Below are 41,594 nucleotides of genomic sequence, written 5' to 3'. Positions count from 1 at the left end.
CCGGGGGGGGCTGGCGGGGTTGACGAACGCGGTCAAGCACGCTTCCGGCGGGTCGGCGGCGGTGACGGTGGACTACGGCGTCGACCACCTCCGGGTGGAGGTGGTCGACACCGGCGGCGAGCCCGGTCCCGGCGCGGCCACGGGCAACGGGCACGGGCTGATCGGGCTGCGGGAGCGGCTGGCCGTCTACGGCGGCACGCTGGACGCCCGGCCACGGCCCGGCGGCGGCTACCACGTGACCGCGTCGATCCCGGTGGAGGCGCCGTGAGCGCCCCGCTGCGGGTGGTGGTCGCCGACGACCAGGTGTTGGTGCGCACCGGTTTCCGGATGATCCTCACCGCCGACGGCATCGACGTGGTCGGCGAGGCCACCAACGGCCTGGAGGCCGTGGAGGCGGTGCGGCGCACCGTGCCCGACGTGGTGCTGATGGACATCCGGATGCCGGAGCTGGACGGCCTGGAGGCCACCCGCCGCATCCTGACGGGCGCGGAGTCCGAGCCGCGGGTGATCATCCTGACCACGTTCGACCTCGACCACTACGTCTACGCCGCGTTGTCGGCCGGCGCGAGCGGGTTCCTGCTCAAGGACGTGACGCCGGAGCACCTGGTCGCCTCGGTGCGGATGGTGCGCTCCGGCGACGCGTTGCTGGCGCCCGCCATCACCCGACGCCTGGTGGAGCGGTTCGCGAACCGCGGCGCGGACACCGCGTCGTTGCACCGGGACCTGGCCGCGTTGACGCCGCGCGAGCTCGAGGTGCTGAGCCTGCTGGCGCGCGGGCTGAGCAACGCCGAGCTGGCCGGGAAGCTGCACCTGTCCGAGGCGACGGTGAAGACGCACGTGGCGCGCATCCTGGCGAAGCTGCGCCTGCGCGACCGCGTGCAGGCCGTCGTCGTGGCCTACGAGACCGGGCTGGTCACGCCCAGCGGCCAGGGCTGACGGCTCAGCCGAGGAACCGCACGTCGGGGTGCCGGTCGGACGGTCCGTCGAGCAGGCGCCGCGGCCGGTGGCGCAGGTGCTGGTCGAAGAACGCGGTCAGGTAGGCGCGCTGGGCGGCGGTGCTGCGGGCGGGGTCGACCGTGCCGACGACCGGCGCCGTCACCGCCGGGTCGAGGCCCAGGTGGGCGGCCAGTCGCGGCACCAGCGACTGGTGGTCGGTGAACGACGAGTGCTCGCCGTCCGGCAGGTGCAGCTGTCGCACCCAGGCGCGGTGGCGGGCCAGGAACCGCTGCCACGACAGGTCGGACGCCGCGCTGTGGTCGCCCGCGCTCATCAGCAGGAACGGCCGGTCCAGCCCTTCCTCGGCGACCCGGCCGAAGTCCCCGGCGGCCTGGTCGTAGGCCATGCTGCCGTCGAGGTTCGCGCCCGCGTCGATCCGGCGGTCGGACACCATGGCCTCGCCCGCGGTGAACCCGCCCGCCGAGTGGCCGACCACGCCGACCCGCGACAGGTCGAGCGACCGGCCCAGGCCCGGCGGCAGGCTGCGCCCGCCCGCGTCCGGGTTGCCACCGGCGGCGAGGACCGCCAGCTGGTCGAGCACGAAACCCGCGTCCCGCGTGCGGGTCGCCATCAGCTTCTTGTTGACCTCGGTCGTCAGCCGCGGCACGGCGCGCGGCGCGACCCGGCCGTCGGGGAACCGCACCGCGAGCGGCTCGTGGGTGTGGTCGATGGCGACGACCACGTATCCCTCGCTCGCCAGCTGTTCCGCGAGGCCGGTGCCCAGGGCGCGAGGGTTGCCGCGGCCCGGCGAGTACAGCACGACGGGCCGTCGACCGGGGACGGCGGGCACGTCGGGGACCGAGTGGGTGGCGAAGCCGTAGTCCAGTTCGGCCGGGTCGATGCGCAGGGCCCTGGCGTCGCTCGCGGCGATCGCTTCGGCGACGGCGGGCGGCATGAACGGCGCCGCGTCGTCCGCGCTCGGCGTGGCGGGGTACCGGACGGTGACCATCAGTTCCCGCGTGGTGTCCGGCAGCCACGGGTCCGGGCGGGCGTGGTCGACGAGGTGCAGTTCGGTGGTCCCGACCGCGTGGGGGCCGGTGGGGGCGGGGAGTTCGAACCGCACCGGCGAGGGGGAAGCCGCCGCGGGCACGGCCGCGGCCAGCGCCACGCCGGCGAGCAAGGTCGGTACGAGCACTCGTTTTCCAGTCACCAGGCGAACTTAGGGCGGCTCGACCGCGCGCCGGATCAGGATGATCACCCAGCGGCACCCTGAGAGGGCAACTAGGTGTGAGAGGTGTCGACCACCGCTTCCGTGACGCCTTCGAACGGTCTCCGACCTGCGGGCACAGGTCACGCCGGCAGCACCGGCCGAAGTGGGCGAGTTCGTCCGGCTGCTCCGGGAGTGCTATCAGGCCAACACCTGACGCAGCAGAACCCGGTCATCCGACAGATGCCGGTGTCGTTCACGTCGACCTACCGTGGGTCCTCCGAAGCCCGACACACCAGGGGGAATCGACATGACACGCAGGCCCGCCGCGCTCATCACGCCGCTCGCTGACGAGGACGTCGCCGCGCTGGCGGCACTCCTCGCCGATCTGGAGAACGGCTTCAACCAGAAGGTTGCGGCGGTGCTCGACCGGCCGTTCACCGCGGATGCCGTCGTCGTTGTTCCCGACGGCACGGTGATCCGCGGCTGGGACGACCTGTTCGCCTACCACACGGCCCGGCTCGCCACCGCCGTCGCGACTTGGACGACACGCGTGGTGATGCTGAGCGCCTCATCACCGGGCCCCGACACGGCCCTGGTGCACTTCCGCCAGGAGACCACCACGCCCAGCGGCGGCTTCGCCAACCACGGGACGGTGGTCGCAGTGCGCCGTGAGGGCTCCTGGTGGATCAGCGCGCTGCACAACACCAATGTGGACCAGGCCCGCGCGGGCACCACCGCTTCCACGACGCCTTCAAACGGTTCCTGACCTGCCGATATGAACGCCAAGTCGCCGGTACTGTCACTAAAGCGTGCGATCACCCGTCTCTGTCCGAAAACCGCCCCGGAATCGCCGCACATCGGCGACACTCGCGCGATGGGGCCGAAAACTCTGACCGCCACGGTCGTGTCGATGCTCATGGCGGCCGCGACGGTCACCTCGACATCGACGGCGGCCGCGCAACCCGCGTTCGTCCTGCACGACGGCGTCACGAAGCCGGTGTACTCCTACGAGAAGGCCATCCGCGAGACGGCCTGGGTGGAGACCGGCCAGGACCTGGACCGCGACGGCCTCACCGACCGGGTCACTGCCGACATCATCCGGCCGTCGGAACCGGCGGCGCGCGGGCAGCGCGTCCCGGTGATCATGGACGTCAGCCCGTACTTCGAGAAGATCGGGCGCGGCAACGAGCGCCAGCCGAAGACCTACCTCCCCGACGGCACGCCGTCGCAGTTCCCGCTGTTCTACGACAACTACTTCGTCCCGCGTGGGTACGCGGTGGTGTTGGTCGACGTCGGCGGGACCAACCGCTCTTCCGGCTGCTTCGACGACGTCGCGTCCGGCAACGGCGTCGTGAACTGGCTCAACGGGCGCGCGAAGGCGTTCCGGACGCCGTTCGGGCCGGAGCAGGTCCAGGCGGACTGGGCGAACGGGTCGGCCGGGGCGATCGGCAAGTCTCAGGACGGCGCGGCGGCGATCGGGATGGCGGCGTCCGGGATCGACGGGCTGAAGACCATCGTGCCGATCGCCGGGGTCAGCTCGTACTACGAGGTCCACAATTCCCACGGCGCGTACTTCGGCTGGGGCGGTAGCGGCCCGAGGCTGTACAACGAGCGCGCGGAGGAGCTGTGCCGCCCGTTCGAGGAGGACAACGCCCGGCGCGCGGGCACGGACGGGAACTTCAACGAGTTCTGGCGTGAACGCGACTACGCCGCCAAGACCGATCGGATGCGCGCAAGCGTTTTTGTGGCGCAAGGGTTCCACGACCTCAACGTCAATCCGATCCAGTTCGGCCCGTGGTGGGAGGCGCTGAACGCGCACCACGTGCCGCGCAAGGCCTGGCTGCACCAGGCGGCGCACGTCGACCCGTTCGACCTCGACCGCTCGCTGTTCGTCCGGACCCTGCACCGCTGGTTCGACCGGTGGCTGCTCGGTGTCCGCAACGGGATCGAGTTCGAACCGGCGATCCGCATCGAGCACAGCCCTGACCAGTGGGTCGACGAACGCCGCTGGCCACCGGCCGGAACGCGATCCCGGACGCTGTGGCCTGGAACCGCGGGCACGCTGGGACGGCGTCCGTCCGGCGGCTCGGCGTCCCTGACCGACGACCCGGCGCGTGGTGCGTCGCAGTGGGTGGCGAATCCGGCTCAGCCCAGCTCGGAGCGCCTCGTGTTCACCGGCGAACCGCTGCGCTCGGACACCCGGATCGCCGGAACCGCCACGGTGACGGTGACAGCGCGCTCGGACAAGCCGAGTGCGCGGCTCGGCGCGGTTCTGGTCGACTACGGTCCGGCGACCGTGCGGAACACGACGTTCCCGGCGATGGGCACCGAGGATCTGGCGACCCGGTCGTGCTGGGGCGCTGGAACCCCTGCCGACACGGGGTGCTTCCTCGATACGGTCGCCGACCTGACCACTGTGGACACCCGCGTGATGGCCACCGGCTGGGCGGATCTCGGTCATCACCGGTCCCTCTGGCGCGGCGAACCCCTCGAGCCGGGTAAGGCGTACACGATGACGTTCCGGCTGAGCAGCCTCGACCACGTCGTGCCCGCCGGGCACCGGCTGGCGCTCGTCCTCGGCGGCACCGACGGGGACATGTTCGATCCGGCCCTGCCGCAACCGAAATCGCGGATCACGGTCGAACTGGGCGGGACGTCGGTCGAAGTACCCATCGTGCGGTGACTCTTAGTACCAATCTGGACGCTTAGAGTTGCGGCAGTCGGGCGAGGATCTCGCGGATGCCGTCGAGCAGGGCCCTGGAGATCGCCGCCGCGGTGGGAACCCGCCACGGCTTCGACCACCGTGCCGCCCGATCCGATCGGACAGCCGGGCCTCCGTGTCGGGCTTGACCTGTCCAGGCCGTGGCATCCAGGCACCTCCTGGACGATCAGCCCACCGGACACCCTCAAGTCACTGGTATTGCAACTAGGTGCCACCCTCGGCGGTCCATTGTGGAGCGTCGAGTCCCCCCGCGATCTCCCGTGCCCGGCGGCGGTGTTCGGCGGCCCGCTCGTGCCGGCCGAGCGCGTCGGCGAGGGCGGCGAGGTAGTGGGCGGTCGGGCCGAACGAGACCAGGCCGCTGCCCGCGCCGGCGAGTTCACCGGCCGCCGGGAGGAGCCGGTCGTAGAGGCGCGCCATCATCGGCCGGTCCCCCGCTTCGACGGCGATCACGGCGTGCAGGCACGTCCGCGCCTCGAACAGCAGGTCGTGCGGCGAATCGGGGACGACGGCCGCGAGGGCTTCGGCCCGCTCGCCGCGCGCGAGCAGGACGACCGGGCGCGCCCACGGCTCGTACGGGCCCCAGTCGGCGTCCGGCACGTCGCCGAGGCTGAGCAGCGCCAGCGGCAGGAGGCCGTGCTCCAGGCCGGGCATCCCGGCGCCGGAGAGGCGGGACGCGGCGGCGCGGTAGGCGGCCCTGGCCTCGTCCCGCCGCCCGGTCACGGCCAGGCGCAGCGCGGCGTACCAGGTGGTGAAGACGCCGACCAGCGGCAGGTCGTGCCGTTCAGCGAGCGCGTCGGCCGCGGCGGCGTGGCGGTCGGCGGCGGCCAGGTCGGCGAGCGCGGCGTGGGACTGCACGAGGATCAGGTGGGCGAGCACCTCGAACGTCACCAGGCCGTGGCGGGCGGAGAGGTCGAGCAGCTCCGCGCCGATCCGGGCCCGGTCGGGTGCCAGGCCCGCCCGGTGGAACGTCTGCAGGAACCGGCCGTTGAGCGCCAGGGCCAGCAACGACGGGTCGGCCAGGTCGCGGGCGATGACCTCGGCTTCGCGTGCGGCTTCCCGGCCACGTCGTCCGGCGTCGGCGCGTCGTTCCACGGCGATGGTGACCAGGAGGCGGGCGCGTTCGGCCTCGTGGCCCGCGGGCAGGGCGTCCAGCGCGCGTTCGGCTGCCTCGGTGAGGCGGGCGGACAGGGCTTCGTCGTCGTTGGTGGTCCAGAGCGCGGGCACGTCGAACGAGCCGATCGTGCGGGCGGTCAGCACCGGGTCGCCGCCCACCTCGGCGACGGCGTCCGCCCGGCGCCGGCGGGCCTGTTCCAGGTCGCCGGTCACGGCCAGGGCCCGCACCAGGCCCATCACGGCTTCGAGGCGGTCCCGTCCGGCCAGCTCCACCGTCTCACGCCACCACGTGGCCGCTTGGTGCGGCGCGGACCGGCGTTCCGCGCGTTCGGCGGCGGCCCGGGTGTAGCGGGCGGTGCGTTCGGCGGCGGCCCGGTTGCCGGCGCGCAGGAGGTGGTGCGCGATGGCCTCGACGTCGTCGGGGTGCACCCGCTCGATCACGTCGGCGGCTGTGGCGTGCCACCGGGCCCGGCGGGCGTGCGCGATGTCGTCGTACAGCGTCTCCTGCACCAGCGCGTGCGCGAACCGCAGGCGGTCGGCGTCCGGCTCGACCAGGAAGCCCGCGAGCAGCGCCGACTCGACGGAGTCCAGCACCGCGTCCTCGTCGCCGGCGAGCGGGATCAGCACGTCCAGGTCGATCTCCCGACCGAGGACCGACGCCTGGCGCAGGTGGGTCCGCGCGGTCCCGGCGAGCTGGGCGAGGCGGTGGCGCAGGACGTCGCGGACGCCGGCGGGGACGGTGCGCAGGGCCGGGTCGGTCTCCCAGAGGCGGGTCAGCTCGCGGACGAAGAACGGGTTGCCGCCGCTGCGGGTGTGGATCGCGCGGACGTCGGCGTCGGTCGGCTCGCGGTCGGTGGTGGCCTCGACCAGTTCGCGGACCTCGGGTTCGGTCAGGCCGCCCAGGTAGACGCGGGTCGGCTCGGTGCGGGCGGCCCGGCCGAGGGCCTCGGTCAGGGCGGCGGAGATCTCGGTGGAGCGGTAGGTCCCGACGATCAGCACGCGTCCGGCGTCGGGGTCGGCGGCCAACGACGTCACGAGAGCGAGGGTGTCCTCGTCGGCCCAGTGCAGGTCGTCGAACACCAGCAGGACCGGTTGCCGGATCCCGGCCAGGGACTCGGCGATCGCGCGGTGGCGCTCGAACCGGCCGGCGGGCGGGTTCGCGTCCAGCGCAAGCGCTTCCGCCATCCGCGTCCACGGCCAGGCGGCGGGCGCGTCCTCGGTGGACGTGCCCCACGCGGTCGCCCAGCCGGCGGCGGCCAGCCGTGCGGTCAGCTCCTCGGCCAACGCCGTCTTGCCCGCTCCGGCCGTGCCCGAGAGCAACGCCAGCCGCCGGCCCGTGCGCGCGGCCCGTTCCAGCTCGGCGAGCTCGGCCGTGCGGCCGATGAACGGCCTGGACCGGGCGGGCGGCGGTTCGGGCGCGAGGGTGGGCGACTGGGTGAGGATGTCGGTTTCGAGCTGACGGAGGGCGTGCCCGGGGTCCACACCGAGTTCCGCGCGCAGCACGTCGCGGGACTGGCGGAGGGTGGCCAGCGCCTCGCCCTGGCGTCCGGTCCGGTAGAGCGCGAGGGCGAGCAGCCGGCGGCCGTCCTCGCGCAACGGGTGCGCGGCGACGTGTGCCCGCAGGTCCGGCACCGACTCCGCCGCCAGGCCCAGCGCCAGGGCCGCCTCGGCCCGCCGTTCGACGGCCAGCAGGCGCACCTCGTCCAGCCTCGCGGCCTCGCCGAGCGCCCAGGGCCGGTCGGCGAACTCGGCGTAGGCGGGGCCGCGCCAGAGTTCGAGCACGTCGTCGAGCAGCGCTTTCGCGTTCCCGGGCCGACCGTCGGCCAGCAGCCGGGCCGCCTCGCCGACCGCTTCCTCGAACCACCGGGCGTCGACGTCGTCCGCCCGCAGCGCGTACCCCGGCGGCACGGTCACCAGCAGCCGGGGCGGCGTCCGGGGTGGGCGGTCAGGTTCGAGGGCCTTGCGCAGCGCGCCGACGAACGTCTGCACGGCACCGAGCGCACCGTCCGGCGCGTCGTCGTCCCAGAGGTCGTCGATCAACCGCGTGACCGGCACCACCCGGCCCTTGGCGACGAGCAGGCGTGCCAGCACGGCGCGGTGCCGCGGCCCCTTGAGGTCGAGCGGCCCGCGTTCGCCCACGGCCTCCAGCGGGCCCAACACCCGGAAACGCACCATCGCGGGACAACGTATCCGACCTGGTCGGCGCGTGCCCCGGGGTGCTGATCGGTTGCTGATCGAGCGCTGATCGGGGCCGTCGAGAGTGGGTCGTGCAACCGCACCCAGGAGTAGGAGCCGTACATGATGTTCAACCAGCAGCGCGTCACCGTCGCCGAGGGCGTGGCGCTCAACGTCGCCGTGGGGGGCTCGGGCAGCCCCGTCGTGCTGCTGCACGGCTTCCCGCAGACCCACCTGATGTGGCGGCACGTCGCCGCCGACCTGGCCGCCGACCACACCGTCATCTGCCCCGACCTGCGCGGGTACGGCGACAGCGACAAGCCGGCCGACGACGGTCAGGCGTACTCGAAGCGCACGATGGCCGCCGACGTCGTCGCCCTGGCCCGCGAGCTCGGGCACGACCGGTTCGCGCTGGCCGGGCACGACCGGGGCGCGCTGGTCGCCATCCGGGCCGGGCTCGACCACCCCGACGCGGTCACGCACCTGGCTTCGCTGGACGTGCTGCCGACGCTCGACATGTGGGACGTCATGCACGGCGCTTCGGCGGCCATCGGGTTCCACCTGTACCTGATGGCCCAGCCGCCCGGCCTGCCCGAGGCCATGATCAGCGCGTCGGCGGACGCGTTCTTCGGCCACTTCCTGGACGTGTGGGCCAACGACCCGGCCGCGATCCCGGCCGACGTCCGCGCCGCGTACCTGAAGGCGTCCCGCGAGGCGGTCCCGTCGATCGTCGCCGACTACCGGGCCTCCGCCACCGTGGACGTCGAGCACGACCTGGCCGACCGGGAGGCCGGCAACCGGCTGCGCATGCCGGTGACCGTGCTGCAGCAGGACTGGGGCTCGGCCCTCGGCTTCGACGCCGCCGGCCGGTGGCGGGAGTGGGCGGCGGACCTGGAGCACCGCACCGTCACGTGCGGTCACTTCATGGCCGAAGAGGCACCCGGCGAGGTCGTCAAGGCCCTGCGCGCCCTTCTCGCCCGCTAACCCAACCCGCGTGTCGAACCTCCAGCGCCCGCGTGTCGAACCCTCGGGTCCCGCGTGTCCTACGTTCAGGTACCCCGAGTTCAACGCTCAGGACGGCGGGCCGCGTTCTGAGTGTCGAATTCGCGTGTCCTGAACGTTCGACACGGTGGTCCTGAAGGTTCGACACGGTGGTCCTGAACGTTCGACACGCGCGGTCTGAAGGTTCGACACGCGCGGAGGTGGGGGGTTAAGAGGGGGGTTCGGGGTCGGAGGGTTGGGGGCGGCGGGCGCGCAGTGAGCCGGGGCGCGCCTTGACCGAAGGGTCGCGACGCGTCTTGGCCAGGCTCGCGACGGTCACCACCGTCAGCACGACCACGATCACGCCGAGGCTGAGCAGCGTCGGCACCTCCGGCACGCGCGGGTCGAGGTCCTGGTGCGCCCAGTGCAGGATCAGCTTCACCCCGATGAACGCCAGGATCAGCGACAGACCGGTCGACAAGTACACCAGCCGGTCCAGCAAACCCTTGACCAGGAAGAACAACGCCCGCAGCCCGAGCAGCGCGAACGCGTTGGCGACGAACACGACGTACGGCTCGGACGTGATCCCGAAGACCGCCGGGATCGAGTCCAACGCGAACAGCACGTCGATGCTGCCGATCGCCAGCAGCACCACCAACAGCGGCGTGGCCATCCGGCGGCCACCGGCGCGGGTGAACAGCTTCCCGCCCTCGTAGTCGTCGGTGATCGGCAGCACCCGGCGCGCGGTCTTCACCACGACGTTGTCCTCGACGTCCGGGTCCTCGTCGCGGTGCCGGAACAGCTGCACGGCCGTGTAGAGCAGCAGCAAGCCGAACAGCAGGAACACGAACGAGAACAACGCCAGCAACGTCGCGCCGACCGCGATGAACACCGCCCGCAACGCCAGCGCCAGCACGATGCCGAACGTCAGCACCTTGTGCTGGTGCTCCTCCGGCACGGCGAACGTCGACATGATGATCACGAACACGAACAGGTTGTCGACCGACAGGCTCTTCTCCACCAGGTAGCCGACGAAGTACTCGGTGCCGGCCTGCCCCCCGTGCGCCAGCGTGAACCACACGCCGAACAGCAGGGCGAAGAGCACGTAGAACACCGACCAGGCCGTCGCCTCGCCGATCTTGACTCGGTGCGGGCGCACGACCGCCAGCACCAGGTCCACCGCGAGCAGCAGGAGGACGAGGCCGATGGTGAGCGCCCAGGTGAGCCCTCCGATGTCCGCCACGATCAGCGGTCGAGGCGGCGGTCGAGGTGGTCGGAGGTGGGTGGGATCGGCGGCGGGATCGGCTTCGGCGGCACCGGCTCGGGTCCGGACGGCTGCGGCCTGCGCGGGACGGGGTCCGGGGCCAACGGGTCGGGCGGGTCCGGTTCGTGATCACGGGACGGCGGGGCGGCTGCGGTGGTCGCGGTCGGCCGGTGGTCGCGGAGCGACAGTGCGGACCGGACGGTCAGGGCGGACACGTCGGGTCCGTGGTCGCGGAGTTGCGGGTTCACGCGTCCCCTCCTCGTGGAGTCGTTGTGTCGCGGTGGACGATCGCGACCGAGCACGGCGCGTGGTACAGCACGGCGTGGCTCACGGAGCCGAGCAGCGCACGGCGGACCGCACCACGGCCGTGACTGCCCACGACGAGCAGGTCGGCGTCACGGGCGTGCTCCAGCAACGCGTGCGCGGGACCGTCGAACGCCACCGCCCGGCCCACCCGCACCTCCGGGCGCGCCTCGCGGTGACCGGCCAGGGACCGGTCCACCAGCGCCTCCGCCTCGGCCCGCACCTGCGGCAGGTCGGACCGCGCCGCCCAGATCGGCGCCACGGCCTCCACCGGCAGGTCGGCCCACGCGTGCACGGCGAGCAGGTCGCGCCCGTGCCGCGCGGCGAAGTCGAACGCGAAGCCGAGGGCGCGCTCGCTCGTCGGCGACCCGTCGACCCCCACGACCACCCGCCCGTCACCGGCGCCGTCGCCGCGGGCCACGACGACCGGGCGCCGGTGGGCGTTCACCAGGTCCGCGGTGGTCGAGCCGAGCAGCGCCCGGGACAGCCCGGAACGCCCGGACGAGCCGACGACGAGCAGGTCGGCGTCACGGCCGACGGCGCTCAGGGCGTCGGCCGGGTGCCCCTGCTCCAGCCGGGTCCGCACTTCCAGGCCCGCGCACAGCGCTCGGCAGTCGACGGCCACGGAGGCCAGTTCCCGTTCGGCGTACCCGCGCACCGCCTCCTCGGTCATCGCCTCGGGCAGCGGCACGGTCATCGACGTCAACGCCAGGTCCGGCATCGGCACGCGGAGCACCTCCACGACGAGCAGCGCGCACCCGCGGCTCGCGGCCTCCCGGGCCGCCCAGAACGCCGCCAGGCGCGCCTGCTCCGAACCGTCGAACCCGACCACGACCGCGCCGCGACCGTCGCTGTTGCGCGGGTCGGCCATGCCACCACCTCCGCCGTCGCCGGAGACCGCAGGAGTACCCGGCGTGCGGATGGCGTAACCGATGCCCTGCCCACGCCGCGCGTAACGCCGGGCCGGACGGGGACGACGCCACGGTCACACGCGGGTCCAACGAGGGGGCGTCGTCCATGACCGACCGGCATTGGCAGGGTGCTGAGCTCGCCGTCGACACGACCGAGGTGCGCGGCCTCCCGGTCACCCGTGTCGCCGGCGAGATCGACCTGGCGGGTGTCGACCTGGTCCGCGCCGAGCTGGACGTGCAGCTGGAGCTGCGGCCACCGGTGCTGGCGGTGGACCTGACCGACGTGACCGTCCTGGGCTCGCTCGGCATCGCGGCCCTGCTCGACGCCCACGACCGCGCTGTCGCGGCCGGTGTCCGGTTCGCGATCGTGGCGAGCCACCGTTCGGTGGTCCGCCCCTTGCAGCTCACCGAGGTCGACCGGGTGCTGACCGTGGTGCCGACGCTCGACCAGGTGATGCCCGGCTGACACCGCCGGGTGTCGCCCGCCCGTGACACGGGTAGGCCCGACGTGTGGCGCCGTTGCCCATCGCCCGCGAGTTCACCGCGTTCGGCCTCTCGCACTGGGTCGTGCTCGGGCTGTTCGCGGTGGGTGCCGCGGCCGTGGTGGCGCTGGGCCGCACGTGCCCGTCACGCCGCTTCTCCCGCGTGTTCGCCGCGATCGTCCTGCTGCTCCAGGTCGGCATCCACGCGTACCTGATGCTGCCGCCCCGCTGGAACGTCCAGCACTCGCTGCCGTTGCAGCTGTCCGACCTGGCCGGGCCGGTCGCCGCGTACGCGTTGTGGTCGCAACGCCGGTGGGCGTTCGCGCTCACGTACTACTGGGGCCTGACGTTGAGCGTCCAAGCCCTGGTCACGCCCGTGCTGCGGGTCGACTTCCCGGACCTCGGCTTCCTGCTGTTCTGGGCCACGCACCTGTTCGTCGTCTGGGCCGCCATCTACCTGACGTGGGGATTGGGGCTGCGGCCGGACTGGCGCGGCTACCGGCTGGCGGTGCTGATCACGGTGGCGTGGGCGGCGGCGGTGTTCGCGCTCAACGCGGTGCTCGGCTCCAACTACGGCTACCTCAACCGCAAGCCGTCGACGGCGTCCGTGCTGGACCTGCTCGGCGACTGGCCGTGGTACCTGGTGCCGGAAAGCGCTTTCGTGCTCGCGGTGTGGGCGTTGATGACGTGGCCGTGGACCCGCCGGGGTGACCGGACGGCATGAGCGAGCGCGAGGACACCGCCCGACGCCTGCTGGACCGGGCCGGGCGGACGTACGCCGAGCAGGCGGGCATCCGGCAGGTCTGGCCGGAGCTGCGCCCGTTCCCGGACGACAAGGCGCCGGCGGGCGCCGGGCTCGTGGGCTGCCCGACGACCGCCGCGCGCCGGCCCGGCTCGTGCCCGCCGACGGTCGTGGTCAGGCGCGCACGCCCTCGCGCGAGTCGAGGGAACGGCGGGTGCGGGCGTGGTGCACCACGATGCTCACCGTCGCCGCGAGGAAGACGAGCTGCGTGAGCGTGCGCGGCAGCAGGGCGTCGCCGAACGAGGGTGAGAGGCCCTTCTCGGCGGCGTAGACGTTCGCCGGGAACATGCCCACCAGCATCGCGGTGAGCCCGGCCGCCGCCCACGGCGCGGTCCGGTGCCACAGCACGCCCACCGCGCCCGCGAGTTCCAGCACGCCGGTCACCGTGATCACGAGACCGGGCGCGGGGATGGCGGGCGGCACCATCGCGATCAGCTCTTCCCGCATGCCGATGAAGTGCGCGAGACCGGTCGCGACGAACATCGCCGCGACACCGCACCGCACGGCGAACGGCCAGGCCGGGACACGGGTGACGCCGACGGCCCGCAGGCCGACCAGGGCGAGGGTGACGACGACGAGGATGACGAGCGGTGCCACGGCACTCCTTCGAGAATGCGAACTTGACAGTGGCAAGATTGCCTACGACCAGGCAACTTGTCAATGACTAGATTGCGGGTAGGCTGCCGGGGTGACCACGGAGCGCCCGTACCACCACGGGGACCTGCGCCGCGCCGTCCTGGACGCGGCCGTCGAGGCGATCACCGAGCACGGCCCCGCCGGCGTCGGCCTGCGCGACCTGGCCCGGCGGGTCGGGGTTTCACACGCCGGGCCGGTGCACCACTTCAAGGACAAGGCGGGCCTGCTCACCGCGCTCGCCGCGGAGGGCTTCACGCTCCTGGCCGACGCGCTGGACGCGACGGTGGCGGCCGGCGGCGACATCGTCGACCAGGGCGCGGCCTACGTGCGCTTCGCGGTCGGGCACCGGGCGCACTTCGAGGTGATGTTCCGGCCCGACCTCTACCACGGCGACGACCCGGCGCTGACCGAGGCGCGCGACCGGGCGGGGGCGGCGCTGGCGGGCGGTGTCGCCGACCGGCCCGACCCGGAGCTGGCGTCGGTCGCGGCGTGGTCGCTCGTGCACGGCTTCGCGACGCTGTGGAACACCGGCGCGCTGTCGCGCACCGATCGCGACCCGGAGGCGATGGTGCGGGCCTTCGCGGGCTCGATGTTCCTGACCTAGCCGACTTCACCACGGGGGCACGTCGTCGACCGGGCCGTCAGCGGCCCTCCACCAGGTCGCCGAGGTCGCGCAGCGTCCCGGTGACGGCGCGCAGTTCGGCGAGGGGGAGGCGGGCGGCCAGGTCGTTCGCCCACTCCGCCTGGCGCAGCTTGACCTCGCGCAGGGCCGACCGGCCACGCGGGGTGAGCGCCAGCAGCCTGGCCCGGCGGTCGAGCACGTTGTCCCGGAACTCGGCCATGCCGTCGCGGACCAGGCCGGCCGCCGTCTGCCGGACGGCCTGCCTGGTCAGCCCCATCACCCGCGCCACCTCCGCGATCGTGCGCGGCCCGTGGTCCACCACGCCGAGCACCTGCCACCGGGCGCTGGTCAGGCCCGCGGGCTCGGCCAGCCCGTCACCGGCGGCGAGGAGCAGGCCGTTCACCCGGAACACCTCGACCAGCAGGCTCGAGAACTCCCGGCCCTGATCGGACAGCGCAGTCATACCGGGCAATCTGGCAGTTTGACAGGTACCTGTCAAAAAACACGGTGGACGGCGACACCGCAGGCGGACGAGCATGCGCGCCGTGACAGCGGACGACGTGCACTTCGTCGAGCTGGACGGCCGGGTCATGGCCGCCCTGCTCGACGGTGACCTGACCACGGCCGGGATCGACCTGACGGACTACTTCCTGACCGACCGCGCACGCTGGCTGTGGCGCTACCGGCTGGGCCAGATCGCCGCCGACCCCGGCCACGCCCGGTGGATGGCGCGGCTCGCCCTCGTCGACGGCGGCGCGGTCGTCGGGCACGCCGGGTTCCACGGCCCGCCGGACGAGGTGGGCATGGTCGAGATCGGCTACTCCGTCGACCCCGCGTTCCGCCGTCGCGGCTACGCCAGGGCCGCGCTGGTCGAACTGCTGCGCCGGGCCGCGGCCGAACCCGGTGTCCGGACCGTGCGCGCGACCATCGGCCCGGACAACGAGGCGTCCCTGGCCACCATCGCGGGCTTCGGGTTCGTCGAGGTCGGCGAGCAGTGGGACGAGGAGGACGGGCTGGAGCTGATCTTCGAACGCCCGGCGGCGTAGCGCCGGGCGTCACCGGTCGGCCAGGTTCCGGTTGGACAGGAACCGCAGGTACTCGTCGTGGTCGAGCGGGTTGCCGTCGGTCCTCGCCCTGGTCGGCGCCGGACCGCGGACCCGGCGGGCGGGCCCCGGCTCGTGCCAGATGCTCCCCTCGCCGCGGGTCAGGCCGGGCAGGGCGGCGGCGAGGTCGTGCAGCGACCGGGCCGGGATGTCGCCCGGCACGAGCCACGCCGGGCCGGACTCCACGGCCGGGCCGAGGTCCGCGCCCAGCGAGAGCAGGAGACCGGTCACGGCGCTGAGCGCGTCGTCCGGCACCTCGACCTCGACCGTGTAGCCGGGCTCGTGGACCGCGCTGCCGGCCTGCCGCAACGCCCGCAGCACCACCACCGGCGTCAGGTGGCGGAAGTCGGCGGCGACCGTGTTCGGCGCCTGGTACCCGACGTGCGTGATCGTCACCGCGCAGTCGGTCACCTCCCACCCGTGCAGGCCCTGCCGGAGCGTCGACGTCACCGCCTCCTCGATCGCCCGGTGGTACGCCTTCGGCAGCAGGCCGAGCTGGGCCTGCCTGGTGAAGGTGTTGCCGGTGCCCGGCGGCAACGGCTCGACGCGCACGCCCACCGTCTGCCAGAAGTCGTTCGGCCCGCGCGGGGTGAACTCGTGCACCGACTCGCCCCGGCCCACCGGCCGTTCGAAGTACACCGGCCGGGCCTGCTCGAACACCGCCTCGATGCCGAACTCGCGCGCCAGCCGTTCCGCGATCACCTCCCGCTGCACTGCCCCGTAGAGCAGCACGGACGTCGCGCCGCCACCGGCCGCCCGGGTCCGGATGAGCGGGTCCTCGTCGGCCAGCCTGGTGAGCGCGGCGTGCAGTTCGGCCGCCCGATCGGGCTGCTCGGGCCGGACGACCGACTCCAGGATCGGCGGCGAGAAGTGCGCCCTCGGGCCGTCGTCGTCCGCGCCCAACCGGTCGCCGACGCGCACCTGCGGCAGACCGCGCAGCTTGCCGATGTCGCCCGCGGTCAGCGGACCGGGACCACCGCCGACGACCTCCAGCCCGGCGACGCGCCCCCGGTGCTCCTCCACCGCGCCCGAGGCGTCCCGCCGCCGGAACGCCACCTGCTGCCGGCCGTGCACCGTGCCGGAGAACAGCCGCACGTAGGCGACCTTCTCGCCCTTGCCGGTGCGCTCGACGGCGAACACCGTGCCGCGCAGGTCGTCGGACGGCGCCGAGCGTGGCGCGAGGAACCGCCGCACCCCGTCGGCCAGTTCGGCCGTGCCCGCGCCGGACACCGCCGAGCCGAAGTACACCGGGTGCACCAGCCCTCGGCACGTCTGGTCCCGCAGCGGCCCGGACACGTCCTCGGGCACGTCGCCGTCGAGCACGCGGCCCAGCAGCTGGAGGTCGTGCTCGGCCAGGAGTTCGGCCGCCTCCGCCGGGAACGCGCCGTCCACGGACGAGCGGGCGACGACGCCCGCGTCACGCGTGCCGAGCCGGTCGACCCGCACCATCGGCACGACGGCGGGCGTGAGCCTGCGGCGGATCTCGGCGAGCAGGTCGTCGTGCCGCGCGCCCATCCGGTCGATCTTGTTCACGAAGAGCAGCGTCGGCAGGCGCAGCCGCCGCAGCGAGCGCATCAGCACCCTGGTCTGCGCCTGCACGCCCTCGACCGCCGAGAGCACCAGCACGGCGCCGTCGAGGACGGCCAGGGCGCGTTCCACCTCGGCGATGAAGTCCGGGTGCCCCGGCGTGTCCACCAGGTTCACCTGGAGGTCGCCCAGCACGGGATCGCGCAGCCTGAACCACGCGACGGCGGAGCGGATCGTGATGCCGCGGCGGCGTTCCAGCTCGCCGCTGTCGGTCTGCGTGTCACCGCCGTCGACGCTGCCGAGCCGCGGGATCGTCCCGTGGTCGAACAGCAGCCGCTCGGTGAGGCTGGTCTTACCGGCGTCGACGTGCGCGAGCACGCCCAGGTTGAGGGTTCGAGTGGGAATGACGGTCCTCGAGGGTGTGGGAAGGGGCACCGGGACGGAGCACACCGTCGAGTCGCCGCATCTCGTTCCTCCTCAAGGCTCGATCACCTGCCGCGGCACACCGTAGAGCGGACGCGCGGATCGCGCCGGCCGATTACCGCCGGGGTTCGACGCCGGAAAGCACACCGGAGCACGGGCGTGGTCTGCCCGTGCTCCGGTGTGCCGACCGGTTCCCACCCGTTCCCCAACAGGTGTGAACCGTTCCCCCGTTTCCCCCTGATCCCCTTGCCCCCCACGTCCCCCGACCTGCATCAATGGTGATCGACACCTCGTCCGGGAACAACGTCGCACCCAGGCCGCTCCGGGACCCGGTTGGTTGCCGGGTTCCGGCAACCAAGCCCCCGCGCACCGCCCGGCCGCCATACCACGGTTCTTCTAGTCAGAAAATCTCCCACTTGGCTGCTGTGCGGTAACTTGCCGGCACCTAAGCTGCTGTCCGACGACCCCTGCCGCAGCCCGCACACCGATCCCCGGTGATCCCGGGTCGGCGAGGGCTGCCCGTCGAAAGGACAGCCCCCATGCGTACCGGTCGCCTCCGCGCCGCCGTCGTGGCCGCCGCCACGGCACTGCTCGCCATCACCGGCGCGACCACGGCCTCGGCCCTGCCCGCCGAGGCCGTCCAGGACACCGTCTTCTCCCCCGCCGCCGACACCCCGGTCACCGCCCTGGTCACGAAGCTGTCCCATGCCGACGCCGCGGCCCGCTTCCGCGCGGCCGGCATCACGTGGTCCTCCAGCGGCGGGTGCAGTGACCGCAACAACCCGACCTGCACGTCGTTCTCGCAGATCAACCTGACGACGGTGCAGGGCGCGGAGACCCTCAAGCGGGCCACCGGCTGCGCGCTGAACATCACCGGCGGCACCGAGACCGGGCACGCGAGCGGCACCTACAGCCACTGGAACGGCTACAAGCTCGATTACAGCCTCTCCACGTGCCTGGGCAACTACATCCGCGGCACCTTCACCTACATCGGTGGCAACAAGTGGCGCTCGGGCTCCGGGAACGTCTACTTCCTGGAGAGCAACCACTGGGACGTCACGTACTACAACTGCGGCGGCTGCTGACACCGCCGCGTGGAAAGGGGGACCGGCGGCGCGACCGGTCCCCCTCTTCACACCCGTTCGGTCACCCGAAGGCCTTCACCTCCAGCAGCCCGACCGAGTCGGCCCCGCTCTGGAGCACGACCCGCAACCGCGTCGTGCTCACCGGCGTGAACGTCACCTCCTGGTAGGCGTCCACCGCCACCGGGTACCCGCTCGCACCGGCCACGTCGACGTAGGCCGACCCGTTCCAGTGCTGGAGCTTCCACGACGCCGGCACGCGCACTCCCCCGTTGTCGTCGAAGAAGTACACCCGCGCCGACCGGACCGACTGCGCCGCGGGCCACGTCAGCTCGGCCCACTGCTCGCCGGTGTTCGGCCAGGTGCCCCACCGCGGGTTCACCGTGTCGTTGGACGACGGCGGGTCGACGCCGTCGTTGATCGCGGCCACCGACTCCCACGGCGAGGTGTACGAGGCCGACGGCGTGGCGGACCCGGCCAGGTTCGGCGGCGGTTGCGGATCCGTGCCGCCGCCCCGGTTGTAGGCCTTCACCTCGGTCAACCCGGTCTTGAACCCGGACGCGTGCGTCACCTGGACCCGGATCCGCTGCGTGGACACCGGCGTGAACCGGACCCGGTTGTAGTTGGCCGTCGGGGTCGCCGGCGTCTTGCTCTGCGCCGCCGCGGCGACCCACGCCGAGCCGTTCCAGTACTGGATCGCGTACGACGACGGCGCGCGGTACCGGTTGCCGGCCCGGTCGTCGCGGAAGTGCAACCGCACCTCGTCGACCGTGCGCTGCTGCCGGAAGTCGATCTCGTAGAAGTCCGACGAGTTGGGCGAGCCCGACGTGCCCCAGAGCGGTTCGTTGATGGGGAACCCGTCGATCGCCGCGCCGGTGGACGTGCCGGACGCCGTGTACGACGCCGTGACGCCCGCGCCCTGCGCCAGGTTCGGCGTGGCGGAGGTCAGGTCCACGCCCGCCTTGGCGAACATGTCCACCATCCGCGCGCTGCCGTGCGCCACGTCCTGCGGCGCCTGCAACCCGGCGACCGGCACGCTGTGGTTCACCGTCCCCGCACCGGACGGGAACGTGACCTCGCCGTTCGCCGGGTTGTAGAGCACGCGGGTCAGCCGGTCGACGGTGAACGCGCGCGTGCCGTTGAGGTAGACCGAATAGCCCTGCGGCACGCCGTTGTAGCGGGTGACGCCGTCGGCCGGGTCGTCCCACACCACGCTCAGGTCCATGTTGCGGTAGCGCAGGTTGTTGACCGCGAAGTGCGACCAACCGATGTTGATCGGCGACAGCTCGACGCGGCTGTCCGTGCGCGGGCGCAGCCCGGCCACGTCCTCCACCACGGTCCAGTTGCTGCTGCCCAGGATGTTGTGGTGGATCCACGAGCGGTAGTCGATGGTCTTCGTGCCCGCGTTCCAGTTGGCCCAGAACTCGTTGGCATCGGGCCACTGCGTGTTGCCGCCGACGTACTGCGCCCAGGTGTTCCAGTAGAGCAGCTTCTTGTAGTCCTCGGCGCCCATCCACTGGTTCGGGTAGTTGCGCAGCACCGAGGAGTACAGCCGGAACTGGACGGTGGAGTTGATGGTGGAGAAGTTGTTGGAACCGGGGTGGCCCGCCTGCGCGGCCTCGGCCTTGTCGCGCTGGTTGGCCGTGTAGAACGGGAACACCGGGTACTCGGCCGGGTCCGCGAACAGCCGCAGCGCCTGCTTGTACTGGTCGGTGCTCGGCATCAGGCCGACCGAGAACGGGTAGTAGTTGTTGATCTCCTTCCACGGCACGTGCGCGTTCGTGGCCACGTGCTTGTGCTCCAGCAGCTGCCGCGACGGGTTCCACAGCGTGGTCACCACGCCGTTGCGGATCCGGTCGGCAAGCGTTTGCATCTCGCTCGCCTTCGCCGTGTTGCCGGTCAGCGCGTACGCCTGCTGCGCGGCCATCGCGCCGCTCCACACGTACGCGGTCTCGGCCCGGTCGAGGTTGCCCGCCCGCCAGTCGAACGACACCGCGTCGGCGTCGTTGCCGGTCATGGCGCCCCAGTCGTACTCGATGACGCCGTTGTTGTTGGTGTCGAAAGTGGACAGTTGCCCCTTCACGTCACCTTCGGCGTACTTGGCCAGGTTCCCCGCGACGGCCGGTTGACCGCCGTGGATCTGGTAGCTGCGCCACGCCGCCTCGGAGATGTACTGGGTGTAGGAGTTGGACCAGTTCTCCGGGTCGCCGGGGTTGTCCATGAACCGGCCGCCCTTGGACGATTGGCCGACCGACAGCCACGGGCCGTAGGAGTAGACCGGGTCGCGCAGGTACTTCAGGTCGTCGATGTGCATCGGCTGGGTCAGCGCGATCGCGTTGTTGTAGCCGGTGACGCCCTCGATCGAGACCGGGAACTGGAAGTCCTGGCCCGGGATGTCCACGTCGAGGTGGTTGAAGCGCATCAGCCACCAGCGGTAGTAGACGTTCTTCTTGATCGCCGGGTCGGGCACGTCGATGTAGGGGATGTGGTCGGCCCACCAGCGGTTGTAGTCGCGCACGTGGGTGGCGAAGGCGACCGACGGCGAGTGGCCGCGGTAGGCGTTGTACTCGGTCAGCGACTCGGGGATCTCGTCGGTGACGAAGCCCATCACGACCTTGGTGGTGGTCGACTGGCCGGCGCCCAGCGTGACCGACCTGGTCAGCGCCCCGCTCGCGGCGGTGAAGCCGTCGCCGGCCAACCGCGGCCGGATGGTGGTGAGGTTGTTCTTCACCTGCCGCGAGCCGGTCAGCTCGGCCCCGCTGACCGTGGTCGCGTACGGCGAGGTGACGCGCAGCGGCAGGGTGGCGGACGCCGAGCCGGTGTTCGTGACGGTCAGGTTGGTGACGGCGACGTTGTTGTGCGTGATGAACTTCGCCACCTCCACCCGAACGCCGGTGCCGGTGTAGACGCCCTTCCAGTGGCTCGGGGCCTGCCACCTGCTCGCCACCTGCTCGGTCAGGGTCCCGGAGCCCACGGTGACGGCGTAGGCGTTCTGGCTGCTGATGTTGTCCCAGTACGCGGCGTTGCCGCCGAAGCCGATCACGGCGGGGTTGTGGGTGTACATGAACGCGCCGCGACCGCGGGTCATCAGCCACGGGCCCGCCGGGTCGTTGCCCGGACGGGCGAGCAGGCGGTCCATCCAGAAGTCCGTGCCGCCGCTCTCGGCGTCGTAGATGGCCTTCATGGTGCTGCCGGTGCTGTAGCCGACCGGCGGCGCCGGGATCGACGGCCCGCTGAACGTCGGGTAGCCGATGGTCTGGGCGGCGGAGGCGCTCTGGACCGGCACGAGGAGCGCGCCGAGCACCACCACGGTCGCCACCCGTCGGGTCACGCCTGGAAGGCTTGCCATTCCAACACCCCCGTCGAGAAGTCGGGCTTCGAGGTGATCGACAACCGCAGCCGCGTCGTGTTCACGGCGGTGAACGTGGTGGTGTTGAAGGTGTTGCCCGCCACCCCGCACGCCGACTGGCCGGGCACGTCGACGTACGCGCTGCCGTTCCAGTACTGGACCTTGCACGAGGCGGGCAGGTCGATGCCCTGGTCGTCGTCGAACCAGTACGTGGCCACCTTGTTGATCGAGCGACTGGTCGCCCACTGGTACTCGACCCACTGCGTGCCTCGCTCGGGCCAGTTGCCGTAGGCGAGGTTCGAGCGGTCCGCGGAGCTCGCGGGCGTGCCGCCGTTGTTGAGCGCGGCCAGCGACTCCCACGCCGAGACGTGCGAGGTGGACGCGGTCGCCGAGGTGGCCAGGTTCGTGCCCGTGCCGGGGTCGCCGCCGTGGTTCGGCGGCGGTCCGGTCGTGGTCTGGGTGACCTTGCGCATCGTGCCGTCGGCGTTGAAGTGCAGCAGGTCCACCGCGACGGAACGGCGGAAGTTGCCGCCGCCGGGCGCGTTGGCGTTGTGGTAGACGATGTACCACTGCCCGTTGAACTGCACCACGCCCGCGTGGTTCGTGGTCGACGAGACCTGGTCGAGCACGACGCCGCGATGGGTCCACGGCCCCAGCGGGCTGGTGGCGGTGGCGTAGCGCTGGCAGGCGTAGTTGGAGTTGGTGACGCAGCCACCGGTGTCGTTGGCCGCGTACATCATGTAGTAGAGGCCGTTGCGCTTGAACATCCAGGGCGCTTCCCAGAAGTTCGCCAGGCCCTGCGGCGTGATCACCGCGCCGTCCAGCTCGATCATGTTGGGCTTGAGCTTCGCCGCCCGCGCGCCCCAGTAGCCGCCCCAGTAGATGTAGGACTGGCCGTCGTCGTCGGTGAACACCGTGGGGTCGATGTTCAGCCCGGACGAGTTGGGCGTGCCGTCGCTGATCAGCGGACCGCCCTTGGCGTCGCGGAACGGCCCTAGCGGGCTGTCGCCGACCGCGACGCCGATGTCCATCCACCCCGCGCCGTTGCCGTTGACCGAGGTGTACCAGTAGTACTTGCCGTTCTTGGCCTCGACCTCGCCGGCCCAGGCGTCCGCACCCGCCCACGGGAAGGTGCCGATGTTCGCCTTCGCCCCGTGGTCGGTCCAGGTGGCGGCGTCGGTCGAGGAGAGCACCCGCCACTCGCGCATGACGAAGTTGTTGGTGCCGGTGGGCGCTTCGTCGCGGCCCGCGTAGATGTACATGGTGTTGCCGACGACCAGTGGCGCGGGATCGGCGGTGTAGATGTTCGTGATGATCGGGTTGGCCGCGAACGCGGCCGGTGCGACGGCGGTGGAGGCGACGAGCGCGAGTGCCGCGCCCAGCTTCACCGCCCGATGTCGGGTGCGCATGGGTGAGTCCTAACGGTGGGGGGAGGTGGACTGGGGCCGCGACCGGAGGACGCGGTGGAGGTCGCCGGTCGCGGCGCTAGCGGCCGGTCGCGTGCAGGTCGGCCACTTCGGCGGCGGTGAGGGCGCGGCCGTGGACCCGGAAGCCGTCCACGGCGCCGTCCAGGTAGGGGTCGCCCGCGTACTGGGAGCGGCCGATCCAGTTCTGCGTGGTGCTGCCGAGCGCGGACGGCCGCACGGTCAGCGCCGTGTTGCGGGCCGCCTCGACGCCGTTGACGTAGAGCACGCCGAGGTTGCCCGTCTGCGTCACGGCGACGTGCGTCCACGCGCCGGCGGGCAGCGGTGACGCCGCGTCGACGCGCTGCTCGGCGCTCGCGCCGCCGGTGGTGATGGCGAACCGGACGCCGCCCGCCGAACTGCGCGGGGTGAGGAACAGGTAGGTGCCGGTGCCCGCGCCGAAGTCGAACACGCGCGCCCACGTGGTCACCGCGCCCAGCCACACCCAGGTGGCCACGCTGAACGCCGTCGCGCCCGCCAGCAGGCCCGCGGGCAGCAGCACGTGCTCGCCCGCCCCGCCGAGGTCGACCGCCGAACCGGTGCGCCCCGTGGTCCACCGCGCGCCGCCGGCGAGGGTGGCGGTCCGGCCGTTGCCGGTGGCGTCGGCCGCCACCGAGCCCGCCGCCTCGTCGAACGGGTAGTGCGCGATGAACGGCGGCGGCGCGGGCGTGTCGGTGACGTTCCAGTAGACCGTGTAGCGCTGGCCGTGCGTCTGGTAGAACGGCTGCAGCGTCACCTGGCCCGTGCTCGCCGTCGCCGTGTACCGCAACGGGGTGGTCGTCGCCCGCAGGGTCGCGGGCTGCAGCGTCGGCATCGACGTGAGGTTGGTCGTGCCGTAACCGCCGGCGAGCACGATCGGGCCGTGCTTGACCACCTGCACGGCCGGGTTGTCCGGCGTGGGCTCCCGGGTCAGCGCCATCGGCAGGCTGAGGTCCACCACGTCACCGCTGCTCCACGTCCGGTCCAGGCGCGCGTACGTGCCCGGCACGGTCGGCACGTCCTGCACCACGCCGTTGAGCTTGAGCTGGGCGCCCGCGGCCCAGGACGGGATGCGCACGCGCAGGTCGATCGGCCCGGACCCGGTGACGGTGAGCCGGGTGGCGGCCGACTCGGGGAACGCGGTGTCCTGCCGCACGGTGATCCCCCGGCCCGGCCAGGTGAGCACGGAGGCGATGAACAGGTTGACGTACAACGTGTTGCCGGCGTGGAAGTAGATGCTGTCGCCGTGCTTGGTGTTGGTCTCCATCCCGGTGCCGTGGCAGCAGGTGAAGTCCTGGTAGTCGTTGCTGTACGTGCGCTGGCCGCCGGGCCGCAGCGGCACGTAGTAGCTGTGGTGGCCGTGCGCGGAGGCCGGGTTCTGCCCGCCGAGCAGGTGGTTGTAGAGCGCCTTCTCGTGGAAGTCGAAGTACTGGGCCCTCGGGTCGGTGCGGAACAGCTGGCGGGTCAGCTTGAGCATGTTGTAGGTGTTGCAGCACTCGCACGTGTGGTCCGACAGCTCCGACGCGATCCGGCCGGGCGCCTTGAAGTACTCGCCGTTGGAGTTGCCGCCGATGGCGTAGGTGTGCGTGCCCACCACGATGTTCCAGAAGTTGGTCGCGATGTCGCGGTACCGGGTCAGGCCGGTGGCGTGGTACTCGCGGATCGCGCCGACCGCCTTCGGGATCTGGGTGTTGGCGTGGTAGCCGTCGAGGCGGTCGGTGTTGCCGGCCAACGGGTCGAAGACCTCGGCGTGGTCGAAGTGCTGCGCGGCGGTCAGGTGCGCCGGGTCGCCGGTGAGCTGGTAGAGGTTGGTCAGCACCTCGTTCATGCCGCCGAACTCCGTGTCGAGCATGTTCTGCCGCTGGGTCAGCGTCAGCCGCCCGTTGCGCCAGCCGACCCACGCGGCCATGCGGGTGAGCACGGTCAGCGCCTGGGCGTTGCCCGCCAGCAGGTGCATGTCCAGCAGGCCCGCCATGATCTTGTGCAGGGTGTAGTAGGGCGCCCAGACCTGCTGCCGGGCTTCCACGCGGTCGATGAAGCTCTCCGGGAACGCCGACAGGTAGCCGGTGTTGAACCCGGCGGCCTGGGCCCGGTCCTGGCAGGTGGCGAGTTGGGCGACCAGGTAGTCGCCCTTGGTGCGGAACGCGGTGTCGCCGGTGCTCGCGTACGCCTGGGCCAGCGCGGTCAGCACGTGGCCGGTGGAGTGGCCGCGCAGCTCGGTGGTCGGCGACTCCCACCCTCCACAAGGGACGGCGGACGACGGCAGGCCGACGTTGAGGCGGAACGTGTGCAGCAGCCGGTCGGCGTCGAGGAACTTGAGGTAGGCGTGCGTGCGGGAGGTGTTGGTCTGGAACGGTCCGGCCAGCAGCGCCACCGCGCCGAGCGGGAACGCGTGCGCCGAGGCTCCCGTGTCCGGTCTCGCGGCTGCCTTGATCGGACCGGTGCTGTTCGGGTCGGCGGCGGCGGTGGTGCTCAAGGCGGGCAGGGCGGTGGCCGAGGCGACCACCGCACCCGCTCGCAGCACGGCACGACGTGATGGGGTGGGCAGGGACATGCGCGTCACCTTCCGTGACGTGGCGGCACAGGACTCGCGGTGGGGAGAGGGCCGGCGCCCCCGCGGCAGGCGGGGGCGCCGGTGTCGCTCAGCGGCCGTAGCGGCTCTTCAGGTGCCGCCACCAGTCGCGGAACATCCACGCGTCGAACTCGGTGATGTTCCGGGCGCTGCCGGCCTTCATGATGAAGCTCGACACGCCGGTGGGCGTCCAGTCGTAGAAGTCGTCCAGACCGAACGTGTGCCCGATCTCGTGCAGCAGGATCGTCATGTCCGTGCTGCCGAGGTTGTTGACGAAGTACTCGCTGCCCATCCGCTGGCCCCAGTCGCCGCCCGCGCCGCCGCCCATGCCGGCGGTGAGCCACAACGACTGGTCGTAGTGCCGGGGCACCCCGCCGGGGCAGTTGCGGTACTGGCCGTCGCGGACGAAGAACCGGCCGCACTGCTCGGCGCACTGCGGCGCGTTCTCCCGGATGTTGTTGACGTAGATGTCGACGGAGTTGTCGCTCCACTGCAACGTGTTGCGGTCGCGCACCGCCCAGCCGACCACCTTGATCGGTACCTGCGCGTAGGGCCAGTTGTTGTGGCCCACCATCAGGTCCGTCCACTTCTTGTACTGCTCGGCGAGCTTGGCGTGGATGCGGTCGCGCAGCGAGGCGCTCACCGGGGCCGACGAGTCCCACCGCACGCAGAAGTTCAGGTAGCCGCCGTTGACGAAGACCTGGTCCCAGCCGTAGTTGCGGAACCCGTACAGGTTGCCGTACGTGCTCTCCTGGTGCGACCACACCTGGTTCAGCGGGGTCACCAGGTTCGACGGCGGGCTCCACGTCGCCGGGTTGGCGGCGACCGCGACGTCACGTGCCCGCTCGGCCTGCGCGACGCCCGCGCCGCTCACCGCCAGCGCGAGGACCACCGCGCCGAGCACCGTTCTCATCCATGATCGTGACACGATCATCTTCCTTCCGATTGCCGGACGAAGCAGCATCGGACAGCGGGGTCAGCCCTTGACGGCGCCTGAGGTGAACCCGCGGACGTAGCTGCGTTGCATGGCGGCGAAGAGCACGAGGCAGGGCACTGCCATGAACACCACCCCCGCTTCGAGCGCGGCGTAGTCGATCGACCCGTGGCTCGCGGTCCGCATGTTGACCACGGCGAGGGTGGTGGTGAACTTGTCGGTCGAGTTGAGCAGGATCAGCGGCGCGAAGAACTCGCTCCACGAGGTCAGGAACGCGAACAGGCCGACGGTCACCAGGCCCGGTCGCACGGCGGGCAGCATGATCCGCACGAGCGTGCCGGCGCTGGTGCAGCCGTCGACCCGGGCCGACTCCTCCAGCTCCAGCGGCACGGCCTCGAACGAGTTGCGCATCATGAACACCGAGAACGGCAGCTGGAACGTGATGAGCACCAGGCTCAGCCCGACCAGCGAGTCCTCCAGCCCCAGCCACCCCAGCAGCACGTACAGGGCGATCAGGATCGTCGCGTACGGCACCATCAGGATCGCCAGCGTGAGCAGGAACAGCACGTCGCGGCCGGGGAACCGGAACCGGCCGAACGCGTAGCCGCCCAACGTGGCGATGAACAGCGTGCCGCCCACCGTGAGCGCGCTGACCACCACGCTGTTGAGCACGTGCTCCAACTGCACGCCGTTGGCCGAGGTGAACAGCCGGTCGTAGTTCTCCAGCCCGAACCCGGTGTCCGTGCGCACGGACGCGAACGCGGCCCACACCAGCGGGAACAGGAACAGGATGGCCAGCGCCGCGCCGGTGACGTAGTAGCCCCGGCGGCTGCCCGTGGTGGTCCTCACGACGACCTCCGGCGCAGCACGCGGAACTGGATGGCGTTGAACACCACGAGCACGACCAGCAGCACCACCGAGATGCCCGCGGCCGAGCCCAGGTCGAGCCGGATGAACGCCTCCCGGTAGATCACCATCACCAGGGAGGTGGTGCTGTTGTCCGGCCCGCCGCGGGTGAGGATCCAGAACTGGTCGAACGCGAGCAGCGAGCCCGTCGTCATCAGGGTGAGCACCAGCGCGATCGTGGGCCGCATCAGCGGCACCGTGATCCGCCGGAACGTCTGCCACCGGTTCGCGCCGTCCACCCGTGCGGCCTCGTAGACGTCCGGCGGGATCGCGTGCAGCCCGGTCAGCAGGATCAGCATGGTGAACCCGGCGAACCGCCACAGCACCAGCAGCACCGCCGACCCGAGCGCCGATCCCGGACTGCCGCTGGTCCACGACACGTACCCGTCGACCAGCCCGAGCCACGACAGCAGATCGGTCACCGGCCCGATCTCGTCGCTGAGCAGGCCGAGGAACAGCAGGGACGCGCTGGCGAACCCGACCGCCGTCGGCAGGAAGAACGCGGTGCGGAAGAAGCCGACGCCCGGCCGCCGGTGCTGCACCAGCAGCGCCAGCCCGAACGCGACCACGAACAGCAGCACCGTGATGACCACCGTGTACTTGACCGTGAACCAGGCCGCCGAGCGGAGGAGCTCGTCCTCGGTGATGCCGCTGTAGTTGGCCGGCGCGTTGAACTTCGCCTTGCCCAGCAACGGCCAGCGGTGCAGGGACATCCAGACCACGAGCGCCAGCGGCACCAGGAAGAACAGCCCCACCATCACGGCGGTCGGCGCGGCGTACGCGGCGCCGACCAGCGCGCGCAGCCGACGTCCCCGCCGCGCCGGTCGGGACTCCGGGCGCGGTCGAGGTGTGCCCGTCGGTCCTGCGGTGGCCGTCGTCGCCGGGTGTGACGTCGTCGTCGTGGACATCCGAGCCTCCGGTGGCCGCTCAGCCCTGCTGGAGCGACTTGGTGATGGCGGTGTTGCCGTCGGCCAGCGCCGTGCCCGCGTCACCGAACAGCGCGCCCCGGACGGTTTGCAGCCACGGGCTCTGCGGGTCGTTGAACGAGACGTTGAAGTTGCGCGCGTACGGCGTGCGACCCTTGGCCACCAGGCCGTTGACCAGCACGGTGCGCGGGTCGGCCGAGGAGTACTTGTTCTCCGCCAGGTCGGTGCGGGTCGGCACGCCCTTGTTCTTGGCGACGACCTCGACCTGCGCCTCGTCGGACGTGGTCCAGGACAGGAAGTCCCACGCCTGCTCGGCCTTGTCCGTGGTCGCGCCGATGCCGAGCGCGTCACCGCCGACGAAGGTGGACTCGCCGCCGGCGAGCCCGCTGATCGGGGCCACGCCCAGCTTCAGGCCCTTCCGCTCCAGCGCGTCCAGCCAGACCGACGGCGCCGGCGCGATGCCGACGTTCCCGCTCTGCAACGCGCCGAGCCAGGTGGGACCGGCCTCGTCCTTCGACGCGGGCGCGGCCACGCCCTGCTCGTACAGCTCGCGGTAGAGGGCGAACACGTCGGCCATCTCCGGCGAGTCGACCTTCGCCTCCTCGCCGTCGGGGTCGAGCACGTCGCCGTTCGCCGCCCACACCGACGGCCACAGCGTGAACTCGACGCAGCCGCCGCAGTTGCCGCCGAAGTACGTGCCGTTGACGTCGCCGCCGAGCTGGTCGACCTTGCGCGCGTGGTCGGCGAACTCGCGCAGGGTGCGCGGCGGCTCCTCCGGGTCGAGGCCCGCTCTGGCGTAGAGGTCCTTGTTGTACAGCAGCACCGACAGGTCGATCGTGTGCGGCAACGCGAAGTTCGCGCCCTCCCACGTGCCGGCCTTCAGGTGCGACGGCGCGAGCCGGTCCTTCACGGGCAGCGCGGCGAGCCGCTCGGTGACGTCGGCCCACAGGCCCTGGGAGGCGTACTGGGGCGCGAACACCACGTCGGCCGCGAACAGGTCGGGCAGCGACTTCGCGCCCGCCGCCGACGCGAGCTTGGCCGGGTACTCCTCGTTCGGGTAGGCGGTCACCTCCACCTTGTTGCGGTGGGTGGCGTTGTAGGCGTCAGCGTAGGCCTTGGACACCGATTCGGTCGCCGCGCGGGTCCACAGCGTCAGCACCGCGCCGTCGTCCGCGCCCGCCGGGCCCTCGGCTCCCTGGTCGCCGCACGCGGCCAGCACCAGCACGCCCGCCGCCACGGCGGAGGCAACACGAAGCCCTCTGGTTTTCACCGGTCTCTCCTTTGAGCACCGTCCGGGTGGGTCAGTGGTCGGTCAGGTCCTGGGCAGCCACACCCGCATGGTCGACGGGCCGCCGCGCGCCCAGCGGTGGTACGGCACGAGGGTCAGCGGGGTGGTCGTCGCCTGGGCGTGGGCGTCGGCCGGCCCCGGCGGGCCGTAGGGCCACCCGTCCGGACCGGGCGCGTCGAACCGGGCGCGGACCTCGACGCCCGCCTCGCCGTCGACCGGCGGCACGGTGTCGTCCACGCGCAGCACGTCGAGGTCGGCCGCGCCGTCGGACTCGGCGCAGTACACCAGCGGCCCGCGTTCCACGGCCACGCACCCGCGCGTCGCGTCGATCCTCGGGTCGGGGGCGGTGAAGCGGGGCCGCGTCGGCAGCTCCAGCCGGATCTCCTCGCCGACCGCGAACGACCGGTACACGACGATGTCGCCCACCGGCACCTGCCGCCGGCCGTGGGTGGTGACGAGCTCCGCGCCCGCCGCCCACCGCGGTACGCGCAGGGTGATCGACCAAGGCTGGTCGTCGGTCCTGGTCACGCGCACGGCCACCGTGCCCTCGTCGGGCAGGCCGGTGCGCACCTGCAACCCCACCTCGCGGCCGTCGTCGAGCCGGGTGGAGATCTCGGCGTCGACGTACTGGTGCAGCCGCACGCCCGTGTCGTCAGCCGTGACGAGGTAGCACGAGAGCCCGGCCAGCAGGCGTGCCGCGTTCGGCAGGCAGCACGACACCTCGAACCACGGCGCCCTCGGCCCGCCGCCGAACCCGAGCTGCTCCTCGTCGTCGGCCAACGCGGCGGTGAACGTGCGCTGGTGCAGGGTGTGGGCGTAGAAGAAGGACCGGCCGTCGTCGCCGATCGCGGTCGCGACCACGTTGTAGAGGATCCGCTCGATCACCTCGTCGTAGCGGCCGTCACCGGTGGCCAGCAACAGCCGCCAGGCCAGCATGATCGCGGCCACCCCGGCGCACGTCTCGGAGTACGCGCGGTCCGACGGCAGCACGAAGTCGTCGCCGAACGCCTCGTCGGCGTGCCGCGAACCCATGCCGCCGGTGAGGTAGGTGCGCCGGGCCAACGTCCGGTCGAACTGGGCGGCGACGGTCTGGAGCAGCTCGTCGTCGCCCGTCTCGACCGCGACGTCCACCGCGCCGGCGGCGAGGTAGAGCGCGCGGACGGCGTGGCCGTGCAGGACTTCCGCCTGCCGGACGGGCCGGTCGTCGCTGAAGTACGACCAGCCGAAGTGGTGGCGCGGCAACGTCCGGTGGCCGCGGCGTTCGACGAACAGGGCGGCTTGGTCCAGGTAGCGCTGCTCGCCGGTGAGGCGGGCCAGCTCCACGAGTCCGAGCTCGACCTCCGGGTGGCCGCAGACGCCGGGCGTGCCGTCGGGTCCGAACGCCTCGCAGACGTGGTCGGCGGCGCGGCGGGCCACGGCCAGGAGCGGGTCGGCGTCACCGCCGCGGGTGCGGGCCCGGGCGACGGCGGCTTGCAGCAGGTGCCCGGTGCAGTAGAGCTCGTGGCCCCACAGCATGTCGCTGTACCGGGCGGGTTGACCCGGGCGGCCGAACGCGGTGTGCAGGTAGCCGTCCGCCGCCTGGGCCGCCGCGATCACGCCGGTCAGCTCGGTGATCTGCGCGTCGAGGGCTCCGGGCGCACCCGTGCGGCCGACCTCCCAGGACATCGCCTCCAGCAGCTTGTAGACCTCGGAGTCGGTGAACTCCCGGCCGCGGCGGGTGGCGGGGGTCGCGTCGGGGCCGGCGAAGTTGCCGGTCCAGCCGAGCCGGTCCATCCACGACCGGGCGTGCGGGATGGTGGCGGTGGCGTTGACGTCCTGGCGGGCGCGCCAGAAACCGCCGGTGATCCGGACCTCGTCCTGGCCGAGCGGGCGCAGCTTCCCCCGCGACGGCACGACGGGACGTCCCCCGACGGCAGTGGTGTCCGGCGACGTCACTGTCATCCCAACCTCCCGCGGTTCGTGTGCCCGTCCAGCACTCTGGCAGCCGAAAACCTTTTCGGCAATCGTCCTTGTGGCGGCTCGGGAATGTCGTCCACGATGGCGGTTCACGGTCGTGAAGAGCGCCTACAATCGATTCGGCGTTCGACAAACTTTTCGAAAGGCTTTCGATGGGCAGACGGCGGTCCGATGCGGTGACCCTCAGCGACGTGGCGCGGCTGGCCGGCGTCTCGATCTCCACCGCGTCCAAGGCCATCAACGCCAGGGACGAGGTCGCGCCCGCCACCCGCGAACGCGTGCTGCGTGCCGCCGCCGAGTTGTCGTTCCAGCCCAACGCGCTGGCTCGCGGGTTGATCTCGGGGCGGACGCGCACGATCGGCCTGCTCACCGACGAGCTCGGCGGCCGGTTCGCCATCCCGATCCTGCTGGGGGTGGAGAACGCGTTGGCCAACGAGCAGATGTCGGTGCTGCTGTGCGACGCGCGCGGTGACGCGATCCGGCGCCGGCACTACATCAGCACGTTGCTGGCCAGGCAGGTCGACGGGTTCATCATCCTGGGCGACGACAACGACATCCGGCCGTCGCTGACCCGCGACATCCCGGTGCCGGTCGTGTACGTGTACTGCGAGTCCAGCGACCCGGACGACCTGTCGGTGATCGCCGACGACGAGGGTGGCGCGCGGTTGGCGGTGGAGCACCTGGTGTCGTTGCAGCGCAAGCGGATCGGTCACATCACCGGCCCGCAGACGTATCGTGCGGCCCGTGACCGCGTGACCGCGTTGCACCGGGTGCTCGGCGAGCACGGGTTGGCGCCGGCGGGCGGCGCGCCGCTGTACGGCGAGTGGTCGCAGCGCTGGGGACGGCACGCGGCGGGGGTCCTGCTGGCCACCGATCCCGAGGTGGACGCGGTGTTCTGCGGCAACGACCAGATCGCGACGGGTGTCGCGGACACGTTGTCCCGCTTGGGGAAGCGGATACCGGAGGACGTGGCGATCGTCGGCTACGACAACTGGGAGGACTTCGCCGCCGACTGCCGGCCGCCGTTGACGACCGTGGACCTGGACCTGGAGCGGTTGGGCACGACGGCGGCGCGGTACCTGTTCGACGCGTTGGACGGGCGTCGGCCGTCGGGGGTGGTCCGGCAGCCGTGCCGGCTCGTCGTGCGTGAGTCAACCTCGGCGATCGGGCGTGCTTGAGCCGGGTTCGTCGGTGTTGTGGGCGCTGACGGGTTCGCCGGGTTCATCGGGTTCGAGGAAGGAGGCGATGCCGTCCAGGACGCGGTGCAGGCCGAAGTCGAACCAGCCGTCGAGGTCGGCGGTGGTCGGTGGGTCGGCGGCGGCCAGTTCGGTGAGCCAGGGGTAGCGGTTGGAACCGACCACGCCCCCGAGGCGGCCGAGCCGGGCGTGCCACCAGCTGTGCGAGCTGACGCCGGTGTCGCGGGTCGCTTCGAACTCGGCCACCGCCATCAGGGCCGTGCCCTGCACGTACCCGCTCACCAGCAGGTACACCGGGAGCGCGGTGCGGTGGTCGAGGGCGAGGGCGGAGAGGAACCGGTCCACCGTCTCCAGGAGCGCGCGGCCCAGTGGCGGGCGGCTGGTGGCGAGGGCGGTCAGCGACCACGGGTGTCGTTGGTAGAGCGCCCATTCCTCGCGGGCCTCGTGCTCGAGCAGGGCGCGCCAGCCGGTCGCGTGCGGCGGGGGTGGGCGGTGTTCGGCGAGGACGGTGTCGACCATGGCCGTGACGAGGTCGTCCTTGCTGGACACGTGTTGGTACAACGACATCGTGGAGGTGCCGAGCCGGGCGGCGACGAGTCGCATGGAGACGGTGGCGAGCCCATCGGCGTCGGCGAGTCGGATGGCGGTGCGGACCACCAGGTCGCGGTCGAGCGGCACGCGGTCGAGCGGCACGCTACCCGCTTTGTCCACAAAGGACCGCTGGGTGCGTGCGCCGTCCTTGCGCGCACGGTATGCCCGTGCCTGGCAGGCCCTGCCGCAGTACCGCCGGGGTCGGCCTCGGGCCGGTTGCGCCAGCTCGGCGCCGCACTGCGCGCAACGCACGGCCGGCCTCCTTTTCGTCACGCCCCGGTTGTGTGACGTATAGCCTCGAACCGGGTTGCATCCTTGGCAACACTGTTCCTGTGTACAGCGTACGAAAAATCGCCGATGTCGATGAGCTGGACCGGATCGCCCCGGCCTACGCGGCAGCGTGCGCGGACGAGGCCGTGACCGAGTGGGCGATGGCCGACCACGACTTCACCGAGCTGTTCCGCGAGTGGCTGGCGCAGGCGGTGATCGAGCAGGAGGTGGTGGTCGCCGAACGTGACGGGGCTGTAGTCGGTGTGTCCACGTGGATGGCGTTGGAGTCCGCCGAGCCCTTGCGGCGGCAGGCGGAGGCGGTGGCGGAGCTGGCCAGGGCGAACCCGGCGTTGCGGCGGATGGCGGCGGTGGTCGCGCTCCCCCACCCCGACGTGCCGCACCTCTACCTGGCGTCGATGGCGGTGACCCCGGAGAGCCGGGGGCGGGGCGTGGGCTCCGCCATCCTGCGCCACCGCCTCACCCGCGCCGACACCGAACGCCAGGCGGTGTACCTGGAAGCGAGCACCGCGCGCAGCGCCGCCCTCTACGCCCGGCACGGCTTCACCCCGTCCGGAGCCCCGCTCGCCCTCCCCGACGACGGCCCACTCCTGCGCCCGCACTGGCGCCTCCCGCACTAGCCCGCGTGTCCAACCTTCAGAACGCGGGTGTCGAACGCTCAGAACGCGAGAGTCCTACGTTCAGAGCCCGAGAGTCCTACGTTCAGGACCCCCGAGTTCAACGCTCAGCACAAGGCGATGTGGCCCGGAGCCGGTTCGGCTCCGGGCCACGGTGAAGCGCGGTCAGACGGCGGCGGGCACCTTGTCCTGCGCCGACTCCGCCGAACGGCTCGGCCGCGACCTGGTGGTCGCGGTGCTGCGGAAGCCGCGCAGCCGCAGGCTGTTCGACACCACGAACACGCTGGAGAACGCCATGGCTGCTCCGGCGATCATCGGGTTGAGCAGGCCGGCCGCGGCGAGCGGCAGCGCGGCGACGTTGTACGCGAACGCCCAGAACAGGTTGCCCTTGATCGTGGCGAGGGTCCGCCGGGACAGCCGGATCGCGTCCGCCGCCGCACGCAGGTCACCCCGCACGAGCGTCAGGTCGCTCGCCTCGATCGCCGCGTCGGTGCCGGTGCCCATGGCCAGGCCGAGGTCGGCCTTCGCGAGCGCCGCGGCGTCGTTCACGCCGTCACCGACCATCGCGACGACCTTGCCCTCGGACTGCAGGCGCGTGATGACGTCGACCTTGTCCTTCGGCAGCACCTCGGCGATGACCTCGGTGATCCCGACCTCGGCCGCGACCGCACGGGCCGCCGCCTCGTTGTCACCGGTCAGCAGCACGGGGGTCAGGCCGAGCGCGCGGAACTGGCGGACGGCTTCGGCGGACGTCGGCTTCACGGTGTCCGCCACGACCAGCACCGCCCGCGCCTCGCCGTCCCAGGCCACCAGGACCGCGGTGCGCCCCTGCTCCTCCGCCGCGCGCTTGGCCTCGGCCGGCGGACCGTCCAGGTGGACGCCCCACTCGGCCAGCAGCCGCTCACGCCCCACGATCAGCGCGTGCCCGTCGACCACGCCCTGCACGCCCAGCCCTTCGACGTTCTGGAAGCCCTCGACCTCGGGCAGCTCACCGACGCGCTCGAGAGCACCGGCCGCGACGGCCTTGGCGATCGGGTGCTCGGAGGCGTGCTCCAGCGCACCGGCCAGCCGCAGCACCTCGTCCTCGTCGACGCCGGGCGCGGTGTGCACCGACACCAGGCTCATCCGCCCGGTGGTGACGGTGCCGGTCTTGTCCAGCACCACGGTGTCGACGCGCCGGGTCGACTCCAGCACCTCCGGCCCCTTGATCAGGATGCCCAGCTGCGCGCCGCGCCCGGTGCCGACCAGCAACGCGGTCGGCGTGGCCAGGCCCAGGGCGCACGGGCACGCGATGATCAGCACCGCGACCGCCGCCGTGAACGCTCCCGACACGCCACCGCCCGCGCCGAGCCAGAACGCCAGGGTGCCGACCGCGAGGGCGATCACGACGGGCACGAAGATCGCGGAGATCCGGTCGGCGAGCCGTTGGGCCTGCGCCTTGCCGTTCTGCGCGTCCTCGACCAGCTCGGCCATCTGCGCGAGCTGGGTGTCGCCGCCGATCCGCGTCGCGCGGACCACGAGCCGGCCACCCGCGTTCACGGTCGCGCCGACCACCGCGTCACCGGGACCGACCTCGACCGGCGCGGACTCGCCGGTCAGCATGCTCGCGTCGACCGCCGAACTGCCGTCGGCCACCACGCCGTCGGTGGCGATCTTCTCCCCCGGCCGGACCACGAACCGGTCGCCGACCGCGAGCTCGCCGATCGGGATGCGGGTCTCCCGGCCGTCGCGCAGCACGGCGACGTCCTTCGCACCGAGTTCGAGCAAGGCGCGGAGAGCCGCACCGGCCCGCCGCTTCGACCGGGCCTCGAAGTAGCGACCCGCCAGGATGAACGTCGTCACCCCGGCCGCCACCTCCAGGTAGATCGCGCCGGCGCCGTCGGTGCGCGAGATCGTGAACTCGAACGGGTGCGTCATGCCAGGCGTGCCCGCGGTGCCGAACAGCAACGCGTACAACGACCAGGCGAACGCGGCGATCGTGCCCATGGAGATCAACGTGTCCATGGTCGCCGCGCCGTGGCGCAGGTTCGCCCACGCGGCGCGGTGGAACGGCCACGCGCCCCAGACCAGCACCGGGGCCGCCAGCGTGAGGGAGATCCACTGCCAGTAGGTGAACTGCAGCGCCGGGACCATGGCGAGCAGGACCACCGGGACGGAGAGGACCGCGGACCCGATCAGCCGCTGCCGGAGCGTGGCGGTCGGGTCGTCGTCGGCCGGTGTCGCGGGCTGGTCGGCTTCGATCACGGGCAGGGTGGCCTGGTAGCCGGCGGCCTCGACCTGCTCGACCAGGGTCTGCGGGTCGAGGTCGTCGGGGAACGTGACGCGCGCCTTCTCGGTCGCGTAGTTGACGGTCGCGGTCACGCCGTCGAGCTTGTTCAGCTTGCGCTCGATCCGGGCCGCGCACGAGGCGCAGGTCATGCCGGTGATCGCCAGTTCGAGGCGGGTGTCAGCCATGGCCGTGCTCCGTCTCTTCGGCGTGCGGCTCCTCGGCGTGGTCGCCACCGGTGTCCACCGTGAACTCGGCCGTGCGCACGACGCCGTTGTGCTGGAAGTCCAGGAACAACCGGTACCCGCCCGCTGAGGGCACCTCGGCGACGAACGCGATCTCCGGACCGGCCGGTGTCCGGCCGTCGCCGGGAGCGCCCTCCGGGTGCACGTGGAGGTAGGCCAGGTCGCCCTCACGCAGCGCCACCAGGTGACCGTACGCCGCCAGGTAGGGCTGCAGGTCGGTGACCGGCACGCCGTCCTTGCTCACGCTCAGTCGCACCGACGAGGCCTTGCCGGGCACGAGGTCGCCGTCGAGGCGGACCTGGTAGCCGTCGACCTCGGCGACGCGTGACGGCTCGTAGGAGCGCGGTTCGAACGCACCCGCCGCGTTGACGTCGACACCGAGCGTGACCCCTTCGCCACCGGTCGGCTTGAAGTCGGCGAACACGCGGTAGCTGCCGGCGTCGGGAAGGCTCAGGGGCACGGTCCACGTCCCGTCCGACGCCATCTCGGGGTGGACGTGCCGGAAGTTGGAGGTGTCGCGGCGGACGGCGATGAGGTGCATCCGCTTGTCGTGCTCGACGTCGAAGGCGGTGACCGCCGCGCCGTCGGGGCCGAGGATGCGGAAGGAGAAGGAGTCGGTTCCCGTGGTCAACGTCGTGTCGGTGGGCGTGAGGGTGTAGCCGCCCCTGGACGACGCCAGCCCCGCGGGCTGGTCGTTCCGCGCGGTCTCCGCGACGGTGCCGCCGTGGTCGTCCCCGTGGCCGGCGCCCTCAGCGCCGGACGTGCCGTCGTGGCCGCTCTGAGCGGCTTCGGCGGCGAAGGGACCGACAGCGCTACCGGCCGCCCAGGCGCCACCGGCGACCAGGGCGAGTACCGCACCGTAGGCGGAGAGCTTCGCTGCTGTGTTCATTGGTCAGTCCTCGAGACTGGTGGAGCCCGCCGGGTTCGACGGGCTCCGGGGTCGGCTGCTGTGCCGTGGTCATGCGGTGTCCGGGCCCGGTCCGGGTTGGATCGGGGTTGGGTCGGCTCGATCGGGTTCCGGTCGGTCCCCGGGTCAGCCGGCGAGGGCGTAGCCCGCTTCCTCGACGGCCGCGCGGACGTCCGACTCGGCGACCGGGGCGGCGCTGGTCACCTTGACCGCGCCCGTCGGCAGGTCGACGGCCACGCCGGTCACGCCGTCGATCTTGGTGACCTCTTCGGTCACGGACGCGACGCAGTGGCCGCAGGTCATGCCGGTGACGGTGAAAGTGGACTCGGCCATCGGGTGCTCCTGGTTCGTTGATCCGGTTCGGGTTCGGGTGCGAGCTCGGGTGGCCGGCGGACTGCTAGGAGCGCACCAAGCGGGCGATCGCCTCGCTCGCTTCGCGGACCTTCGCGTCGGCGTTCTCGCCGCCCTGGGTGAGGGCATCGGCTACGCAGTGCTTCAGGTGCTCGTCGAGCAGCCCGAGGGAGACGGCCTGGAGCGCCTTGGTCGCCGCCGCGATCTGGGTCAGGACGTCGATGCAGTACTCGTCGTCCTCCACCATTCGCTGCAGCCCGCGGACCTGCCCCTCGACCCGGCGCAAGCGCTTGAGGACGTCGTCCTTGCCGGAGGTGTAACCCCGCATGTCCACTCCCTTCGGTCACCGGTAGCGTGCCCGTCGGGGATATTCATACCCCTGGGGGGTACCTGAGTCAACTCGGACGTCAGGTGGGGTGACTGGCGTCACCCCCGAATGGGTCATGGGCGCACCCTACCCCCGTACTGTATCCGTGACCGGGTGGTGGAGGGCAGGGGCAGGTCGGTGGAGACCCGTCGGCGGAGGCCCGTCAGCGGACGGCCGCGGCCGTTGGGGTGCCTGGGGAGGACGGCGGGTCAGGCGGTGCAGCGGAAGCAGAAGTGAGGGCCGACGGGGCGGTCCAGGCCGTGCCAGCCCGCGGCGACGGCCTGTGCCCAGAGCGCCTGCCATCTCGCGGCGGCTTCATCGGGCCGGTTGTGCACGCGTCCGCAGTGGTCGCAGATCAGGACGAGCGCGGACACGTCGTGGTCACCGGGGATGGCGGTCACTGTGCGGGGATCGACTTCCTCGTCGGGTGTGGTGCAGGCGGGTGGGGGTCGGAAGGTGGGGAGGTCCTGGCAAACCGGGATTCTGGTGGTGGGGCCGTGGTGGGGGGCTGGAAACGCCGCGTGTGAACCTTGCGATCAGCTTGCGATCCCCTGCGGGGTGGTGCGGGGTCCGGCAACCTGGTGCAGGTGCGGTTCAGTCCGGCTCGATTCGACATGGGGCCCTCACGGGCACCCCAGGCAGGCCGAAGCCATGTCGAATCGGGCCTCGGTGGGGTGGTTCCGGGGCCGTTGTGCGGTGGTGGGGTGAGCGGCCTGGGTGGGGGAGGTTTCAGGGGGGCGGTTGGGGTGTGGATGCGTCGGTTCTCGTTGCGTTGGCGGGTCGCGTTGGTCATGGGTCTCGGCTCGGTGTTGTTGACCAGTGCGGTGGCGGTGGCGGTTTGGAATCTCACGTCCGGCTACATGTTGCGACAGCGCGAGCAGAGCGCGGTGCGGCAGGCAGAGGTGAACGTCAGGTTGGTCGACGCGGCGTTGAGCAGTGGCTCGGACGGGTTGACCGGGTTGTTGACGGGGCTGACCACGGGGCCGGACTCGACCGTGCTGCTGTTCCACGGCGGTCAGGTGCTGACCAGTGGGCGGCAGGTGGACGCGCAGGCGGTGCCCCGGAGGTTGGTCGACCTGGGCAGGGTGGGCACGCCGGCCGCACAGCGGCTCATGGTGGACGGCATCCCGGTGCTGGCGGTGACGCTGCCCATCGAGTCGACCGACGGGGCGTACGTCGAGTTGGCGCCGTTGGTGCAGTTGGACCGCACGTTCCGCTTCCTCAGCGCGCTGCTCGTGGCGGTCACCGTGGTCAGCGGCTTGCTGGGGGTGGCGCTGGGCTCGTGGGCCAGTCGGCGGGCACTGCGGCCGTTGACCGAGTTGACCAAGGCCGCCTCCCGGATCGCGGGCGGTGATCTGGGGGCGCGGTTGCCCACGCAGACCGACCCCGATCTGACCTCGTTGGCCGCCACGTTCAACGCGACGGCCGAGGCGCTCGAGCAGCGGGTGCGACGGGACGCGCGGTTCGCGGGAGATGTCAGCCACGAATTGCGGTCGCCGTTGACGACCATGGTCAACGCGGCCGAGGTGCTCCGCCGCCGGCGCGTGGAAGTGCCCGGTACGGCGGGCAAGGCGCTCGACCTGCTGACGTCCGAAGTGGACCGGTTCGCGCGGATGGTGGTGGACCTGCTGGAGATCTCCCGGGCCGACCAGGACGCCGAGGACCCCGCGTCGGAGACGATCGACCTGGCGTCGCTGGTGGCCAACGTGGTCGCGGCGCGCCCGGGTGGTCCGGTCGCGTTGGACACCGGGTCGCCGCCGCCCCGGGTGCTCGGCGACCGCCGCAGGCTGGACCGGGCCGTGGACAACCTCCTCGACAACGCCGAGCGGCACGCGGGTGGCGTGGTGCGGATCGGGGTGTTCTCGCGGGACGGCAGGGCGCGGATCGAGGTGGACGACGCCGGGCCCGGCGTGCCGCCCGAGCTGCGCGACCGCATCTTCGACCGCTTCGACCGGGGCGCGCGGGCCGGTCGTCGTGGCGCGGACACGGGGAGCGGGCTCGGGTTGGCGTTGGTCGCGCAGCACGTGCAGCGGCACGGCGGCGCGGTGCGGGTGGAGGACCGGCCGGGTGGCGGAGCCCGGTTCGTGGTGGAGCTGCCGGAGGTCGGGAGATGAGGGTCGTGACGATCTTGCTGGCTACGTCCTTGCTGGTCACGGGGTGTGGCGTCACCACTCAGGAGGAGCCGCAGCCGTTGGTCACGTCCACCGCCGACCCGATGCCGACGCCGACGCTCACCCAGCGTCCCGACCCGACCACCTCGACCACGGCCTCCCCCACGCCGACCGGGTAGCCGGCGGCCACGGCCTCCGGCGGCACTTGCGGCCGACGGTGCGACGCCGGCCCGGATGATGGGGCGATGCGCAGGCGGGTGTTGTCGGTGGTGGCGGTGGCCGCCATCATCGTGGCCGTGGTGTTCGGTGGCGCGTTCGCGTTCCAGCGCAAGCTCGTCTTCCTGCCGACCGGTGGGCCGTTGCCGGCCGCGGGTGAGGTGCTGGACGGTGGGCGGGACGTCACGCTGACCACCGGTGACGGGTTGAGGTTGGCGGCGTGGCACTTCCCGGTGGAGTCGGCGCGGGCGACGGTGCTGGTCGCGCCCGGCAACGCGGGCAACCGGCACCTGCGCGTGCCGCTCGCCCGGGCGCTGACCGCACGTGGGCTGTCGGTGCTGCTGCTGGACTACCGGGGTTACGGCGGCAATCCCGGCGACCCGACGGAGGCCGGGCTGGCGCTGGACGTGCGCGCGGCCCGTGAGCACCTGGTCCGGGAGGCCGGCGTGCCGCCCGACCGGTTGATCTACTTCGGCGAGAGCCTCGGGTCGGCGGTGGTGGCGGAGCTGGCGGTCGAGCACCCGCCGGCCGCGTTGGTGCTGCGGTCGCCGTTCACGGACCTGGCGTCGGTCGGCGCGCGCCACTACCCCTTCCTGCCGGTCCGGTGGCTGCTGCTGGACGAGTTCCCGACCGAACGGCTCGTCGCGCGGGTGGACGCGCCGGTCACCGTCGTCTACGGCACGGCGGACTCGATCGTCCCGCCCGAGCAGAGCCGAGCGGTGGCGACGGCGGCACGTGGGCGGTCCGTCGAGGTCACGGGGGCCGACCACAACG

At 72.1% G+C, this 41,594-nt stretch carries 37 protein-coding genes (1 of these 37 only partly in view); 14 read left to right on the top strand and 23 right to left on the bottom strand.

Features of this window, described 5'->3' with window-relative positions; translation table 11 throughout:
* Together LNK82_RS35325 and LNK82_RS35320 are read left to right on the top strand one after the other, a co-directional pair.
* A partial coding sequence (locus LNK82_RS35325) for an ATP-binding protein (RefSeq protein ID WP_372470727.1) occupies positions 1–268 on the top strand: 268 nt, incomplete at its 5' end.
* Complete coding sequence (locus tag LNK82_RS35320) at positions 265–936, top strand: response regulator (protein WP_230571272.1); 672 nt, start codon at positions 265–267, stop codon at positions 934–936. The genes LNK82_RS35325 and LNK82_RS35320, both read left to right, overlap by 4 nt.
* Positions 937–940: 4 nt before the next feature.
* On the opposite strand, the gene LNK82_RS35315 is transcribed toward LNK82_RS35320, so the two are convergent.
* Complete coding sequence (locus tag LNK82_RS35315) at positions 941–2,146, bottom strand: alpha/beta hydrolase family protein (protein WP_230571271.1); 1,206 nt, start codon at positions 2,144–2,146, stop codon at positions 941–943.
* 307 nt (positions 2,147–2,453) lie between these two features.
* Here LNK82_RS35315 and LNK82_RS35310 point away from each other — a divergent pair, with 307 nt between their 5' ends.
* Both LNK82_RS35310 and LNK82_RS35305 read left to right on the top strand, forming a co-directional pair.
* Positions 2,454–2,912 (top strand): YybH family protein, encoded by a 459-nt coding sequence (locus LNK82_RS35310; protein WP_230571270.1) that lies wholly within the window; start codon positions 2,454–2,456, stop codon positions 2,910–2,912.
* 108 nt (positions 2,913–3,020) lie between these two features.
* Positions 3,021–4,829 (top strand): CocE/NonD family hydrolase, encoded by a 1,809-nt coding sequence (locus LNK82_RS35305; protein WP_230571276.1) that lies wholly within the window; start codon positions 3,021–3,023, stop codon positions 4,827–4,829.
* A 243-nt stretch (positions 4,830–5,072) separates the two neighbouring features.
* Here LNK82_RS35305 and LNK82_RS35300 read toward each other — a convergent pair whose 3' ends face one another.
* Entirely contained in the window at positions 5,073–8,156 is a 3,084-nt protein-coding gene (locus LNK82_RS35300; protein WP_230571269.1) for an ATP-binding protein, read from the bottom strand.
* Between the two features lie 123 nt (positions 8,157–8,279).
* Here LNK82_RS35300 and LNK82_RS35295 point away from each other — a divergent pair, with 123 nt between their 5' ends.
* Positions 8,280–9,140 (top strand): alpha/beta fold hydrolase, encoded by an 861-nt coding sequence (locus LNK82_RS35295; RefSeq protein ID WP_230571268.1) that lies wholly within the window; start codon positions 8,280–8,282, stop codon positions 9,138–9,140.
* Positions 9,141–9,366: 226 nt separating this feature from the next.
* Here LNK82_RS35295 and LNK82_RS35290 read toward each other — a convergent pair whose 3' ends face one another.
* Genes LNK82_RS35290 through LNK82_RS35280 form a run of 3 tightly spaced genes read right to left on the bottom strand, consistent with a single transcriptional unit; the run spans position 9,367 to position 11,575 of the window.
* A complete protein-coding gene (locus tag LNK82_RS35290; RefSeq protein WP_230571267.1) occupies positions 9,367–10,380 on the bottom strand; it encodes a TerC/Alx family metal homeostasis membrane protein in 1,014 nt (337 codons plus the stop codon).
* Positions 10,381–10,382: 2 nt separating this feature from the next.
* Positions 10,383–10,649, bottom strand: a complete 267-nt coding sequence (locus tag LNK82_RS35285; RefSeq protein WP_230571266.1) for a hypothetical protein — start codon at positions 10,647–10,649, stop codon at positions 10,383–10,385.
* Positions 10,646–11,575 carry a universal stress protein gene (locus LNK82_RS35280; protein WP_230571265.1) on the bottom strand — a complete coding sequence of 310 codons (930 nt, stop codon included), beginning with the start codon at positions 11,573–11,575 and terminating at the stop codon, positions 10,646–10,648. Before LNK82_RS35280 ends, LNK82_RS35285 begins: the two co-directional genes overlap by 4 nt.
* Before the next feature lie 146 nt (positions 11,576–11,721).
* On the opposite strand from LNK82_RS35280, the gene LNK82_RS35275 reads away from it, so the two are divergent.
* Together LNK82_RS35275 and LNK82_RS35270 are read left to right on the top strand one after the other, a co-directional pair.
* Complete coding sequence (locus LNK82_RS35275) at positions 11,722–12,081, top strand: STAS domain-containing protein (protein WP_230571264.1); 360 nt, start codon at positions 11,722–11,724, stop codon at positions 12,079–12,081.
* 44 nt (positions 12,082–12,125) lie between these two features.
* Positions 12,126–12,821 (top strand): YwaF family protein, encoded by a 696-nt coding sequence (locus tag LNK82_RS35270; RefSeq protein WP_230571263.1) that lies wholly within the window; start codon positions 12,126–12,128, stop codon positions 12,819–12,821.
* A 192-nt stretch (positions 12,822–13,013) separates the two neighbouring features.
* Here the strand turns inward: LNK82_RS35270 and LNK82_RS35265 are convergent, their stop codons facing one another.
* Entirely contained in the window at positions 13,014–13,496 is a 483-nt protein-coding gene (locus LNK82_RS35265; RefSeq protein ID WP_230571262.1) for a DoxX family protein, read from the bottom strand.
* A 91-nt stretch (positions 13,497–13,587) separates the two neighbouring features.
* Between LNK82_RS35265 and LNK82_RS35260 the strand changes: the two genes are divergently transcribed.
* Positions 13,588–14,139, top strand: a complete 552-nt coding sequence (locus tag LNK82_RS35260; protein WP_230571261.1) for a TetR/AcrR family transcriptional regulator — start codon at positions 13,588–13,590, stop codon at positions 14,137–14,139.
* A 37-nt stretch (positions 14,140–14,176) separates the two neighbouring features.
* Here the strand turns inward: LNK82_RS35260 and LNK82_RS35255 are convergent, their stop codons facing one another.
* Complete coding sequence (locus tag LNK82_RS35255) at positions 14,177–14,620, bottom strand: MarR family winged helix-turn-helix transcriptional regulator (protein ID WP_230571260.1); 444 nt, start codon at positions 14,618–14,620, stop codon at positions 14,177–14,179.
* 73 nt (positions 14,621–14,693) lie between these two features.
* Between LNK82_RS35255 and LNK82_RS35250 the strand changes: the two genes are divergently transcribed.
* On the top strand, positions 14,694–15,203 hold the full coding sequence (locus LNK82_RS35250) for a GNAT family N-acetyltransferase (protein ID WP_372470726.1): 510 nt from the start codon (positions 14,694–14,696) through the stop codon (positions 15,201–15,203).
* Positions 15,204–15,212: 9 nt separating this feature from the next.
* On the opposite strand, the gene LNK82_RS35245 is transcribed toward LNK82_RS35250, so the two are convergent.
* Positions 15,213–17,222, bottom strand: coding sequence for a GTP-binding protein (locus LNK82_RS35245; RefSeq protein WP_308257403.1), 2,010 nt, complete (start codon positions 17,220–17,222; stop codon positions 15,213–15,215).
* A 527-nt stretch (positions 17,223–17,749) separates the two neighbouring features.
* Here LNK82_RS35245 and LNK82_RS35240 point away from each other — a divergent pair.
* Positions 17,750–18,295: a hypothetical protein gene (locus tag LNK82_RS35240; protein WP_230571257.1), complete on the top strand. Its 546-nt coding sequence runs from the start codon at positions 17,750–17,752 to the stop codon at positions 18,293–18,295.
* Positions 18,296–18,356: 61 nt separating this feature from the next.
* On the opposite strand, the gene LNK82_RS47965 is transcribed toward LNK82_RS35240, so the two are convergent.
* The 8 genes from LNK82_RS47965 to LNK82_RS35200 all read right to left on the bottom strand — a co-directional run bounded on the left by LNK82_RS47965 (position 18,357) and on the right by LNK82_RS35200 (position 31,650).
* Entirely contained in the window at positions 18,357–21,623 is a 3,267-nt protein-coding gene (locus LNK82_RS47965; RefSeq protein ID WP_230571256.1) for a discoidin domain-containing protein, read from the bottom strand.
* Positions 21,620–23,050, bottom strand: coding sequence for a glycoside hydrolase family 43 protein (locus LNK82_RS35230; RefSeq protein WP_230571255.1), 1,431 nt, complete (start codon positions 23,048–23,050; stop codon positions 21,620–21,622). The genes LNK82_RS47965 and LNK82_RS35230 overlap by 4 nt, the downstream gene beginning before the upstream one ends.
* A gap of 76 nt (positions 23,051–23,126) precedes the next feature.
* Complete coding sequence (locus LNK82_RS35225) at positions 23,127–25,637, bottom strand: glycoside hydrolase family 127 protein (RefSeq protein WP_230571254.1); 2,511 nt, start codon at positions 25,635–25,637, stop codon at positions 23,127–23,129.
* An 88-nt stretch (positions 25,638–25,725) separates the two neighbouring features.
* Positions 25,726–26,568 (bottom strand): hypothetical protein, encoded by an 843-nt coding sequence (locus LNK82_RS35220; RefSeq protein ID WP_230571253.1) that lies wholly within the window; start codon positions 26,566–26,568, stop codon positions 25,726–25,728.
* Positions 26,569–26,631: 63 nt separating this feature from the next.
* Positions 26,632–27,438 (bottom strand): carbohydrate ABC transporter permease, encoded by an 807-nt coding sequence (locus LNK82_RS35215; protein ID WP_230571252.1) that lies wholly within the window; start codon positions 27,436–27,438, stop codon positions 26,632–26,634.
* A complete protein-coding gene (locus LNK82_RS35210; protein ID WP_230571251.1) occupies positions 27,435–28,403 on the bottom strand; it encodes a carbohydrate ABC transporter permease in 969 nt (322 codons plus the stop codon). Before LNK82_RS35210 ends, LNK82_RS35215 begins: the two co-directional genes overlap by 4 nt.
* Positions 28,404–28,422: 19 nt before the next feature.
* On the bottom strand, positions 28,423–29,691 hold the full coding sequence (locus tag LNK82_RS35205) for an ABC transporter substrate-binding protein (RefSeq protein WP_230571250.1): 1,269 nt from the start codon (positions 29,689–29,691) through the stop codon (positions 28,423–28,425).
* 42 nt (positions 29,692–29,733) lie between these two features.
* Positions 29,734–31,650: a glycoside hydrolase family 127 protein gene (locus tag LNK82_RS35200; protein ID WP_230571249.1), complete on the bottom strand. Its 1,917-nt coding sequence runs from the start codon at positions 31,648–31,650 to the stop codon at positions 29,734–29,736.
* A gap of 191 nt (positions 31,651–31,841) precedes the next feature.
* Between LNK82_RS35200 and LNK82_RS35195 the strand changes: the two genes are divergently transcribed.
* A complete protein-coding gene (locus LNK82_RS35195) occupies positions 31,842–32,843 on the top strand; it encodes a LacI family DNA-binding transcriptional regulator (RefSeq protein ID WP_230571248.1) in 1,002 nt (333 codons plus the stop codon).
* Here LNK82_RS35195 and LNK82_RS35190 read toward each other — a convergent pair.
* On the bottom strand, positions 32,817–33,554 hold the full coding sequence (locus tag LNK82_RS35190) for a TetR/AcrR family transcriptional regulator (protein WP_230571247.1): 738 nt from the start codon (positions 33,552–33,554) through the stop codon (positions 32,817–32,819). The genes LNK82_RS35195 and LNK82_RS35190 overlap by 27 nt on opposite strands.
* Positions 33,555–33,784: 230 nt before the next feature.
* On the opposite strand from LNK82_RS35190, the gene LNK82_RS35185 reads away from it, so the two are divergent.
* A complete protein-coding gene (locus tag LNK82_RS35185) occupies positions 33,785–34,360 on the top strand; it encodes a GNAT family N-acetyltransferase (protein WP_230571246.1) in 576 nt (191 codons plus the stop codon).
* A gap of 162 nt (positions 34,361–34,522) precedes the next feature.
* Here LNK82_RS35185 and LNK82_RS35180 read toward each other — a convergent pair whose 3' ends face one another.
* The 5 genes from LNK82_RS35180 to LNK82_RS35160 form a co-directional block, all read right to left on the bottom strand.
* Positions 34,523–36,811: a heavy metal translocating P-type ATPase gene (locus LNK82_RS35180; RefSeq protein ID WP_230571245.1), complete on the bottom strand. Its 2,289-nt coding sequence runs from the start codon at positions 36,809–36,811 to the stop codon at positions 34,523–34,525.
* Positions 36,804–37,757 (bottom strand): DUF8832 domain-containing protein, encoded by a 954-nt coding sequence (locus LNK82_RS35175; protein WP_230571244.1) that lies wholly within the window; start codon positions 37,755–37,757, stop codon positions 36,804–36,806. The genes LNK82_RS35180 and LNK82_RS35175 overlap by 8 nt, the downstream gene beginning before the upstream one ends.
* Positions 37,758–37,901: 144 nt before the next feature.
* Positions 37,902–38,108, bottom strand: coding sequence for a heavy-metal-associated domain-containing protein (locus tag LNK82_RS35170; protein ID WP_230571243.1), 207 nt, complete (start codon positions 38,106–38,108; stop codon positions 37,902–37,904).
* 64 nt (positions 38,109–38,172) lie between these two features.
* Entirely contained in the window at positions 38,173–38,454 is a 282-nt protein-coding gene (locus LNK82_RS35165) for a metal-sensitive transcriptional regulator (RefSeq protein ID WP_230571242.1), read from the bottom strand.
* A gap of 248 nt (positions 38,455–38,702) precedes the next feature.
* On the bottom strand, positions 38,703–38,894 hold the full coding sequence (locus tag LNK82_RS35160) for a hypothetical protein (protein WP_230571241.1): 192 nt from the start codon (positions 38,892–38,894) through the stop codon (positions 38,703–38,705).
* Positions 38,895–39,353: 459 nt separating this feature from the next.
* Between LNK82_RS35160 and LNK82_RS35155 the strand changes: the two genes are divergently transcribed.
* Complete coding sequence (locus tag LNK82_RS35155; protein ID WP_308257401.1) at positions 39,354–40,607, top strand: HAMP domain-containing sensor histidine kinase; 1,254 nt, start codon at positions 39,354–39,356, stop codon at positions 40,605–40,607.
* A gap of 58 nt (positions 40,608–40,665) precedes the next feature.
* Here LNK82_RS35155 and LNK82_RS35150 read toward each other — a convergent pair whose 3' ends face one another.
* The gene (locus LNK82_RS35150; protein WP_230571239.1) at positions 40,666–40,809 is read right to left on the bottom strand and encodes a hypothetical protein; all 144 of its coding nucleotides are present in this window, start codon (positions 40,807–40,809) and stop codon (positions 40,666–40,668) included.
* A gap of 40 nt (positions 40,810–40,849) precedes the next feature.
* Between LNK82_RS35150 and LNK82_RS35145 the strand changes: the two genes are divergently transcribed.
* Positions 40,850–41,594 carry the 5' portion of an alpha/beta hydrolase gene (locus LNK82_RS35145; protein ID WP_230571238.1) on the top strand. Its footprint extends 56 nt past the window's final position, so only the first 745 of its 801 coding nucleotides appear in the window; its start codon is at positions 40,850–40,852; its stop codon lies beyond the right edge, outside the window.

Origin of the sequence: Saccharothrix luteola (assembly GCF_020859565.1) — a bacterium.
Classification (GTDB): Bacteria; Actinomycetota; Actinomycetes; order Mycobacteriales; family Pseudonocardiaceae; genus Actinosynnema; species Actinosynnema luteola.
This window is presented reverse-complemented; position numbering and strand designations above follow the sequence as displayed.

Coding starts and splice junctions, on each gene's coding strand:
- LNK82_RS35250 (WP_372470726.1), top strand. CDS start 14,694: ATGCGCGCCGTGACAGCGGACGACGTGCACTTCGTCGAGCTGGACGGC.
- LNK82_RS35240 (WP_230571257.1), top strand. CDS start 17,750: ATGCGTACCGGTCGCCTCCGCGCCGCCGTCGTGGCCGCCGCCACGGCA.
- LNK82_RS35295 (WP_230571268.1), top strand. CDS start 8,280: ATGATGTTCAACCAGCAGCGCGTCACCGTCGCCGAGGGCGTGGCGCTC.
- LNK82_RS35175 (WP_230571244.1), bottom strand. CDS start 37,757: ATGAACACAGCAGCGAAGCTCTCCGCCTACGGTGCGGTACTCGCCCTG.
- LNK82_RS35300 (WP_230571269.1), bottom strand. CDS start 8,156: ATGGTGCGTTTCCGGGTGTTGGGCCCGCTGGAGGCCGTGGGCGAACGC.
- LNK82_RS35275 (WP_230571264.1), top strand. CDS start 11,722: ATGACCGACCGGCATTGGCAGGGTGCTGAGCTCGCCGTCGACACGACC.
- LNK82_RS35210 (WP_230571251.1), bottom strand. CDS start 28,403: ATGTCCACGACGACGACGTCACACCCGGCGACGACGGCCACCGCAGGA.
- LNK82_RS35180 (WP_230571245.1), bottom strand. CDS start 36,811: ATGGCTGACACCCGCCTCGAACTGGCGATCACCGGCATGACCTGCGCC.
- LNK82_RS35200 (WP_230571249.1), bottom strand. CDS start 31,650: ATGACAGTGACGTCGCCGGACACCACTGCCGTCGGGGGACGTCCCGTC.
- LNK82_RS35255 (WP_230571260.1), bottom strand. CDS start 14,620: ATGACTGCGCTGTCCGATCAGGGCCGGGAGTTCTCGAGCCTGCTGGTC.
- LNK82_RS35225 (WP_230571254.1), bottom strand. CDS start 25,637: ATGTCCCTGCCCACCCCATCACGTCGTGCCGTGCTGCGAGCGGGTGCG.
- LNK82_RS35230 (WP_230571255.1), bottom strand. CDS start 23,050: ATGCGCACCCGACATCGGGCGGTGAAGCTGGGCGCGGCACTCGCGCTC.
- LNK82_RS35280 (WP_230571265.1), bottom strand. CDS start 11,575: ATGGCCGACCCGCGCAACAGCGACGGTCGCGGCGCGGTCGTGGTCGGG.
- LNK82_RS35220 (WP_230571253.1), bottom strand. CDS start 26,568: ATGAGAACGGTGCTCGGCGCGGTGGTCCTCGCGCTGGCGGTGAGCGGC.
- LNK82_RS35155 (WP_308257401.1), top strand. CDS start 39,354: ATGTTGCGACAGCGCGAGCAGAGCGCGGTGCGGCAGGCAGAGGTGAAC.
- LNK82_RS35165 (WP_230571242.1), bottom strand. CDS start 38,454: ATGCGGGGTTACACCTCCGGCAAGGACGACGTCCTCAAGCGCTTGCGC.
- LNK82_RS35170 (WP_230571243.1), bottom strand. CDS start 38,108: ATGGCCGAGTCCACTTTCACCGTCACCGGCATGACCTGCGGCCACTGC.
- LNK82_RS35310 (WP_230571270.1), top strand. CDS start 2,454: ATGACACGCAGGCCCGCCGCGCTCATCACGCCGCTCGCTGACGAGGAC.
- LNK82_RS35305 (WP_230571276.1), top strand. CDS start 3,021: ATGGGGCCGAAAACTCTGACCGCCACGGTCGTGTCGATGCTCATGGCG.